Below are 57,671 nucleotides of genomic sequence, written 5' to 3' on the forward strand. Positions count from 1 at the left end.
AAATCGGCTCAAACATGAAGAAATGAAATGACTGAGTCAGCCGAGAAGAATTTCCCCGCTTATTCGCACCTTCCCTAGCAATCAAGAGTGTTTCCCCCTCAAAATCAGAACAAAAAACAACCCAAAATCGATTACCAAATAATCAGTGATGATATTAAAAATTGGCGCTCTGCCGGCTAAAAACATGACTAAAAGTGTGGTCTATAACGCATCAAACCTATGTAAGAAATATCTTAATTAATCGATTTTTATCCAAAAAAACTCATTAAACAACTATCACAAATTACGATTTAAATTAAAAAACACATACAAAACAACAGGTTAAGAAGAATGCTCAATACGAAATGATTGGCTATTATGTATTGACTCAATCGCACCTGATCAGTAGTATGCGGCACAAACAAAATAAAGCATGATGCTCGTCACGAGTCGACGCGCAGAGGGCACGGGATAATCAACCTGCTTTGCAGGATTAATTTCTGAACAACTTTGTTGTTCGGCGCCCCTCTATTACCTCATGTTTTGTAAAATACAGCAAAATGTTGTTTTTGAACGGGACTATGTTATTTCCGTGCGGTAGCCATGGTGAAAAACAACATGTCTAGACCGAAATAAAAACACAAAACAAACATTTATGCAACATCCCATTATGTTGCGGTTGCGGGCACAGACGCTGCTATTATGTTCGCAACTGACGAACATTATAGAATTGCGCCTCATACGAGGCCCTACAGACAACGCCACTCCATTTTGTAAGAAAAGACCAACCATTGAATAAGCCAATTCTATCCAACCAGTACCGTTCTCCTCTGAAAGTCCTGAGAGATGTCACCTTCGGTCTGCTCATGCGGGAGCTCAAGACACGTTTTGGCAAGTATCGTATGGGTTATCTATGGGCCATACTCGATCCACTAGTTACAATCTCCATTTTTAGTGCTCTATTTGGATTAAAGCAAAGGCATGGCTTTGGTGGTGCCGAAGCGCCTGTTTTTATCGCTGCAGGATATCTACCATTTTTATTTTTTAAACTCACAGTTAACAGACTGCAGTCCGCAGTTAGTGCCAACAAGGGGTTATTTTGCTACCGACAAGTCACTCCTTTCTCAACTTTATTTGCCAGATTTATTTTGGAAATTATTATAGGCATTTTAGTCGCATCGATATTAATACCTGGTTTATATTGGTTCGGTTTTCATGCATTACCAGCAGACCCCTTAGCTGTGCTAGTGGGGTACTTAATGATCATGCTGCTGTCATTTTCACTCGGCAGCCTTTTTTGTATCTGTGCTAGTTTATCAAGTGAAGCTGAAAAGTTAATACCTATCCTTATGAGGCCATTAATGTGGATATCTTGTGTGTTCTTTCCTCTCGCAGCTATCCCTCAAAACTATCAGCATTTCTTTTTATGGAACCCTATAGTTCACGCTTTGGAGTTAATACGCAGCGGATGGATAGCTGGTTTTGATAGCCCGAGTGTTAGCTGGGAATTCCTAATTGGTGTGACCATAGTCATGCTCACATTTTCCATGAGTTGCTACCGTTTAACTCATAAGAAATTGATTGCCATATCATGATAATAATTGACAACGTATCCAAGTACTACCTGACAAAGTTTGGTAGACATTATGTTTTGAAAGACATAAATATAATCTTGCCTAAAAATAAAAACATTGGTGTTCTAGGTGCCAATGGAGCTGGCAAATCTACACTGCTAAGATTGTTGGGTGGTATGGATATGCCAAGTGAAGGTAAAGTTATAAGGAAATGTAGAGTATCATGGCCACTTGCCCTCAGCGGTGGTTTTCAAGGCAGCATGACCGGACGTGATAATACAAGATTCATCTGCAGAATACATGGAATTTATGATACAGATGAAGTTGAGGAATGGGTGAAAGAGTTTTCAGAAATAGGCCATCACTTCGAGCTACCAATAAGAAGCTATTCTAGTGGCATGAAATCAAAGTTCTCATTTGCAGTTAGCATGGCTTTTGATTTTGATATTTATCTGACTGATGAGATCACATCGGTTGGTGATGCACGGTTTAAGCAAAAATGTATTGATATTTTCAATAAAAAACGAGAGACGGCTGGATTAATAATGGTTTCCCACAGTGTTACAAATATCAGAAAACAATGTGACATGGGTCTTGTTCTTAGAGATGGGAGGCTGGATGCGTACGATGACATTGAAGAGGCTATATCTATTTATCAAACACTATAATGTATCTGAATCGGTAAAATAAAATGATAAAGAAAATAATGCCTGTTTTTTTTGAAAAAAAAATTCAAAAGCTAAAAAGAAACCCAAAACTATTTCTGATTGACTCCAAAGGATATAGGGTTGCGCACTCATCATGGAAAAAAGCCATCAAACTTGGCAGCTTTCTCTGGGTGATAGTCTGCTTCAGTCTGGCAGCTCTCTATTACGGTGCTATTGCCAGTGATCGCTATGTCAGTCAGGCGAGCCTTATCATCAAGCAAGCAGATCAGCTGAAGATGCTGCCAGATGCCCTCTCCATGCTGGGGCTCGGGGGCAGCAATCATCAGGATGTACTGGTGATCCAGGAGTACCTCAAGTCTTGGGATATGCTCAACACCTTGGATAAAGAACTGCAACTGAAAAAACACTACCAGAGCGACAACGCCGATATGTTCTCGCGCCTGCCGGCAGATGCCAGCCGTGAGGAGTTTCTGGCCTTCTATCGTGACCACCTCACCATTAGTCTGGATGAGCTCTCCGGAGTGCTGACCGTCAGCCTGCAAGCCTTCGAACCTGACTACGCCAAACAGGCAGTTCAGTTGATGCTCAAAGAGAGCGAAGGATTCATCAACCGGCTGAGCCGTCAGGTGGCTATGGATCAGCTCAAGTTCGTGGAAACCGAAGTGGCCCGCTCACACGAGCGGCTGCTCAGTGAGCGAGAAAAGATGCTGGCCTTCCAGAACCAGCACCAGCTGATGAGCCCGGAAGCCACCAGTACGGCCATGATGGGGGTGGTATCGGAGCTCGAAGCGGAGCTGGTACGTCAAAATGCCGAGCTCAAACGACTGCAAATCTACATGAATGCCAATGCCCCTGATGTGGTAGCGGTGAAAGACAGGGTCGATGCCCTCACCCGTCAGCTGGCGCAAGAGAAAAACCGCCTGACCGGCAGCGAGAAACAGTCCCTCAACGAGGTCAATGCTGACTATCAGGCGGTTCAGGTTCAAGCCCAACTGGCCGCCGATGTCTACAAGACCGGTCTGGTCAGCATGGAACAGGCCCGCGTTGAAGCGTATCGCAAATTGAAACATCTGCTGGTAGTGAGCCAACCCAGCCAGGCCGAAGAGGCCGAATATCCACGCCGTCTCTACAACCTGGCCACCATTGGCGTTCTGCTTTGCCTTTTCTACGGTCTGGTCGTGATGGGTCTTGCCACCCTGCGCGAACATCAGGACTGACAGGAGTATGTCGTTGAATACCTTCTTTACTAGATCACTCAATATCAAGCCGAGTCTGCTGGCGCTGAGTCTGGGCCTCTTGTTGCAACCCGCCTATGCCCTAGAAATCTCCCAGGAAGGGGCTCCGGTGCGCAAGGTCATCACGGATACCCAGACTCGGGATCCTGTGTTTGGCAACTGGCTGTTTCGCGGTGAGTTTGCCCGTGAATCCTTCAATGGCTTCAACCCGGATTACCGCATCGCCATCGGCGATCGCCTGCAGGTGCAACTGTGGGGAGGGGTCGAGTTTGATCAACCCCTGACCGTCGATCACCAGGGTAATATCTTCCTGCCCAAAGTGGGCCCCATCAAGGTTGCCGGAGTGCGCAACGAGCAACTGAACGATACCCTGCTGGGCGCCATCACTACCGTCTATCAGAAGAATGTCAGCGTCTATGCCACGCTGGATGTGAGTCAGCCGGTCAAGATCTTCGTGACCGGCTTTGTCAAACAGCCGGGTCTGTTTGCCGGTCAGTCAGGGGATTCCATCCTCTATTTTCTGGACAAAGCGGGTGGCATCTCCCCCGAGCGCGGCAGCTATCTGGATGTGGCCCTCAAGCGCAATGGCCAGACCCTGCGCCACTACAACCTCTACCAGTTTCTGGTCAATGGCACCCTGCTGCCGACCCAGCTACGCGATGGCGACATCATAGTGGTGGCGCCGCTGCGTTATCAGACCACTGTGCGCGGCAAGGTGGCAAATGCCAACAAGTTCGAGCTGAGCAAGCCCCATGTCACCCTGACCGAGCTGATGCAGATGGCCAGGCCCGACCCCGATGCCACCCATATCCGGGTCAGCCGCAATCAGGGGGAAGATATCCGCATGGACTACTACCCCATCAATGATCAGCAGATGAGCAGCCACATGGTCAGCTCCGGCGATACCGTGGAGGTGATTGCCGACAAGCGTTACGCCTCCATCGCGGTACGGGTGGAAGGGGAACACGACAGTGCCCAGGAGTATGTGCTCAAGTACGGCGCCCGCCTTGGCGACATCCTCAACGGCTTGAAACTGACCCAGGATGCCGATCTCAGTGCCATCCAGCTCTATCGGGAATCGGTCAAGGTTCGTCAAAAAGAGATGCTGCAGTCATCGCTCAAGGCGCTGGAAGCCAGCATCCTGACCGCCCGCTCTTCGTCCGAAGGTGAGGCCAAGCTGCGCAACAGCGAAGCTCAGCTTCTGATGCAGTGGGTGGAGCGTGCAAAAGACATCCAGCCCAACGGCCAGGTGGTGCTTGCCAACGGCACCAATATGGAAGACGTGCGGCTCGAACCGGGCGATATCATCCGTATCCCGCGCCAGACCAACCTCATCATGGTACACGGGGATGTGATGTTCCCGAACGCCATCCTGATGGACAGCAAGCGTACCGTGGCCGATTACATCAATCTGGCCGGCGGCTTTACCCAGAAAGCCAGCAACTCCCGCATCCTGCTGCTGCACCGTGATGGCACCTTCAGCCAGATCGAGAAGAGTGATCTGGACAACAAAGAGATTGCCATCAAGCCGGGTGACGAGATCTTCGTGCTGCCGCAGGTCGATACCAAGTCACTGCAGATCACCAAGGATATTACCGAAGTGCTCTACCAGATCGCCATTTCGGCGCGAGCACTGGTGCTCCTTTAATAAATTGGCGTGGCCTGAGGGCCACGCCAATTAAATTGTGAGTCAATTCGTTTGAATAATAAAAAAAGGCCACGTATTGCATTGGTGGCGGATCAGTTCACAACTTTCAGCTTGGCACCTGACGCAGATCTTGTGCAGATTACCCCTCTCGATTGGCGATGGAAGCTCAGATTGTTCAAGCCTGACTTTCTGTTTGTTGAATCAACCTGGCGTGGTTATAAGAACAGTTGGCAAGGGAAAATAGCCAGTTATGCCCATAGCTCTCCGAATAAACCCGAGCTCAGCAAGCTGCTCGACTATTGTCGAAAACAAAAGATAACCACCATCTTCTGGAACAAGGAAGACCCATTTCATTTCGAGCGCTTTGCCGATGCCGCTGCGCTGTTCGATGTCGTCTATACCACCGACATTGGCTCACTGGAACGATATCGTGCCCTGCCCCATCAGGCTTTCCAACATGTCGGAGTCTTGATGTTTGCCGCTCAGCCACGCTGGTATCAACCTGCAGAAGCGGGGGAGCGTGGACCGGGCATCGCCTTTTTAGGGGGCTATTATGGGAACGAGCTGGCGGAGCGGAGCCGTGCTCAGGAGGATGTGCTCTATGCCCTGCGAGATCGGGGGCTGATCATCTTTGACCGATTTTGGCAACACAATAGTGGTTGCAGTTACCCCGAGAAATTGCAGCCATATTGCAAACCGGCCATCTCACCAGCGCTGGTCGCCAAGGCATATCGGCAATATCAGATTTATCTCAATTTCAATACCATCAGTCAGTCGACGACCATGCTCTCGCGACGGGTATTTGAGCTTGCCGCTGCCGGCTGCCCAATTATCAGCACACCCTCGCTAGCCATGGCCAATATTTTTGATGAAAGTGTCATTTCAATATCGAATGGCACTGAAGCAAGAGAATGGTGTGTGCAATTACAAAAAAATGTTCAACAAAGAAACGCATTGGGTGAGCAAGCCAAGGAGATAGTGCTTGCCCAACACACCTGGCAACACCGGCTGAACCAACTCAACAGTGAACTCAGCCTTTATTAAGTTACGTTAGGACATTGCATAAAATCAATTAACTCACACGGGAGTGAATAATATGCCGATGAAAGCGCAGCGGGTATTGATTGTATTTGGTACCAGACCGGAAGCGATCAAGATGGCGCCTATCGTCAAGGCCTTTCAGGCCAATCGCAAGGTTGACGTCAGAGTTTGTGTCACCGGGCAACACCGGGAAATGCTGGATCAGGTACTGAACCTGTTCGAGATCGAACCAGAATACGATCTCAACATCATGAAACCGGGCCAGGATCTGACCGACGTGACCACTGCCATCTTGCAGGGGCTCAAACCCGTCTTTGCAGAGTTCAAACCGGATCGCATCCTGGTGCACGGCGATACCGCCACCTCGTTCGCGGCGACACTGGCTGCCTACTATCACCGTATTGCAGTAGGCCATGTGGAGGCGGGACTGCGCACCGGCAACATCTACTCTCCCTGGCCGGAAGAGGGTATGCGCCGTCTGACCGGCGGCATCGCCGATCAACACTACACCCCGACGATCAGCTCGCTGAAAAACCTCATCATGGAGAACATCACTCCTGAGACCATCTTCGTCACCGGCAACTCGGTGATCGATGCCCTGATTGAGGTTTCCCACCGCATTGATAAAAACGTCGGCATGAAGGCTGAGCTGGCTGCCCGTTTCCCCTTCCTGGACCAGAGCAAGAAGCTGATCCTGGTCACCGGCCATCGCCGCGAGAACCACGGCGATGGCTTTGAGCGCATCTGCAAGGCTCTCGCCGTACTGGCCAAACGGGACGATGTGCAAATCGTTTATCCCGTGCATCTCAACCCCAATGTACAAGAGCCGGTCAACCGCAACCTCAAGGGGCTCGACAACGTGCATCTGATCGAGCCGCAAGACTACCTGCCGTTCGTCTACCTGATGAAGCAGAGCTACCTGATCCTGACCGATTCGGGCGGTATTCAGGAAGAGGCCCCCACCCTGGGCAAACCGGTACTGTGCATGCGCGATACCACTGAGCGCCCGGCAGCGGTCAAAGCAGGCACGGTACGTCTGGTGGGCACCTGTGATGAAACCATTGTCGCGGAAACTGTTCGTCTGCTGGATGACGAGCTGGCCTATCAGGTGATGAGCCACGCCAACAACCCCTACGGGGATGGCAGAACCAGTCAACGCATCGTTGAGGCGGTGATCGGCCTAAGCGGCGCCCTGGGTCAACAGATCGACAGCAGCCTGCAAGTAGCCTGATTTACAGATTACATACCTGTCCTTGGGGGCTTTCTTGCCCCCTGTTTTACTATCGAGAGCACACAATAATGAAATTTGAAACCATCTCCGTCGTTGGTCTGGGTTATATCGGTTTGCCAACAGCAGCAGTCATCGCCAGCAACGGCATTCGCGTCATCGGGGTCGATGTCAACCAGCATGCGGTCGATACCATCAACCAGGGCAAGATCCATATCGTCGAGCCAGGCCTGGAAGATCTGGTCAAGCAAGCGGTACAAAATGGCCATCTGAGTGCCCATACCAGCCCGCAGAAAGCGGATGCCTTCTTGATCGCCGTGCCGACCCCGTTCAAGGGTGAAGAGCACGAGCCGGACCTGAAATACATCGAGAGCGCCTCCCGTGCCCTGGCTCCCATGCTGGAGAAAGGCAATCTGGTGGTACTGGAGTCCACTTCACCGGTCGGCGCCACCGAACAGATGGCCAAATGGCTGGCCGAAGAGCGCAGCGATCTGACCTTCCCCCACACTGTGGCAGAAGGCCAGACCCCTGATATCTTTGTGGCGCACTGCCCTGAGCGCGTACTGCCGGGGCAGGTGATCCGCGAGCTGGTAGAAAACGATCGCATCATCGGTGGCATGGACAAAGCCAGTACAGCGGCAGCCACCCAGGTCTACAAGATGTTCGTCAAGAAGGGTGAGTGCATCGCCACCGAAGCGCGCACCGCCGAGATGAGCAAGCTGACCGAAAACGCCTTCCGCGACGTCAATATCGCCTTTGCCAACGAGCTGTCGCTGATCTGCGATAAGCAGGGGATCAATGTGTGGGAGCTGATCTCTCTTGCCAACCGTCACCCGCGGGTCAATATCCTGCAACCGGGTTGCGGCGTGGGCGGCCACTGCATCGCGGTCGATCCCTGGTTCATCGTCAATCAGAATCCTGACACCGCAAAAATCATCCATCAGGCGCGCCTGGTCAACGACTACAAGCCGCACTATGTAGTGGAACAGGTTGAGCAAGCGGTTGCCGGTCTGGTTAACCCGAAAATTGCCTGTCTGGGTCTGGCCTTCAAACCGGATATCGACGATCTGCGTGAAAGCCCGGCACTGGATATCACCAAGACCCTGGCCAACAACCCTGCCTATCAGATTCTGGCGGTTGAACCCAATATCGAAGCGCTGCCGGCTGCGCTGGAAAATCGCAATAACGTCAAACTGGCCTCCCTGTCAGATGCTCTGCAACAAGCAGATGTGATTGTTATTCTTGTCAAGCACAAGCAATTCCTTGGTCTGAATCGTAGCGATATTGCTAACAGCCAGCTATTTGACTTCGTTAACGCCATCTAATATTCCATCAATTACGGGCCATGATATTTATCATGGCCCGTGCGAAAAAAATAAATATGAAAAAGCAACGAAATAATCGAGCTGAAAAAAAACGCACCCAAGTTACAACCAAAACAGAGTTATTAAAAGAATTAGAGGCCAAGACCTCTATATATGAAAAAGAAAAAGAGTCACTCACTGAAGAAATAAAAAAGATTGAAAATGAGCTTCGTAATGCTAGAGTCAAATATAGGAATGTGACTCAGCAAAACATGAACTATAAAGAAAAAATATCCCATATAGAGAGTGAATATCAGTCTGTTCTAGACTCAAGTAAGCTGCATGAAAAAAACCTTGCCGTATTACACAATGAGCTTGCTCATTTACAGTCAGCCCTGAATGATAAAGATAGCTTTTTATCAGTTAATCAAGCAGTGACTCAATCTTTGCAATCTGAACAAGATAATCTGAAGATGGATTTTCTGCGGGCTCGCTTAGCTTTGCATGACATGCGACAAGAGATCTTTAAAAAAGAGGCTGAGCTTTCACAACATAAATTAAAATCTGCCAAGTTAAAAAACACCCTCTCTTATCAGCTAGGTCATACACTTATTTTTTCAACCAAGAGTTGGAAAAACTTTATAACCCTGCCGATGAAGCTTTGGCAAATAAGGCGTCTAGCCGCAGCAAGGCGCATGACAGAGTCAACTCAAGCACTGCTCTCCTATCAGCCTACTGAGGTGCTTGGGATCGCCAATAGGACAGAGATACTTCATCTGGAGAGAGCGATTGAATCTCTGGTGATTGACACCAAGGATGGACTTGCAAAAGCATTAAGAAGCTTGAAAGTCGCCAGTATCATGGATGAGTTTACCTTCCTGTCATATAATCCTGAGTGTAATCTTCTACAGCTGACCCCCCAGCACTGGGCGCAGGAGCTGGCAACATTCCAACCTGAGTTACTGATCATTGAGTCCGCATGGCGTGGCAAAAATGACTTGTGGGGTGGCAGAGTTGGTCATATGAGCCAAGAGGTGGTCAGCATTGTTGAGTGGTGCCGTAGTAATAAGGTCCCCACTGTTTTTTGGAACAAAGAGGATCCCGTTCATTTTGAAACCTTCCTAAATACAGCCAAGCTTTTCGATTATGTCTTTACCACTGATATTGACTGCATCAGCCGATACAAATCGGCATTAGGTCATGACAGAATATACTTCTTGCCATTTGCTGCGCAGCCAAAGGTCAACAACCCCATCGAGAAGTATGATCGAAAAGACGCATTCTGTTTTGCTGGAGCTTATTACGTAAAATATCCAGAAAGAACTCGTGATCTGGGCGATTTTTTGTTAAGTCTGCCTGATTTCAAACGAGTTGAAATTTATGACAGAAACTTCGGGAAAGACGATCCTAACTATCAGTTCCCCGTTGAATATCAGCCCTTTATTGTCGGTACACTACCTTATAGCGAAATTGATCGAGCTTATAAGGGATATTACTACTCAATAAATCTTAACTCTATAAAGCAGTCCCAGTCTATGTTTGCTCGACGGGTATTCGAGCTACTTGCCTCCAATACAATTACCGTTAGTAATTTTTCTCGCGGTGTACGAGCTATGTTTGGTGATCTGGTCTTCACCAGTGATTCGGGTAGAGAATTAGTAGGGCGACTCAACAAAATAGCAGGCAACCCACTCAAGGTAAAACTGTTACGTCTACAAGCCCTGCGTAAGATAATGACAGAGCATACCTATCAAGATAGATTGGCTTATATCTACTCCAAAGTCAGTAATAGTGCGCCACAATCTCTGCTGCCAGATGTTACTGTAACGGCTTATGCAAGAACTATAGAAGAATGCGTCACACTGATCCAACACTTCTCTCGCCAGCAATATGCAAATAAAGCGCTGACTATTGTAACAACCAATGGCCTTGACCCCTCAGGACTTGAGGTCGAAGAAAATATAACCTTGGTTAATGCCAGCCAAGCTGAAGAGAGCAGATTAAAAACTATTTGTATGGGTAAATGGCTATCTGTCATGGTAGCTGAAGATTATTATGGCCCACATTATTTAACAGATCTGGTGATAGCTACTCGCTATACAGATGCCAAAGTCATTGGTAAAGGGGCATTTTATAAGATAGCGGCCGGTAGTTTAGAGATTAACCGACCAGATAAGATATACCAGCATATTGACAGCATTGCTGCTCGCAGTGGTATCGCCTCAGGTGCCGTGCTGCCAGACTGCAATCTGCGCGAATGGATTACCACACTCTATACCTATCAATATACCAGTGATGATGTATTCTCTGTCGATGAGTTCAACTATTGCATGAATGGTGCAGATAGCGCTGATAATTATGAAGAGTTCAGTACGGGTATGCTGGCTAGTGGCTATAGCCTGACCGAACTGAATACTATTGCAGAACAAACGAAACCACTTGACATTGATATAACCAACTTACCCACTTTTTCTGCCGAAGATATTCAGGAGCTGCTCACCCCCCCCAAGAATACCCAGGTTTCTGCATTGATGGAAAATGGTCTGCTGACATTTACCTCAACTCTGGCGGATGGCAAGCATGAGTACTGGTACGCCAAGAGAGAACACTCTCTCAATGAGCTGAATGTACAAAATGGAAAGTTAAAACTTCATCTTGAAACGACACCAGGTCTGAACCTCCAGTTTGTCCTGTTCTTTATGGACAAAGATAAAGAGCGATTGTCCCATGTTGTAAAACCAGCAAACCGAAATGTTATTATTGATTTGCCAGCAGGTACCATCTCGATCAAATTTGGATTGCGTATCTATGCAGCGGGATCAGCATCAGTGTCTTCTTTGGTGTTGGATTGCAAACCCAATACGCCAAGTCAGCAGTTGGCCAACAAACCGTATCTTCTGATCACCAACAACTACCCCAGCTATCATGATTTGTATAAAAATGCGTTTGTACATAGCAGGGTCAAGGCTTATAAAGAAGCAGGCACGGCTTGCGATGTATTCCGTTTCAAACCTGATCAGCCCCTTTCTTACCATGAATTTGAAGATATTGATGTAACGACGGGTGGTGCAGAAGCACTGGAAGTGCAGCTTAAACATGGTCACTATCAACACTTGGTTATTCATTTTATTGACCGAGGAATTTGGGATGTTATCAAGCCATATTTGGATAATATCAAGGTCACCGTATGGACCCATGGTGCAGATATCCAATCGTACGAACGTCGAGCCTTCTTGTATGATACTCCAGAGCAACACGCTCGTGCCAAAGCGCTAAGTGACGACAGGTTGGGATTGTGGCGTGAAATGCTCTCACCAATGCATTCCAATCTAAGAATTGTCTTTGTTTCTCGTTATCTTGCCGAAACTGCCATGGCAGATTTGGCGATCCAGATTCCAACAGAGCAATATGCAATTATTCATAATCCAATCGATACCGAGTTCTTTGAATATAAAAAGAAGGATATCGAGCAACGCAAGAAGATCCTTTCTATTCGTCCCTATGCCTCTCGTGTGTATGCCAACGACTTGATGGTCAAAGCCATTCTTGAGTTACAAAAGTACCCGTTCTTTAACGAACTAGAATTTAGAATCATTGGTGATGGCCCACTTTTCGATGAGACCCTTGCTCCAGTTATGGGTCTTAGCAATGTCATTATTGAGCGACGCTTTGTCAATCACAAAGAGATCAAGGCATTGCATCAGCAATATGGGCTATTTATGTGCCCAACTCGAATGGATACTCAGGGTGTGTCACGAGATGAAGCTATGTCATCGGGATTAATTCCTCTAACAAATAAAGCTGGCGCAGTACCGGAATTCATTGATGACTCCTGTAGCTTCGCAGATAAGAGTGAAGAAGTTAGCGAAATTGTAAAAGGAATATATTCCCTATACCATAACCCATCCTTATTCCATGAGATGAGTTACAATGCGTCTCTAATGACTCAAATGAAGAGCTCCAAAAATAATATTATTTCATGTGAGCTAAAAACATTCCAATGTTAATCTACGAAACTAACCTTTAAGTTAAGAATATGAATAAGAAACCTTGCTTATTAGATAAAAAACAAAACAATTTTTTTGTAATCACAGGAAATAGCGATCTTCTTTCAAGAGTAAAAGTAGAGTTTAATTTATTTAACATTATAGATTTCTCAGAAAGCACACTAATAATATCCAGCCAACCAGTAGAAAATAATAGTATAACTTCAGGGTATTGCTTATCCACCAATATAAAAACCGATCAACCAAAAAAAAATGATACTGGGGAGTTTACCACCCTTCAAGTTAAAGACACTGAGGTAGAAATATTTAGTGATTTCTTTGGCCTTGGTATTCTTTATATTTTTGAAAGCCCGGCCTTTTCATTTGTTTCTAACAATCTATCTATTTCTGCTGACATAATAAGAAGGCTATCAAAAAACACATTGATAAATGAACGATATAAGTCAAGCTTAAGATATAATTCATTTATGTTTTTGCAGCAACCACTAAGCAATGAGATGCCCTTTGAGAGTTTTAGACGATTAAATATTAACGAGTCAGTTACCATTAGTAATAATAAATTTAGTGTTAATAGTGGAAACCTTAAAGAAGAAATAAGCAACAACTATGAAGATCTTCTTGAAAAAGGCGTTATAGAAGTAAAACAAAATATAAGAAATATTATAAATAATAATGGCGAGAAAGAGATATGCTGTGACTTGAGTGGTGGGAAAGATAGTAGAATGGTTCTTGCTGCATTATTATCTGAAACAACCACCTCTGAGCGGGATAAAATAAGAATACATGCCAAAGATGTGCCTGGTAGTAGAGATCTAGATATTGCTTGCCTTATCGCCCATAAGTTTTCTCTTAGTTTTATAAATAGTTACAGCAATGATGTTTATGACATTTCACAATCTGACGCACTAGATTTATATCGGAGTTTCTTTATGGGTGAATATCTTCGCCCAGCGATTCCGAGTTTTTCGGCCAGAGGTAATGGTAACAGAATTTATTTGTCTGGAGGGTGTGGCGAAGCTGTTACCTCAACAGCAAAAGTTGAATGGCTTAGATCACTATACAAAAAAGGTGATTCAATATCTGACTTAGTGGAAAAAGCTATAAATGAATATTGTAAAGATAGCCTGAGCTACTTCGACAAGGAAACACTAGATGAAGCTATTGATTTTTATAAAAAGGAATGTACTGATATAGTTCAACTAGATATCGATAACGCTATAAACATATTGTATCTAAAATTTAGAAATCGTGTTCATTTCGGTTTTAGTTTTCTCCGGAGTTATCATGAATCAACGACTTATCATCCGTTAATGTCTAGATCCTTATATTTTGCATCTCAATGCCTAAGTGAGGATGAGCGTCGTTCAGGAAAACTCATTTATGATTTTACAAAAAAACTCGAACCTATATTAGTACAGCTTCCATATGATTCTTTCTTTCCATATGCAAAGAGCAAAAAAGAATACTTCGACCTGTCACATTTAGATACTAGTTTCAATATAGAAATAAATAACAAAAAATCCGAGTGGCATGATTCACATATTACTGTGATGAAAGAAAAAAATTCAAAAAGAATTAGAAATATAAATCAATCAAAGTTAAAACTTGATGATGGATTATTTCATGGTGCTATGTTTTCACTAACAAAGTTAAAGAGCGAGAATATTTTAAGTGATAGTGACTACTCTTTCTTAAAGGGAAAAATATTAAAGCTTAGTTTAAATAAAAATAAACAATACTACCACCTAATGTGTTTAAAAATAATTAGCTACCACGATATCGTGTTAGGTATTATTCCTATATCTGAGATGTACAGCATGTCAGCATCTACCAATAATTCAGATCTCCACAACCCAGCTGACATTATCGAAAAAGTTAGCATGAGTGTAGACTCTATCAATATAGTGGTTGACATTTCAGTTCATAAGAGCCCAATTACTAAGGTTGCTTTCTATCACATGGTAAATAATGTACGAGTAAGAACACAGTGGTATGGCAGTGATATGAAGTTCACCGTCCCATTGATGGATGGTGAAAATAAAATAATATGTTTTGCTAAAAATGGTAATGACACATCCAAAAGAGAAATAAAAATAATCAACTCTTAATGAGTGTATAGTATCTTCAATAGTAACTATTACTTGAGCGGGTGTTTAATGTCTCAGCTTGTACCTGGATACTCTGGATATATTGGAAATGATAAAAATAAAAATGAAGATCTCGCCTATATAAATGTTAAAGATAGCGATCGTCTTCTTGTTTTTCTTAACGGAGCAATTAGCAGGAGTATAAAGCACCCTCCTGTATTTCAACGAAAGACATGGCTAGACTATATACCTCATACTTCAGTGATAATTCCAGATAGAACTGTTGAGATAAATGACTCTCTGGAATTGGCTTGGTATCTAGGTGTTAATGGAAGTGACTATTTAATAAAAGTCATTTCTTATGTTTCTAGTCTTGCGCTTGAACTTGGAATAAAAAACAGCAGAATTACATTCTACGGTTCTTCCGGTGGTGGTTACGCTGCTATTTTAGCAAGCACACTCTTAGTTGGCAGCAATGCGATTGTCATAAATCCTCAGATATATCTCAATAGGTATATAAAACGCGTTTATGACAAGTTTCTCAATGATACGGGGCATAATGAAGACTATTTGTTTTTGGATGCTACTAAATTAATGCTTGAGTGTAATTACATCCCACCAATAAAATACTTTCAGAATGTAATGGATAAGCTGCATTATCAACATCACTACATTCCATTTGTACGTTGGTATGCAGAAAACGCGACCCTTCTAAATAAGAAGGGAACTGTATCGTTTATAGAAAGCATAGATGATAAAGGGCATAGTGCCATTCCAAATGTGCTGGAGTCACTACCTTTTATTATGGAGGAAAATAGAGAGCAAACCTTCACATTAAACCGTGTGCCAGAGAAAAGCTTAAGTGTATATAAGCTCACTGAGTCGATATGTCTCTATATGGAGTTTGAAAATATCAGCGATAGAGTAGTAGCATATATTAAAAACCCTATTTCACCCACATCTGAACGTATTCTTTCAGAAAAAGGGTGGATGAAGTCACAAAAGCTCGGTTTATGCAAATATATCAAACCAAAAGACTCCCTCAAATTTATGCCATGCTTAAATTTTGGTTCGGTTGAAGATACAATTATTGTGACATTAATAACTTGGTACTGCGAAGGAACGGTTACAGCCAATGTCATCCATCAATAAAAGTGATAACCTGGCCATTGAATTCATAATACCTTACTCATTTAGATTTGAGTCAGATGGAATTTCGCTCAACGTAAGAAAAAATAGATGTTTTTCCTCCATACCTAAAGCCTTTACCTTTTATAGCCATCCATTAGATGACATAATTTCAAATCATAAGCCTTGTGATAAAATAGTACCAACCTTTTCGCCAGCACAAGCTAGAAATAAAATTGTGAAGGGCTTAAAGCATTCTGATGGATATATATTTTTTCAAGATATAGACTTGATTTTATCAAAAAAGCTGGCCGAAACATTATCCACCCAGGCTCTAAAGTTACGTAATCTAAGTAATTTTTCCTTTGAAATGTACCCCTGCCTCTATCTGACCAAGGAAGAGACGGAGCGCTTTGACGGGGATTTTCAGGGCTGCCTGGAGTCCTTCTTGCGTGGTGAAAACCACAGGGTGGAAGGCATCGCCCTGGCCAGCAGCTGTCTGCTGATGAACCGCGAGTGGTTTTTGCAGCTGGGGGGCTTTGATGAGCAGTTTGTCGGCCATGGCGGTGAAGATCTGGAGCTGATAGACAGGCTCACCCGTCATTACCCCATCGGGCCGAGGCCGGATGACTATGCCCTCAATATCAAGGCCCAACATCCGGGGGATTATCAGGGCTTTCGGCGCTATTTCAGCTATTATGCGCTGCCTCATCTGTTTGCCGGCCGGTTTCTGGTGCACCAGTGGCACCCGCGCCCCCTGACTCACCCTTACCACAAGCGGCGAGCAGGCAATGATCAGTTGCTCGAGCAGATGCTCGCCCGCACCGAGGCAGAGCGGGGCCCGCTTAAAGGGCCCGTGGTGCCCTGCAACGACCTTGGGGGGGAGCTGCCGGATTTTCGGGAGTGGATGATCCGCTTGCAGGAAGAGGCAGGCTACCCGGTGCAGGAGTATCCGGGTCTGCTTCGCTGGCAGGATGGCATCAAACCCAAGCGTCCTTTGTGGCGCAAGCTGCGCAAGCTCTACCTCAACCCTCGGGCTTTTTTCAGAGACATGTTCAACCCCAGGTCTCGCTGAACTTTTTATCTGAGCAATTTGCATGACTCTATGGACACAATCCGGCGGCATTATGGCTCGCAGCACCCAGATCGGTGCCTGCCTGGGCCAGCCCCTGGCTCGCTTCACATCCCCTGATGAACCACAGCCAGGTGATGTGCTGATCGGCTGGGGCCAGAAGGCCAATACCCGCCAGATAAAGCAGCAGGCGCAGGCACTGGGCCTGCCTTACTGGCAACTGGAAGACGGCTTTATCGGCTATATCGGCCACCCCGCCAAGGGGGGGATGGCGGTGTCGCTGATCGCCGATCCGGTAGGCATCTATTACGATGCCCGCCAACCCAGCCGGCTCGAACAGCTGATTGCCACCCCTTGCGATGCCGATACGCTGGCGCGGGCCGAGCGACTGATCGGCGAGCTGGTGCGCCTTGGGGTGACCAAGTACAACTGTTATGCCACTCGCCCCGATACCGCCTCAGCCGCCGGGCCCCGTAGCCCGTCAGTTGCCGATGTGAAAGGGCTGCCGACGGCACTGGCTCAACGCCTGCTGCAAGATGCCAGACCCAGAGTCTTGCTGGTCGATCAGGTGGCCGGCGATCTCTCCATCCCCGGTGCGCTCGCCAGCGAAGCCGATTTTGTTGCCATGGTGGAAGCGGCACGTCGCAACCACCCCCATGCCCGTTTGCTGCTGCGCACCCATCCCGATACCCGCTTTGGCAAGAAGAGCGGCGTGTTGGCCAGACTGAAGCTCAGCGATGTGGAGGTCGTGGCCGACCATTGTCATCCCCACGCGCTGCTGAGCCTGGTGGATGCCGTCTATACCGTCTCATCCCAGCTCGGCTTCGAGGGGCTGCTGCTGGGCAAGCCGGTCTACTGCTTCGGCATGCCGTTTTATGCCGGCTGGGGGCTGACTCACGACAGCAAACAGTGCGAACGCCGCAACCTGCAGGTGTCGCTGACCCAGCTGGTGGCGGCGGCCTTGATCCACTACCCGCGCTACCTTGACCCCGTGCTTGGCCAACGCTGCGAAGTGGAAGAGGTGGTCGCTATCATCGCCCGCCAACAAAAACCCGCTCCCCGTTGGCGCAGGCTCTACCTGGTCGGTTTCTCGCTGTGGAAGCGCGCCTTTATGCAGGCATTTTGCCATCACCTGGCCGAGGAGCTTCGTTTTGTTCGCAAGCCTCCCAAGCGGTTGACTGGCGATGAGCAGGTGTTGGTCTGGGGTAGCCGCCACCCTGACCTCACCTCTGCCATCCGGGTGGAAGATGGTTTTATCCGCTCTCGCGGGCTGGGTTCCAACCTGTGTCGTCCCTCTTCCCTCTCCATCGATCCGGTGGGGATCTACTTTGACTGCCGCACCCCAAGCGGGCTCGAGCAGCTGCTCAATTACCAGCAACTGACCGAGCAGGAGGTCATGCGAGGCCAGGCTCTACTTGACCTGCTCAAGCGACACGGCGTCAGCAAATACAATGTGGGCACAGTGCAACCGTTCACACCGCCGAGCGATGGTCGTACGCGGGTGTTGGTGGTGGGCCAGGTCGATGGGGATGCCTCCATCCTGACCGGCAGCCCGACCATTCGCAGCAATGAGCAGTTGCTGTGGGCCGTGCGGGCCGCCAAACCCGAAGCCCATATTATCTACAAGCCGCATCCGGATGTGGTGGCAGGCAATCGGGCCGGAGCCATTTCGGCAGCCTGCCTGGCGGAGTGCGTCGATAGCCAGGTGCTCGATATCGGCCTGACCAGCCTCTATCCCCATGTGGATGAGCTGCATACCATGACCTCCCTGAGCGGGTTCGAGGCACTGGTGCAAGGGGTCAAGGTCACCACCTGGGGCCAGCCTTTCTACAGTGGCTGGGGCCTGACCACGGATGCCCACCCTCCTGTTCGTCGCCAGCGCAATCTGCCTTTGGCAGCCCTGGTCTATCTGACCCTGGTGGCTTATCCGCTCTATATCGACTGGCAGACCGGACTCTGGATAAGCCCGGAGCAGTTGATCCGCCAGCTGGCGCAGCAGGGCCACTCCTCGACCCAGAAATCGAGCCGCTGGCAACGCTGGCAGATCAAGCTGAGTTATCTGGCCCAGACCCTGTGGCAGCGCCCATCCCTCCCCCAGCTCATGAGATAAGCCGTACATGAAGATTTTGTTGTTGCAAGGGCCGCTCGGCCCCTTCTTCCAGACCCTGAGCCAGGCATTGAGCGATGCCGGCCACCAGGTGTACAAGATCCATTTCAACGGGGGGGATGAGTGCTGGCCATGCGTCGGCCATAACGAGCGTTTTACCGGCAAGCCGGAGAGCTGGAACACCTTTTTTCGCCGCTTCATCAAGCGCAACGGCATCGACAGCCTGATCTGCTACGGGGATTGCCGCTATTACCATCTGCAGGCCATTCGTATCTGCAAGCAGAAGAAGGTAGCCGTCTGGGCCATGGAAGAGGGGTATCTGCGTCCCGACTACGTGACGCTGGAGCAAGGTGGCGTCAACGCCTTCAGCCCGCTCTATGCCAAGCGCGACAAGCTGGCCGAGCTGACCTGGCCTGAGCCCTATCAGGCACAGCTGCAGGTGGGCAAGACCTTTGCCCGGCGTGCCTGGTATGCCAGCCGCTATCACATCAACAAGAGCCTGTTTCGCTGGCGCTATCCTCACTTTGTCAACCACAGACCCTGGAGCCTGTATCAGGAAGCCAGCGGCTGGGTTGCCGGTGGCTTGGTGAAATGGCGTTACCGCTGGGCAGACCGCCGTTTGCTGAAAGCCTTGCCGGCACACAAGGGGCATATCTTCTTTGTCCCTCTGCAGGTCACCGAAGACTTCCAGATCCGCGAACATTCAGATTTGAGCGGTGTCGAGGAGATGGTGGCACAGGTGATGAACTCGTTTGCCGAGCATGCCCGCCACGAGGATGTACTGCTGTTCAAGCACCACCCCATGGACCGGGGTTATGTCAGCTACCAGTCCCAGATAAACCGGTTGGTCACCCTGCTCGGGCTGGAAGGGCGGGTATTCTATGGCTATGACCTGCCGCTGCCGGCACTCTATCCCCTGCTCAAAGGGGTCATCACCATCAACAGCACGGTTGGTCTCTCCGCCCTGCTGCACGATGTGCCGACCTTCTGCATGGGGCGTGCCCTCTATGATCTGCCGGGGCTCACGACCCGCGGTACGCTGGAGAAGTTCTGGCACAAGCAGAGCCCGGTCTGCAGCGAGACGTTCGAACGCATGCGCCAGTCCCTGCTGCATCTGACCCAGATCAATGCCAGCTTCTATCGGCATCTGGAGATCGGAGCCATGGCCGTGGTGCAGAAGATCCAGCAGCACGACGAACAGCGCATGCCGAACAGGCAGAGCAAGCGCGCCATTAATCCAGCCGGGCTTATCGGTGCCCTCGGTATGTTGGGTTCATTTGGGTTTGCGGCGGACGAGATGTTGGCGCCTCTTGGCATGCTGTGACGCTTGTTCCCTGTCTTGACCAACAAAAAAGCCCGCAATTGCGGGCTTTTTTTATGGCGTTTACACGGTGCGGGGGCGCAGGTGGGCGTGCCAGCGGGCTTCCCATTTCTTGAACAGCCAGACGATGACGAAGGTCAGCAGCATGTAGAGCAGGCCGGCGGTCAGGAACGCTTCGAACGGGCTGTAGTAGCGGGAGTTGATGATCCGCGCGGCGCCGGTCAGGTCGACGATGGTGATGATGCCCGCCACCGCCGAGCCCTGCAGCATGAAGATCACCTCGTTGCTGTAGGCCGGCAGTGCCCGACGAAACGAGTTGGGCAAAATGATCCGGGTCAGGGTCTGCCAGCGGGTCATGCCGAAGGCGTTGGCCGCTTCAATCTGCCCCTTGGGCATGTTGAGCACGGCGCCGCGCACGATCTCGGCGGTGTAGGCCCCGGTGTTCAGGGTGAACGCCAGCAGGGCGCAGAACCAGGCTTCGGCAAACAGATCCCAGGCGACGCTGTTTTTCAGCCACTCCCACTGGGCGGCGCCGTAGTAGATGATGAACAGCTGCACCAGCAGCGGGGTGCCGCGAAAGAAGTAGATGTAGGCCCAGATCGGCCCCTTGATCAGCCAGTTGCGGCTGTTGCGCAGGATACCGAGCGGCACCGCCAGCATCAGCCCGAGGATCAGGGAAGCCGCCACCAGCAGTACCGTGGTGTAGAGGCCCTGCCAGTAGGTGGGCCATTCGGTGAGAATGATTGAGAAATCCATGGCTTACCTCGTCTTTATCGCATAGTGACGCTCGGCCCATTTCAGTGCCGAGGTGGAGACCGCAGTGAAGATCAGGAAGATCAGGGCCACCGCCATGTAGAAGGTGAAGGGCAGCTGGGTCGAGCCCGCCGCCAGGGACGCTTTGCGCACCATGTCATCGAGCCCGATGATGGAGACCAGCGCCGTGGTTTTCAGCAAGACCAGCCAGTTGTTGCCAAACCCTGGCAGGGCGTGACGCATCATCTGGGGAAACAGGATCCGCACAAACACCTGGGTGGCCCGCATGCCGAAGGCCCGGGCCGCTTCCAGCTCGCCCTTGTCCACCGCCAGGATGGCGCCGCGGAAGGTCTCGGTCATGTAGGCGCCGAAGATGAAGCCGATGGTGGCCACCCCGGCCGCAAACGGGCTGATGTCGATGTAATCGGGTAGCAGGGAGACCCACTCCTGGTTGGGATTGCTCGCCAGCAGGTAGTTGTTGTAGCTCTCGTTGACCCAGGTACAGAGGTTGTTGATGAGCACCTGGCCGCCGAAGAACAGCAGCATCATCAGCACCAGATCGGGGATGCCGCGAATGACGGTGGTGTAGGCGGTGGCAAAACCGCGGGCCCATTTATAAGGGGAGAGCTTGGCCAGCGCCCCCAGCATGCCGAGCACCAGCGCCAGCAGCAGGGAGGCCAGCGCTACTTCCAGCGTGACCCAGGCCCCCTCCAGCAGGGAGGTTTCGTATCCTTTCAAATCAAACATATGCGGCTCCATTGCAACTCATTGAGCGGGATATCCCGTCCCAATATCCTTTCAAACCAAACACATGCAGCTCCATTGCAACTAAGCGGGCCCATCGCTCCCTTGCGAGAGACAACGGGCCCGATGACTACAGACTAGGGTCAACCTGTCGTGATGATTCGCCGCAATTGCGCCGGCGGCTACCGGGGTAGCGCGCCTTCGGGGTTACTCGCCGTACACGTCGAAGTCGAAGTACTTGTCGTTGATCGCCTTGTACTTGCCGTTGGCACGCAGCGCCAGGATGGCGGCGTTGAATTTCTCTTTCAGATCCTTGTCGGCCTTGCGCACCGCGATGCCGGCACCCTCGCCAAACCACTTGGGATCGGTCAGTTTCGGGCCGATGAACTCGAACGCATCGCCACCCTCTTTCTTGAGCAAACCGTCGCTGATGGCGGCGGAGTCGGCCATCACGTAGTCAACCCGGCCGGATTTCAGATCGAGATAGGCCTCGTCTGCAGTGCCATAACGCTTGATGGTGGCGTTGGGGAAGTTGTCGGTGATGTAGGTGTCCATGGAGGTGGCGCGCTGCACGGCCACTGTCTTGCCACTCATGAACTCCTTGTCGAGCTTGATCTCGGTGCCCTTCTTGGCAGCGAAGCGGGCCGGAATGTGCTGGTACTTCTGGGTGAAGTCCACCTTCTTCTTGCGCTCTTCGGTGATGTCCATGGTGGCGATGATGGCGTCATACTTGCGCGACAGCAGCGCCGGAATGATACCGTCCCAGTCCTGTTTGATCAGGGTACACTTCACCTTCATCTCCTCGCACAGGGCGTTGGCGATGTCGATGTCGAAACCTTTCACCTCGCCGCTCGGCTCGGTCCAGGAGAAGGGGGGATAGGCACCTTCCACCCCGATCCGCACCTCTTTCCACTCCTTGGCCATCAGGCTGCCGGAAGACAGGGCAGTGACTATGGCGGTCGCCAGCATCAGCTTGTTCATGTATCTCTCCTTGATAAAATCATCGACTGTTGCAATTGCAGATTATTGGGGATCAGCCCCGGCCATCAATAGATGGAGGAGATGAATTGCTTGAACCGCTCGGACTTGGGATGGGCGAAGATCTCCTTGGGATTGCCCTCCTCCTCCACGCGGCCCTGATGCAAAAACATTACCTTGTTCGACACATCGCGGGCAAACGACATCTCATGGGTCACCACCAGCATGGTGCGCCCCTCTTCGGCCAGCTCGCGCATCAGGCCGAGTACTTCACCTACCAGCTCGGGATCGAGCGCCGAGGTGGGTTCGTCAAACAGCATCACCTCGGGCTCCACCGCCAGCGCCCGGGCAATGGCCGCCCGCTGCTGCTGACCGCCGGAGAGGTGGCCTGGGTAGTAGTCGCGCCGCTCCCACAATCCCACCCGGTTGAGCAGGTGTTCCGCCTTGGCCATCGCCTCGGCGCGGGGCACCTTGAGCACCTGGATCGGCACCTCGATGATGTTCTGCATGATGGTCATGTGGGACCAGAGATTGAAGCTTTGAAACACCATGGCCAAGCGGCTGCGAATGCGCTCCACCTGGCGCACGTCCTCCGGCAACCGTTCACCGGCCCGGTTGGTTTTCATGCGAATAAGTTCGCCATGGAGGGAAACCGTGCCGGAAGAGGGGGTTTCCAGCAGATTGATACAGCGAAGAAAGGTCGACTTCCCCGAACCGGAGGAGCCGATAAGGGAGATGACATCCCCCTTGTGGGCGGTCATATCGATGCCCTTGAGCACTTCGTGGGTGCCGAAATACTTGTGCAGATCACGAACTTCCAGTGCGGCAACGTCGCTCATCCATTACAACCTTGTCTGTCCCTAGACGCCGCTGGGGCGTGACTCACGCCATCGCTTATTTAACAAAAAGTTAACCGATGGCAACCTTCAGCGAAAATATCACTCGGATAGTTAAAAAACAATACAGAACCGAGGTCTTTGGTGTTTTGTCTGTATTTTTATTGGCCAAACAGGTATTTTTCAGCACTTTGTCTGCATAAAACGCTAATCCACCCTGCCTGACGACACCGCCTTTTTATACCCACAGCGCAAGGCTGGCAAGAAGATTCCTACGTTTTGGCCGCAAGCCACCCAGATTGACTTTATTCAACCATGCAGTACACGCATCCTGTTGAAAAATGGGCCTGTCAGACCCCGTTCTGGCTGCACCAGAATGGGCCGGCGCCCCAACAGCGGGCCTCATTTCGCACCAAAAACATAACATATTGATAAAAAAGCGCCGGATGGAGCAGGCAAACACACAAATATGTGACGCAGGCCCAATAAGTGATGATAAGGTGTCATTTTTGTCAGTTTTTGTGATCGAGGCCCCGATGTTGCTCAATGTGTTGCTGATCCTGCTGCCGCTGGTAATCGGCTATCTGGTACCCCTCTCCTCTGCCCGTTTGATCAAGCTGGTCAATCAATCGCTGGGCAAGATGGTCTATCTCATTTTGTTCCTGATGGGGCTGGGGCTCGCCTACGTGGAAAACCTGGGCAGCAATCTGGCGGTGATCTTCAAGGTGGCCGGGGTGATGCTCGCCGCCATTACCCTGTGCAACCTGCTGGCCCTCTGGTGGCTGGACAGACGCTCCCCTCCCACCCACGAGGCCAGCGACGGCCCGATGCCGAGCAAGCTGCATCTGCTATGGGAGTCGCTGCAGCTCTGTTTCGTGGTGCTGGGCGGCGTCTTGCTGGGACTGCTGGTCGACTTGCGTGCCCTGCCCATCGACAAATGGAGCGAGTGGGCGCTGATGCTGCTGCTGTTTCTCATCGGGGTGCAGATGCGCAACTCCGGCATGCGGCTGCGCCAGATCCTGCTCAACCCCTGGGGCATGAAGATCGCCGTCACCGTCATCCTCAGCAGCTGGCTGGGCAGCCTGCTGGCCGCCCAGCTGCTCGGCATGCCGCTGACCCACGGCCTGGCCCTCAGCTCCAGCTTCGGCTGGTATTCGCTCTCCGGCATCCTGGTGGCCGACAAGCTGGGCCCGGTGCTGGGCTCCGCCGCCTTCATCAACGATCTGGGCCGCGAGCTCATCGCCATCCTGATCATTCCGATGCTGATGCGCCGCCATCCCTCCGCCGCCATCGGCTATGGCGGCGCCACGGCGCTGGACTTCACCCTGCCGGTCATCCAGAAATCCGGCGGCATCCAGGTGGTGCCGGTGGCCATCGTCTCCGGCTTTATCCTGAGCCTGCTCGGCCCGATCCTGATCCTGGGCTTCCTGGCCATCTGATTGCCCCTGAGCCACCCACCGTCAACAACGACAAGCCCGGCACTGCTGCCGGGCTTGTCGTTTAAAAGAGGGGAGCGGGCATGACAGCCCCGCCGTCAACCACCGGCCTTCAGGTGCGCCAGCGACCGCCGCTCATCACCCGCTCGATGGTAAGCGTATCGGGGTCGATCAGCAGCAGATCCGCATCCTGCCCCACCGCCAGCGTGCCCTTGGTCGCCAGCCCCAGCGCCCTGGCCGGATTGGTCGTCACCACCGCCAGCGCCACCTCCAGCGCGACCCCCTTGTCGCAACTCTCCACCAGCGCCTGCCACAGGCTGTCTATCTGGCCGCAACGCAGCTCGATGAGGCGCCCTTCACCATCGAAGCGCGGCAGGCTGGCGTTGGCGTCCGAGCTGAAGCTGATACGATCGGCGGGTACCCCGGCCGCCAGCAACTCCACCAGGGCGTCGGCCGCCAGCCGCTCGCCATCGTCCAGCAAGTCCGGAAAGCTCGAGGTGGTGAGATCGACCCAGCCGCCGGCCCGCCCCCACTCGATGGCCTCGGCAAACAGCCAGGGGTTGCGGTTGCAGTGGGTGGGATAGAGCTGGCGCAGCGGGATGTCGGTGCCATCGCGCAAAGCCCGCAGCGGCGCCAGCGCCCCGCGCCCGTCCCCCAGATGAAAGAAGCTGACCCCGCTCTTGCCGGCAAGCAGCCCGGCCACCCGCGCCTCGCTCACCAGACGGGCCAGCTCGTCGTAGGTCGGCGCACTGGATCTGTGATCGCTGATGGCCACCTCCCCCACCCCCAGCACCTCGGGAATAAGCATGATGTCGGACTCCACCGTGCCGGTGAGGGTCTTGACCGGCAGATGGTAGGAGCCGGTATACATGAAGGCGCTCACCCCGGCGGCGCGAAACTCGCGCACCTTGCCGAGCACCTGGGCCGGGCTGCGGGTCAGGCTGTCGGTACCAAGCGCCGCCACCAGGGTAGTGACCCCTGCGCTCAGCGCCTCCCTTGCCGCCAGCTCCGGCGTGCGAAAACCAAAGCCCCCCTCGCCGCCACCGCCGGTGATGTGGGCCAGCGGATCCACCAGCCCAGGCACCAGATAGCGGCCGCGGGCATCCACCCGCGTCAGCGGCCAGTCGGCGGGGACTGACAAGCCCCGGCCGAGCCAGGCGATGCGGCCATCGGCCACCAGCAGATCCTGGCGGCCCAGCGCAGTCGGGCCGTAGAGTTCGGCGCCCTCGATCAGGGTCAACATGTGCATGCTCCTCGTGATGATGATGGGCGCCACAAAGCGCCAGCCATGCTGCACTCTACCCAGCCGGCGGTCATGGAGGGAAGCACTTCCTCACGGCCAAGCGCCCGTTCCCGTGGGCAAGGGCCGCCGGATCCGCTAGGCTCAGCGACAATCCCCCCTGACTGACTTAACCCTTCATGAACTATCTCGCTCACCTGCATCTGGCAGCCCATACCCACAGCTCCCTCACCGGCAACCTGCTGGGGGATTTCGTCAAGGGCGCCCTGCCAAGCGCGCTCGGCACCGAACTCGACGAGGGGATCTGGCTGCACCGCAAGATAGACGCCTTCACCGACAGTCACCCCGAACACAGGGCGGCAGTGGCCTGCTTCGAGGCCCCCTGGCGCCGCTTTGGCGGTATCCTGGTGGACATGCTCTATGACCACTGGCTCAGCCTGCACTGGCCGCAGTTTCATGACGAGGCCCTGCCCCGCTTCCTGCAGCAGAGTTACCGGCACCTGCTGGTGGATGCGGAGCGTCTGCCGGATGGGTTGCCACTGCCCCTCAGACGGATGGCGGAGCAGAACTGGATCGCCTCCTATCAGCACAAAGAGGGGCTGGCGCAGGCCCTCAACGGCATCGGCCGCCGGCTGCGCCGCCCCCTGCCGCTCGGCGATGCACTGCTCACCCTCAAGCAAGCGCAATGGCAAGGGTGCGAGGCGGGCTTTCTGCGCTTCTACCCCCAGCTGATGAGCCACAGCGTGCAGCAGCTGGCCCACTATCGCGAGACCGGCGGCCACGCAGGCTTGCGGCCATAAAAAAGGCCCCGTGAGGGGCCTTCTACCAACTCTTGATCAGGCCCCTGGCGTGGCTGGCAGGAAGCTGAACGCCTTGGCCGGCACAAACTTGTCCGCCGTTTCCCCCGCATAGAGCTGACGCTCGGTCAGCGGGAGTTTCTTGACCGGGGCGCCAACACTCAGATCCAGCTGGTCCATGCTCACCCAGAAGGTGTTGGGCAGATGGGTCAGCTCGAAGAAGTAGCGGCGATGCTGTTGATCCGACACGCTGCGCCACAGGGTGGTGGAGATGTTGGGTTGATCCGGGGTGCTGATCCCCATGGGCACCGAGACGTTGCGCATCACGCTCATCACACCGGCCACGGCCTCATTGGCCTGATCCGTCTTGGGCAGGGTCTTGATATAAAAAGAGGCCCGGGCGAAACGATCCGCCGACCGGTTGGTGCCCGGCAGCATGGTGAGCCCGCCTATCTCCTCCCAGTACTCATTGAGTGCCAGCTGCTTGTCGAACACGGGGGAGTTGGTCATCACCTGATAGCTGCGGTCGTGGTGGATCTGCAACTTGCCATCCACGTACTGGAAAATGGCCGAGTCACCGCTGGCATCCGAGATGGAGAGGTGCAGCTGGCCCGGCTTGCCATCCGGCGTCAGGGTGGTCACCACATAGAACTCGTCCTTCGACAGGGCGGCGACCGCCTCGCTGACGGTGGCAAAATTGTCCAGCACATACTGGGCCCAGAGGGAGATGGAGAGCGTCTTGCGCGGATCCTGGTCACTCGGAGTCACATACTCGGACTCGGTCAGGTAGAGCAGGTTGGCCACCAACCCCTCTTCATTCATGCCATCGGCGGTACCCGCGTCAAAACCCGCGGCGACCAGGGAGCCATAGCGCGCGTTCCACGTCATGGAGTGCGGCCCGGCCGCCCCGCTCCGATCGATGCCGCGCGGCAAGGCCCAGAGGTTGGTCGGCATGGCGGCGCGCCAGTCCATGGTACGGCCGGTCACCACCAGACCGCCGTCGCCCTGATAAACGGCGCGGGTACAGGCATCGGCCAGCGAGCTGACCGACAGGGCCATGGTCAAGGCCAACAGGGTTTTCTGGAACAGGGGGCGGGATTGGCGTTTCATAGGGTGCATCACTCAAGGCTGGTGAAAAGGACAGGCTAACGGCTGCCGCTGTATGGGAGCTTAATGAGGATAGTCAGCCGCCCGCCCCCCTCCCACCTCGCGGCGGCCAAGATGTGATCAGGTCGACATACTTGCTGCAAGATCAGCGAGATACAGCGGACATCTGCGCTGCCAGCAAGATTTTAACCCACCCGCTGTCACGTCAACCCCGGTCGTGTCATGCCTGGGCAACGCATCCATAAAAAAAACCGGACTCCAGGTCCGGTTTGCACAGGGCAGGCGCACTGACGCGGGCCTCAGTGATCTTGCGCCGAAGGCTCACCCTTCTTCTTGCGAATGCTCAGGCCCAGCTCGCGGCCGCGCAGGCGGGCGTAATAGATGGTGCCGATGAAGGCGAGCACGGTGAACACCAGCTCCACCACCGCCAGCCACCGCTCCCCCTCATCCGTGGTGATCAGGGTGAGGGCGTGCAGGAAGTAGGGCATCAGCACGAAGTTGCCCCAGGCGTGGGTGTAGGGGTTGCCCTGCACGATCCCCTTGAGCGGGAACAGCAGCGGCACCGTCCAGATCACCGGCAGCAGCCAGGGGTTGAGATCCGGGTGGGGCGAGAGCCACAGATGCCAGAGGATGACCCAGCCCAGCAGGCCGAAGAAGCCGACCAGGGTCAGCAGGCGGGCGAAGTGGGTGCTCACTTGAGGATCTCCAGCACCTGCTCGGGCGGGCGGCCGATGCGGGCCTGACCGTTCTTGATCACGATGGGCCGCTCGATGAGCTTGGGATACTGGTGCATGGCGCGAATGAGGGCGTCGCCGCTCACCTCGCCCAGCCCCAGCTCCTTGTAGAGTTCTTCCTTGGTGCGCATCAGCTGACGCGGATCACTGAACCCCAGCTGGCTCAGCAGGGCGCGGATCTCTTCCTCGCTCGGAGCCTGCTCCAGATAGAGCACCACATCCGGGGCGATCCCGTGCTGTTCCAGCAAGGCCAGGGTTTCACGGCTCTTGGAGCAGCGCGGATTGTGGTAAATTTGGGTCTCGCTCATGATAACTCCCTGATTAATCGCAAGATGGGACAAGAAACGGCGCTATTGTAGGGGAAACTGATGGTCAGGGTAAGCGCGAGAGTGCAGGAATTGAAACGAATTTGTTGGCTGATTGTGGCCGGCCTGCTGACAGCCTGCAGCCCGCCCCCTCCGTTCACCGACAGCCAGAACCAGCCGGTGGCCCTGGCCGACTTTGCCGGCAAGCCGCTGTTGGTCAACTACTTCGCCCCCTGGTGTGCCCCCTGCCTGCGGGAGATACCGCTGCTGGAGGCGCTGACTCATGAGGGGCAGATCACGGTGGTGATGGTCAACTACGACCCGGCCACGCCGGCCGAGCTCGCCAAACTGGCCGGGCAGTACCACATCAAGGTGCCGCTGCTCATCGCCCAGCAGGAGGCGAGCCTCCCCTTCCCCCACCCCGCCGGGCTGCCCACCAGCTATCTGCTCGATGGTGAGGGCAAGCTCCAGCAGACCCTGGTGGGCGAGCTCAACCCATCGCGACTCGAAGCCCTCAGGGCATCCGTCAAGTCGGTTGGCCACTGACGCCAAAGCCGCTGGCGACGGCGACGGCGCCAGCCGGCTGGCGTTCCCGCCATTCTCTTCGCCATCATAAAACAACAAGGGCGCACCGAGGTGCGCCCTTGTTGTGGGTGAGAGCCGCTGGCCCGTCAGCCCTTGAGGCTGTCGAGATCCTTCTTGGCCCGCTCCAGCTCGGTGATGCGCGCCTCCAGTCTGGCCAGGGTCAACTTGTCGTTGGTGGTGCCGCGCGCCACGATCAGCTCGTCGATGGCCGCCTGGTAGTCACCGCGCAGGGAGAGCATCTCGGCCCGAGCCATGTGCAGATCGGTCATCCTGCCCGCCTTGCGATAGGCATCGGAGAGCAGGCTCCAGGCCAGGTTGTTCTCTTCGTGCTCGCGGGCATAGGGGTCGAGAATGGCGATGGACTTCTTGTAGTTGCCCCCTTCCAGATAGGCGTTGCCGAGGTTCACCACCACCACCTCGTTGTCCGGCATGCGGGTGCGGAACTTCTCGAGCCGGGCGATGGCCTGGGCGCTGCGCCCCTTGGCCAGGTCGATGTCGGTGAGGGCATCCACCACGAACAGATCCTCGGGGTGGCGAGTCGCCAGCTCCTGCATCAGGGCATCGGCCTCGTCGGTGCGCTTGAGCTGCAGCAGCGCCAGCGCCTTGCCGTAGGTGGCCGCATCCTTGAGCGGGTAGTCCCCCTTCTGCAGGCGGTTGTCGAAATAGCTGAGCAGGGCCTGCGGGCTCTCGGTGCCGAAACGCACCTGGATGCGCACCTTGGCCAGCCAGAAGTCGAGGCTCGGCGGCAGATCCCGGCGACCATAGCTGCCCGCCCGGGCCCGCGCCTCGCTGATCCGGGTCTCCGGCAGCGGGTGCGTCAGCAGCATCTCAGGCGGCTTGCTGGCGTAGCGATACTCGGCCGCCAGCTTCTGGAAGAAGTTGGCCATGCCCATGGGATCGAAACCGGCGTCGTAGAGGGTCTTCATGCCGATCCGGTCCGCTTCGTATTCGTTGTCGCGGGTGTAGTTGATGGCCGACTGCATGGAGAGACCGAGCGTGGTCTGCAGCGCGGCGATGCCCGCGGTGGGGTTGATCACCGCCAGCGCGATGGAGCCCACCAGCCCGGCCAGGGTCATGGCGGAGCTGCTCGCCTGCGCTTCCATGTAGCGGGCGATGTGGCGCTGGGTCACGTGGGTGATTTCGTGCGCCAGTACCGAGGCGAGCTCGCTCTCGCTGTCGGCATAGAGAAACAGGCCGGTGTGCACCTTGACCCGCCCGCCGAGGAAGGCGGCCGCGTTGATGCTGGGGTCGTTGATGAGGAAGAAGGTAAACGGGAAACGCACACCGTCGGCGTTGGAGAGCAGCCGCTGGCCCAGATCGTCGATGTACTGGCTCAAGACGGGATCATCGATGATCGGCAAGCCGGCCCGGGCAAAGCGCATGAAGGCGTTGCCGTAGCGCACCTCCTGCTCGATGGGCAGGGCGGCCACCCCGGCGGTGCCGATGTCGGGAAGCTGGTTGTTGGCCTGGGCATGGAAAGTGGCACCCATCAGGGAAACCAGCAGGGGGAGCGATGCCATCAGGGGGGAAAAGCGTGCCACGTTATCTCTATCTCCAATCAGACCCTACCGGGACACCGGCAGAATACCCTTGCCCATCAAGGGCTACAAGCGTTGTTTCGCGCTCTCATCACGGCCATAATAGCCGCCTCACGCGCGATGGAGCCTCCATGGAATACCTCGACCTGACCCCCTGGCGCTGCCCCGAGCCACTGATCCGGCTCAAGCTCTGGCTGCGTCAGGCCTACGCCGGTCAATCCCTGTCCATCCGGCTGGCCGATGCCGGCTCCCGGCAGGACATTCCCGCCTATCTGCAACGCCAGGGTCATGCCTTCACGTTGCAGGAGGCGCCAGACAATACCCTCTCTTTGCAGTTGGTGGTCGGGGCAAAGCACCACGGCAAGCCCCAGTAACCTAAGGATGTCGCCATGTTAGAAGTCATCAAGCGCTGGTATCAGACCCGTTTCTCCGATCCCGATGCCGTCACCCTGTTCCTGCTGCTGGTGGCCTGTTTCGCCGTGCTCTGGCTGTTCGGTGATCTCTTGGCGCCGCTGCTGGTGGCGCTGGTAATGGCCTACCTGCTGGAGTGGCCGGTGAGCCGGCTGCAGCGGGCCGGGCTCTCGCGCACCCTGGCCACCAGTCTCATCCTGCTGCTGTTCATCGCCCTCACCGCCATGGCGTTCCTCGGGCTCATCCCGACCCTGGCGAGCCAGGGGCTGAACCTCGCCAAGGAGTCGCCAGCCATGCTCTCCCATGCCCAGGACTATGTGCGCACCCTGCCGGAGCAGTACCCCGAGCTCATCAACGTCACCCTGGTGGAGACCATCATCGACAACATCCGCCAGCGCATCCTGACCGGTGGCGAGCAGCTGGTGAGCGCCTCCCTCAGCTCCCTCATCAACGTGGTGGCCATCCTCATCTACGCCATCCTGGTGCCGCTGATGGTGTTCTTCATGCTCAAGGACAAGCAGATCCTGATGGGCGGACTGCGCCGCTTCCTGCCGCGCAACCGCACCCTGGTCAACCGGGTCTGGGTGGAGATGAACGAGCAGATCCTCAACTACATCCGCGGCAAGGTCATCGAGATCCTGATCGTCGGGGTGATCAGCTATGTGGCCTTCGCCATGCTGGGGCTGCGCTACTCGGTGCTGCTGGCGGTGGCGGTCGGCTTCTCGGTGCTGATCCCCTACATAGGCGCTGCGGCGGTGACGGTACCGGTGGCCATGGTGGCCCTGTTCCAGTGGGGACTGACGCCGGAGTTCACCTGGCTGATGGTGGTCTACACCGTTATTCAGGTGCTCACCGGCAACGTGCTGGAGCCCATCCTCTTCTCCGAGGCGCTCAACCTCCATCCGGTGGCCATCATCATCGCCGTGCTGGTGTTCGGCGGCCTGTGGGGATTCTGGGGGGTCTTCTTCGCCATTCCCCTCGCCACCCTGGTCAAGGCGGTGCTCAACGCCTGGCCCAAACGCGAAGAGCTGCCCGCAGCGACCAAATAGTGCGATAGTCGTCCCACCATCAGTGACAACGGAGTGTCCATGCGCGTGTTGCAATCCATCAAACAGGTGGGGCTGGCGGCCCTGCTCCTCACCATGCTGCCAGCCCGGGCCGACATCGACCTCGGCTCGCTGGATCTGCTCTCCAGCGCCAACCCCAGCAGCCCGGTACCGCGGGGGCTGGTGGGCGGCGCCGTCCTCCTCGGCGGGCAGGCCCGCTATCAGGCGCAGGACAACACCCTCTACCCCATCCCGGGCTTTCTCTATTTCGGCGAGCAATTCATGTACCTGGGAGACCGAGCCCGCTACTACCTGCACAAGGATGAGCGCGTCGCCCTCTACGGTTATGGCCGGGTGCGCTTTGGCAACCTGGATCCCGCCGATGAACCGGCGTTTACCGGCATGGACGAGCGCAAGGGGCAGCTGGAAGGGGGGATCGGTGGCAACCTCATCACGCCCTACGCCCTCTTGACCGTGCGGGCCAGCAGCGACATCAGCGGCCGCAGCAAGGGCCAGGAGCTGCTGCTGTGGGCCGATTTTCCCATCCTGCGCGACAACCTGCTGATCATGCCGGGGATGGGGCTGATGCTGCGCAGCGACAAGCTGGCCAACTACTACTTCGGCGGCATCGCCGAGCATGAGGCCACCACCCCGCGCCCGGCCTGGGATACGGGGTCAACCCTCTCCCCCATGGCGGCGCTCATCACCAGCTATCGCTTCAGTCCCGACTGGATCGGCATGTTTGCCATGAACTACGAATGGTATGACGGCGACATCGAGCACAGCCCGCTGGTCCAGCACACTGGCGAACTCTATGCCGGTGTGGGGATCGGCTACATCTGGTAGCCAGCACCGCAGGCAACGACAAGGCCACACACTCGCACAACAAAAAGGGAGCCATCGGCTCCCTTTTTCACGACCATCGTCAGACTGATAGTGCAGCCTACTCAGGCTGCCAATTCAGGCTTACAGCGCAGCCAGAAACGCGTCCAGCTGCTCATTGACGAAGGCCGGATTTTCCAGCGACGAGATGTGGCCGGCCGCCGGGACCTCCTTGAACGGGCAACCCAGCACCTCGGCCATCAGATAGCCTTCCAGCACCGGCCGCGCCTTGTCCTGACTGCCGGTCATCACCAGCGCAGGCACAGCCATCTCTTCCAGCCACTCGATGCGATCCTCGCGGGTCACGAAGCTGCGGCCCACCGCCACCATGGCGGCCACCTTGTCGGCTGGCCAGGCGGCGAGACGCGCCTTGAAATCGCTCATCAGGTCGGCATCCGGCTGGTCGGCAAAGAACAGCGGCGCCACCTGCTCGACGATGGGGGCCGGGATGGTGCCGAGCTGCTCGATCATCGCCAGCATGCCGAGGTAGCGCTCGCAGGTGATCTGCGGCTCGAGACCGACGAAGCTGTCCATCAGCACCAGGCCCTTGAGACGCACGGGTGCCATGCGTGCCAGCTCGACGCCCCACATGCCGCCGATGGAGAGACCCACCAGCACGAACTCATCGATGCCGAGCGCATCGAGCAGCGCCAGATGATCGCGCGCCAGGGTTGCCAGGGTGCAGGCCCCCTCGGGCAGCGCATCGGAATCGCCGTGGCCCCACAGCTCGGGCACGATGCAGCGATACTGCCCCTTGAGGGCCTCGATTTGCGGCGCCCACATGGCGCTGTCCCACAGGTAGCTGTGACCAAACAACAGTACCGGGCCCTGCCCCTCGTCCAGATAGGCCATCTGGCGGCCCGCGATCTCCATAAATTGCTTCATGTTTTCTCCTGTTTCTGGTGCCGACTATTGACGGGGCGGCAGTGTAGCACGACCCTCTTGGCAGTGACGCCTGCCTGGTGCAATCTGGAAAAGTGTCAATAAGGAGAAGAACATGCCGAAGGACAAGAGCAAGAAACGCCCGCGCCTGGACAAGAAGACCTACGAGCACCACCTGGCCCATCTGCAGGAGGAGCTGGTCAAGCTGCAGGAGTGGGTCAAGCAGGAGGGACTGAAAGTGGTGGTGCTGTTCGAGGGCCGCGACGCCGCCGGCAAGGGGGGCGTCATCAAGGCGATCACCGAGCCCCTCAACCCCCGGGTCTGCCGGGTCACGGCGCTGCCCGCCCCCTCGGATCGAGAGCGATCCCAGTGGTACTTTCAGCGCTACGTGGCGCACCTGCCCGCCGCCGGCGAGATGGTGCTGTTCGACCGCTCCTGGTACAACCGGGCCGGGGTCGAGCGAGTGATGGGCTTTTGCAGCGACAACGAGTATCGCGAGTTTCTGCGCGCCTGCCCCGAGTTCGAGCGGATGCTGATCCGCTCCGGCATCACGGTGATCAAATACTGGTTCTCGGTCAGCGACGAGGAGCAGGAGAAACGGTTCAAGGAGCGGATCAACACCCCCATCAAGCGCTGGAAGTTCAGCCCGATGGACCTGCAGTCCCGCTCGCGCTGGGTGGAGTACTCCCGCGCCAAGGACGACATGTTCACCTACACCGACACCGAGGATTGCCCCTGGTTCGTGGTGGAGGCGGACGACAAGCGCCGCGCCCGCCTCAACTGCATCTCCCACCTGCTGGGCAAGGTGCCCTATGAGGCGATCCACTACGAACCCATCACCCTGCCCCCCATCAACACCGAGGGGTATGAGCGCCCACCGCTGACCAGCCAGCACTTCGTGCCCGACATTACCGCCGCACTCGAGGGCTGAGCCCTGCCACTTCGCCTGCCGTTCTCGCCAAACGGCAGGCAATAAAAAGCCGGTCTTGCGACCGGCAAAAAGGCATTGAATCTAAAGAAAGGAAAACCTCGGCAGCCGCCCCTGGTCAGGTGCGGATGTATTTGGCTGTGCGCGGGAAGGCTTGCTCCTTGGCATCGAACAGGTAGCAGGCTTCGGCTGGAATGCCGACGCTGTACTGCTGGCCGGTGGCCACATCCACGTCGGAGCTGGCCTTGACGGTGAAGTCGTGCCCAGCCACGTCCATGTAGACGAAGGATTCGGCCCCCAGGTGTTCGGCCACCTGCACCACCCCGCTCACCTTGCTGTCGGCATGGGGGTGATCCAGCGGCACCAGGTGCTCGGGACGAATGCCCAGCTCCACCTTGTCGCCGACCGCGCCGCTGCGGGCATCGACCCGGGCACGCACGGTATCGCCGGTGGTCAGCTTGACCACGCACTCCTGCTCGCCAATCTCCACCAGCTCGCCAGCCAGGAAGTTCATCTTGGGAGAGCCGATGAAGCCGGCCACGAACTTGTTGTCCGGGTTGTGGTAGAGCTCGAGCGGGGTGCCGAACTGCTCCAGGTTGGTGGTCGCCTCGCCCTTGAGCGGGCTCAGCACCACGATGCGGTTGGCTAGCGTCATGGCCTCCACCTGGTCGTGGGTCACGTAGATGATGGTGGAGTTGAGCTCCTTGTGCAGCTTGGCGATCTCGATGCGCATCTTGACCCGCAGGGCGGCATCCAGGTTGGAGAGGGGTTCGTCAAACAGGAACACCTGCGGCTGCTGGACGATGGATCGGCCGATGGCGACCCGCTGGCGCTGACCGCCGGAGAGTGCCTTGGGCTTGCGGTCCAGCAGCGGCTCGAGACCCAGGATCTCGGCGGCGCGCATCACCCGCTTGTGGATGTTCTCCTTGTCCATCTTCTTGAGCTTGAGGCCGAAGGCCATGTTCTCGTAGATGTTCATGTGCGGATAGAGGGCGTAGGACTGGAACACCATGCCCACGTTGCGCTCTACCGGCGGCACGTCGTTCATGTAACGACCGCCGATGGTCAGCTCCCCGCTGGTGATGTCTTCCAGACCCGCGATCATCCGCAGCAAGGTGGACTTGCCGCAACCTGACGGACCGACGAAGACGATGAACTCCCCTTCCTTGATGGCCAGGTTGATATTGCGCAGGGTGTCCTTGTGAACAGCCGGGTCGTAATTTTTGCGAACGTTGTTGAGTACTACTTCAGCCATGTCGAGCTCCGCTCTTGAATCTTTGCAAATCGTGATGGCGGGGGGAGTCGGCTCCCCCGGCCATGAACCTTAACCTTTCACGCCGCCGGCAGTGAGACCACCTACCAACCAGCGCTGTGCCAGCAGGAAGACAACCGTGATGGGGAAGCCCGACAGCACGGCGGCTGCGGCAAAGTCACCCCACAGGTAGTTCTGCGGATAGAGGTACTGCTGGGCCCCGACCGCCAGGGTCAGATTGTTCACATCCTGCAACAGGATGGAGGCCATGGGCACCTCGGTAATGGAACCGATGAAGGCCAGGATGAACACCACCGCCAGGATGGGCACCGACAGCGGCAGCAGGATCAGGCGGAATGCCTGCCACGGAGTCGCACCGTCGATGGCCGCCGCTTCCTCGAGGGAGGAGTCGATGGTCTCGAAGTAGCCCTTGATGGTCCAGACGTGCAGGGCGATGCCGCCCATGTAGGCCAGGATCAGGCCGCCGTGGGTGTTGAGACCCAGCCAGGGGATGTAGTCACCAATCTTGTTGAAGAGCGCGTAGATGGCCACCAGTGCCAGCACCGCCGGGAACATCTGGAAAATCAGCATGCCCTGCAGGATGGTGGACTTGCCACGAAAACGCAGGCGGGCAAAGGCGTAGGCACAGGTGGTGGAGAGCACCACGATCATCAGGGCGGTGATGCCCGCGATCTTGATGGAGTTCCACAGCCAGGTCAGCACCGGGAACGGCGGCGGCGTGATGCTGCCGTCGGCGTTGGTGATGGACATGCCCAGAGCCAGCTTCCAGTGATCCAGGGTCGGGTTGGAGGGGATGATCTCCCCTACCGCGAAGTTGCCGTTTCTAAACGAGATGGCGATGACCATGATCAGCGGGAAGATGATCAGTGCCAGGAAGCCCCACATCACCAGGTGGGTTGCCCACACCCGGTATTTGACTGATTTGGGTTGTACGATTGCCATGTTGAAGCCTCCTTACAGTTGCTTGTCGGCTTTGGACAATTTCAGGTTGAGCAAGGCCAGCGCACCCACGATGAGGAAGATGGCGGTGGCGATGGCACTGGCCAGACCGTAGTCCTGACCACCCGAGCCCTGGAACGCGATCCGGTAGGTGTAGCTCACCAGCAAGTCGGTGGTACCGGCCGGGGTGCTGGCGCCTATGATGTCCGGCGCGCCGTTGGTCAACAACTGGATGAGCACGAAGTTGTTGAAGTTGAAGGCGAACGAGGCAATCAACAGCGGCGTCAGCGGCTTCATCAAGAGCGGCACTGTGATCTTGAAGAAGTTCTGCACCGGACCGGCACCGTCCATGGCGGACGCTTCATAGAGATCTTCCGGAATGGCTTTGAGCAGCCCCATGCAGAGGATCATCATGTAGGGGTAGCCAAGCCAGGTGTTGACGATGAGGATCATCACCTTGGCCAGGAAGGGGTTGGTATACCAGTCCGGCTTGATGCCGAACGCCGCTTCCAGGAACAGGTTGATCTCACCGAAGTTCTGGTTGAACAAGCCCTTGAACACCAGGATGGAGATGAACGCCGGGATGGCATAGGGCAGGATCAGCATGACCCGGTAGAAGCCGCGCCCCTTGAGGGACTCCCACTGCACCAGACAGGCCAGCACCATGCCGATGGCCAGGGTGAAGCCCACCGAACAGGCGGAGAAGATCACGGTCCAGATGAAGATCTGCAGGAACGGTGCCTGGATACCCGGATCGGTGACGATGCGGGCGAAGTTCTTCCAGCCCACGCTCACCACGAAGCCTGGCGCCACGCTCTTGCCGACAAACTGGCCCTGCTCGTCGATGTATTGATAGAAGCCGGTGTCGCCGTTGGGCAGCATCAGCTCGCCGCTCTGGTTGTCACGCAGCAGGTTGCTGTCTTTGATCACCACCCCGGACTTGAGCACGGCACCGTCCAGCAGACGGGTGTACTGCTGTTTCTGGGCGGCGAACTTGCGCAGGCTGCTCAGGGTCAGGTGGGTTCCGCCATCCGGCAGCACCAGATCGAGTGCGCTCAGGTGGGTGCGATGGTCGACGATGGCCCGGATGGGAGCCACCTTGTCCACGGCCTCCCCTGCCAGGTGTTGCAGCTGAACAACCTGCACCGGTTCATGGACTCTGCCCTCGCGGACAGCCAGTTCACGGGCCTTGTTGCTCATCAGGGTAACGGGTTGACTGATAAAGGATTGGTCGTCCTGTTTCAGCAGCAGCTGAAACTGATTGTTCTCACCACCCAAGAGGGTGAAATCGAATTCACCGCCCGCCACCTTGTAGGTTTTTTTCAGATGGTAATCCCGCGCCTGCTCGATGGAGAGCAGGTTGGATCCCGAATAGTTGGTGAAGGCGATGCCGATCGTGTAGGCAAGAGGGAAGATGATAAAAACAACCATGCCGGCCACACCGGGGAAGATATAGCGGTGGGCATAGGTCTTCTTGTTCATGAAGACATACAGACCGACGGAGACCACCACCAGATCCAGCAGAGCGAATACCCACTCACCGCTGGCGTACATCATCACGGCTGCATAACCGTTGAGGATGGCTACCAGAGCAGCAATGGTCCACTTAAGCCAGGTGTGCTTATCCTTCGGACCGGCATAGGATTCAATAGAAGGTACTACTTCCATGCCAATTAACCTTTATAACGCCAAGAGAGATTTGAGAGAGTGGGAGGCCGTTGCGGCCTCCCGGGTAGTGCGTGCTTACTGAACGATACGCTTGGCAGCGGTATCCAAGGCTTCGTCAACGCTCTGACGGCCGGAGGTTACGTTCTTGAGGGCAGTTTCGAAGGAGGACCAGAAACGGCTCATCTCAGGCACGGACGGCATCGGCTCGCCATTCTGGGCGTTTTGCATGGTTGCCTTGATGTGCGGGTCGGATTCCAGGGTCTTCTGGAAGGACTTCAGCGCCACGGCGCCCAGCGGCTTGTCGGCGTTGACCGGTGCCAGACCGGCGTCGGTCAGCAGGTAGTTTTCCAGGAACTCGATGGCCAGATCCTTGTTCGGGCTGGCGGCGTTGATGGTGGCACCCAGCACGCCGACGAAGGCCTTGGCCGGTTTACCCTTCAGGGTCGGCAGCGGCGCTACGCCGTACTTGATGCCGCTCTTGTCCAGGTTGCTCCAGGCCCAGGGACCGTTGATCATCATGGCCACTTCGCCCTTGTTGAACTTGGCGTCCATCACACCGTAGTCGATGCCTTTTTCCAGGTGACCGGACTTGATCATCTCGGAGATGTAGCCGACACCGGCCTTGGCACCCGCGTTGGCCACGCCGGTATCTTTCACGTCATAACCAGTAGCGGTTTTCTTGAAGGCATAACCACCGTTGGCAGCCACCAGCGGGTAGCTGAAATAGGGGGTGTCATAGGCCCACATGATGGCGCGCTTGCCGTTCTTCTTCAGAGTCTCGTCAATCTTGGCGATCTCTTCGAAGGTCTTCGGCGGCTCCGGCAGCAGATCCTTGTTGTAAATCAGGCTGACCGCTTCCACGGCAACCGGGTAGCCGTAGGTCTTGCCATCGACGGTCATGGCATCCCAGGCGAACTGTTCAAACTTGGCTTTGGTGGCTGCATTCGGGGTCACGGGGACCAGCAGACCGGCCTTGACCCACTCACCGTAACGGTCGTGAGCCCAGAAGAAGATGTCCGGGCCGTTGCCGGTGGCAGCGGCTTGCTGGAATTTCACTTCCACCTGATCAGGGTGCGCAACCGTCACCTTGATGCCGGTTTCGGCTTCAAACTTCTTACCTACTTCGGCCAGACCATTGTATCCCTTGTCACCGTTAATCCAGATGGTCAGTTGACCTTCGTCAATGGCGGCAGTGGCAGAGCAAGCCACGCCCAGAGTAGCCAGACCGATCAGGGATGACAGCAATTTCTTTTTCATGAGCCTTTCCTTGTATTAGTTCCGCGCTGTAAGAGCATTGTGTGCGAGATGAATATTATCCCAAGCCGTTACCGCCTCACATGACGCAACTCGCATTTTTGAAACGCAATTACGTATTTTCTTCCAGAAAGTTCTGAAAACATTTTCTTATTTCAGGGGGTTATCGCCATTTATTGGCATATTTATCGCCAAATTAAGAAAGTAAATTACCAAAGAGAAATAAAAAAACATGAATGAAAGGGTTTTCACCTCACTGAAAACCCTTTCACGGGGATTATTCTGTTTAATTTGTTAACAAAGCACCGAGTTGGTTTCGCTGCTGCCTACCCCGTTAAATAAAAAGACACCGCAGCGAAGTGCGGTGTCTTTTTGCCAAAACTGGAAAGCAGATCACATTACGACTGGCGCAGCAGCTGATCCTTGAGGTTGGGCGGGACCCCCTTGATGGTCAGGGTATCGGTCTGGGGATCGTAGAACACCCGGCTGTTGAGCAGCTTCTGCTCGAAGCTCAAAGTCAGCCCGCCACCGGAGCCGACGAACTTGGTCAAGCCGCGCAGGGTGGAGCGATCAGCCGGGAAGCGATCTTCCAGTTCATACTCCTGACCGATGAAGCTGTAAAAATCGAGATCGCCATCGCCCGGCAATTCCGCCGACAGCTCCTTGATCTCGATCTCTTCACCGGCGCTGGCCTGCTCGGTGCAATATTTGAAGACCTGTTTCTTGTAGTCGTTGCGCTCGGCCGGCTCGAGCTGGCGGCTGTCGCAATAATCGTCCACCGCCTGCAGCAGCCCCTTATTCTGGATCTTGGCATCCATCCCCTCGCGGGCACCCAGTAAATCCATGAAAAAGTCACCCAGCTTGCGACCGACCCGGCCCTTGCTGAAAGTGATATAACGGCGTGAATCCGGCTGGGTTTTCCATTCGGTCAGATCGATGCGGGCCACCAGGTTCAATTTGCCGATATCCAGATACTGGATGTGACGCAGCTCCAGTGCCTCGCTGACGGTGACGCTCTCCTTGCCCTCCAGCAGGGCGATCATCAGATAATCCACCCCCACGTAGTTGTATTTGGCAAACAGCAGCACCCCCTGCTCGTCGAGGGCGTGCTCCACCAGCTGCTTGACCAGCAACTGGGTCATCTCGACCGAAAAGGGGACGAAGTCGGTCTGTTCGCCGAGCAGCCGTTCGAGGGCGATGCGAAAGAGCGGAGAAGGCTGTTTGGGGGCGCTCTCCCCCTCCGCCAGCTCGGCGACGGCGGCCTCGGGGTCGGCAAAGAAGCCGAAGCCCTTGCCCCCCTTGCCGTTGTAAATGCGATGCAGCTCCGCCATCAGCCCCTGTACCGCCTCATCGGCAGGCAGAAGCTGGCTGCGGGTGTCGGCGTGAGGTTGACCATCGCCGCCCTGGCGCAGGGAGTGAAGAATGATCTTGTCGATATCGAGACTCATGTCACAAAGCCATAGTGTTAGCCGAAAGGGTGAAGTATTATAAGGCGCTTTGAACAGAGATGAACCCAAGATTATGCCCATCGTATCAAAGTACAATAACGAGCAGTTTGACGCCCTGATGAACGACCTGATCACCGCCCTGGAGAAGCACAAGGCGCCGGTGGATCTGAGTCTGATGGTGCTCGGCAACCTGACCACCAATATCATCAATGGCATGGCCCCGGCCCAGCGTCAGGCGATCACCGAAAAATACATCCAGGCGCTCACCGCCTCGGTGGATCATCGCCACGATGCTCACTGAGTCTCTTCGCATTCTTTGATGTTTTTCAAGCAGATGGATCACTATGGTCGAAACCGGCAACCCCTATCGTGATAATGTTTCTCGCCTGATCACCTGGGGGCATTGGTTCTCCTTCTTCAACATCATTCTGGCCATGCTGATTGCCACCCGCTACCTGGGGGCGATCAGCTGGCCGTCGACCACGCTCGGCGTGACCTATCTCATCATCAGCTGGATCGGTCACTTCTCGTTTCTGAGCTTTGTCACCTATCTGTTGACGATCTTCCCCCTGAGTTTCGTGCTGCCCAAAGAGAAGCCGCTGCGCTTCATCTCGGCCATCATCGCCACCCTGGCGCTGGTGCTGCTGCTCATCGACACCCAAGTGTTCCAGCTGTTCAAGTTCCACCTCAACGGCCAGGTGTGGCAGTTGCTGCTGGATCAGGCCCAGACCGAGGAGGGCTCGATCTGGAGCATCATCTTCGTTGCCGTGCCCACCATCTTCCTGGTGCAGCTGCTGCTGTCGGCCTATGTCTGGCGCAAGATCAACAAGCGCAAGCGCCGTCAGTACGGCAATCAGGTGGGGCTGGCCCTGCTGGTCTGCTTCATTCTGACCCACGTGGTCAACAGCTGGGCCGATGCCACCCTGTATCAGCCCATCACCATGCAGCGCGCCAACTTCCCGCTCTCCTACCCGATGACCGCCAAGAGCTTCCTCGCCAAGCACGGCTGGCTGGATCTGGATCAGTACGAGAAGAAGGCCGAATCACAGGATGGTGACAATGCGAGCCGCTTGCGCTACCCGCTGCGCCCGCTCAGCGTCAACGCTCCGCTGACCCACAAGAACCTGCTGATCGTGGTGGTCGACTCCCTGCGGGCCGACATGCTCAACAACATCAACATGCCCAATCTGCAGCGCTATGCGGATCAGCACCTCAACTTTGCCAACCACATGAGCGGCGGCAACGACGATGTGATGGGGATGTTCAGCCTGTTCTACGGCCTGCCGGGCCACTACTACGACGACATTCGCAACGACAAGACGCCACCGGTGCTGTTCGACGAGATGCTGCGCCAGGACTACCAGTTCGGCCTGTTCGGCGCGCTGGAGGATGCCCAGAAGTACCGTCAGAGCATCCTCTCCGGCCTGCGCAAGCAGGTGTTCGTCTCCGAGCAGACCGATGACACCCAGCTCATCGGCGACTGGCAGCAGTGGCTCGCCAAGCGCTCGCCAGACCGGCCCTGGTTCTCGCTGGTCTATCTGTCGAGCCCGGGTGACTACCAGCTGCCGGCCAACGTGAAGGGCCCCTTCCAGCCGGAGCTCACCAAGTTCAACCCGGCCACCGCCTATCAGGCCGAGAATCTGGTGAAGCTGGAGAACCGCTACAAGAATGCGGTCTTCTATACCGACCAGTTGCTGGAACAGATGCTGGCCCAGCTGCAACAGCAGGGGCTCGGCGAGCAGACCATCGTCGTGGTCACCGCCAACCACGGTCAGGAATTCAACGAGACCCAGAACAACAGCTGGGGCTATGGCACCAACTACTCGCCCTATCAGGTGCAGGTACCGTTCGTGCTGGCCTGGCCGGGCAACGATACCCTGCCGACGAGCCCGGTGAGCAGCCACCTGGATCTGGTGCCGACCCTGATGCAAAGCATGCTGGGAGTGCGCAATGCGCCGCGGGACTACAGCATCGGCCGCAACCTGTTCGATACCAGCCCGCGCAACTGGCTGCTGGCGGGGGATCAGCGCGACTTTGCCATCTATCAGGGCAACACCATCACCCACTTCAACAAGCAGGGTGACTTCGAGCTGCTGGAGCGAAACAGCTACCGCCCCATCAAGCACGGCACCCCCGACATGGGCGTCATGATCCAGGTGATGAACGAGCTGAACCGCTTCTATCGCGCCCCCTGATAGCCGCCTCCTGCCCCTTGAAAACCCGCTCCTGCAGCGGGTTTTTTTATTGCCGATATCACCTTGGCATCAGCTGCCAAGCCCTCAGCCAACACCTTGCCACCCTCCCCCGTTTCATCCCCTGTCTGCCCGCCCAGCACCATGCAGGCGCAAACGTTGGCCCGCGTTGCTACTGATGCCTTCATCAAAAAATGCAGTCTGATCAGGATCATAAAAACAAAATGATAATGATTATCAATCGTTGATCTGACTGGACCTCTCTGCAATAATCCGCGGCCTTCAGGCTTAAATAATAATTATTCTCAACATGAAAACACTGCTTCACTACTGGCCCATGCTGCTGTCCGGTACAGCGCTGGCCGCCGGCGATCCCGCCGGCATAGACACCTCCGGCACCACCCCGCCCAAGGCGCGAGAGACCATAGTCGTCAAGGGTCAGCGGGTCGAACAGAAACTGTCCGACATCTCGGGCTCCATCACCGTCATCACCGAAGAGGATCTGGAGCGCCAGATAGCCACCGAGCTCACCGACGTGTTCAAGAACGAACCCGGCGTCTCGGTGACCGGCTCGGCGGGCCGGCCGCAAAACATCAGCATCCGCGGCATCGGTGGCAACCGGGTGTTGATCATCAAGGACGGGGTCCGGGTCAGCGACGGCTTCGGCGCCGACGACCTCAACGACAAGGTGGGCCGTTTCAGCTTCGATCTCGATGACGTCAAGCAGATCGAGGTGGCAAAGGGGGCCGGCTCCGCCCTGCACGGCTCGGACGCCATCGGCGGCACCGTGGTCATCACTACCAAGCAGCCGGAAGATTACCTGCAGGGGCAGGATGCCTACCTCAGCAGCAAGGTGCTGCACGACGGCAGCAGCGACAAGCAGAAACTGAGCGCCACCGGCGCCGCCCGCTGGGGCGAGAGCGCCCACCTGCTGCGTCTCTCCGGCTGGCAGGGGCACGAGACCGCCAACTACGACCAGAACCGCATCCCGGCGGATCTCGATGGCCTGAGCGCTTCCACCAGCTCCAGCCTGACCCTCAATGAACAGCATCTGCTGCGCCTCGAGCTCGACTACTTCGAAGACAATGCCAAGCGGGATCAGGGGCCGCGCGAAATTCCCCAGCCCGACGGCAAGTGGCAGGTGCGCCAGTATCACGAGAACGGCACCCAGCGCTCCCAAGGCGGCAAGCTGAGCTGGGAGGCGCAGGATCTCGGCCACCCGCTGGCCGACCGCTTTACCTGGAACCTGCACGGCAACTACGCCAAGAACACCGCCAACAAGCGCAGCCTGCTGCAAAATGACGAGCTGAGCGGCTACCCCCGCTATCGCAGCGAGCGGGAGCTGGCCACCTTCACCGAACAGCTGATCGGCAGCGAGCTGGATATCCGCCGTGATCTGGTCACCGGCCCCATCGAGCACAAGCTGAGCTACGGCATCGAGCTGGCGCGCACCCGGCATGAGCGACCGGTGGAGAAGCTGATGCTGGAAGCCGGCATTCCCCAGCCCACCCAGTCCGCCCCCTTCAGCAGCGCCCGCACCGATCGGGCCGGCATCTGGCTGGGAGACGTGGCGACCCTGGGTCAGTGGCAGTTCACCCCAACCCTGCGCATGGATCAGCAGTGGCTGAGCCCGCAGGATGGCCGGGGCGAGAGCAACCACAGCTGGCATATCTCGCCGAGCCTGGCCACCAGCTACCGCTTCAACGAGCAGTGGCGCAGCTGGCTGAGCTACGCCAACGGTTTCAGCGCCCCCTCCTACGACAAGGTGTACGGCAACATCCCCCACTACTTTGCCCTGCCGCCGTTCGAGATCATCGCCAACCCGAACCTCAAGGAGGAGACCAGCCACAGCTTCGAGTGGGGGGTGAGCGGCGAAGGGGATGAGTGGAGCATCAAGCCGGCGCTCTTTTACAACCGCTACTACAACTTCGTCGACTGGCGCCAGGTGGGCTTTCGCCTGAGCGACGGGGTCATGCTGCGTCAATACCGCAACGTCGCCAAGTCCGAAACCTGGGGCGCCGAGATCGCCGCCAGCTACTGGCTGACCCAGCAGTGGGAGCTGGCCACCAAGCTGGGTTGGGTCGACGGCAAGACCAGCCAGGGCGAATCGCCGCGCAACCTCACCCCGCTCGAGGGCAACACCCGCCTCAGCTATCAGGCCAACGACTGGAGCCTGGGGCTGCAGGCCGACTACGCCGCCGCCATGAGCCGGGTGCCCAGCTGTGGCAACAGCCTGACCCAGCAGCAGGGCGAGTGCCTGAAAACCGCAGGCTGGCTCAGCTTCGCCCTGACCGCCGACTGGCAGATCACCGACGCCCTCAAGGCCAACCTCAAGCTCAACAACCTGCTCGACACCCGCTACACCCGCTATCAGGACGTCGCCGGGCTGGAAGCGGGCACGGATGCGGGCCTCTACACCCAGACGGGCCGCTCCCTGAGCGCCAGCCTGCGCTACACCTTCGTGGGGCTCTGATGCACGCACTCCTGATGCTGGCCAGCCTGCTGGCCAATCCGGCGCCCGCCCAGCCTGTCGCCCTTGCACCTGCCGATACCCAGAGCCAGGCCGTCGCCACCTCGGCGCCGCTTATCCCTCACCGCCCGCTGCCTATGCCGGGGGAGCGGGCCCGGCTCGATCCCTATGGCGGCTGGCGCGATGACAGCCGCCAGGATCCCGCCCTGTTGGCCCTGCTGGGCGAGCAGAACCGCTGGACCGAGCAGCAGCTCGCCGCGCAGCGGCCGCTGGAGCAGGCCCTGCAGACCGAGTGGCAGGCGCAAGCGCGCGGTGAACCCATGCCGCAAGAGTGGTTGAGCGAGGCGGGCAGCCAGTGGCGGATGGAAGCCGACGGCAGCCTGTGGCAGCGAGATAGCGAGCAGGCTGAGCCCCGCCAACGGCTGGCAGCCCGCCAGCCGGCCAGCGGCTACTACGAGCTCGCCAGCTGGGCCTTGCACCCGAACGGGCGCTGGCTGGCCCTGGCCGAAGATCTGCAGGGCGATCGGGATTACCGCATCACCCTGCTCGACCTGGTCGACGGCAAGCCCCTGGCCACCCTGACCCACCGGGCCAGCGATCTGCTCTGGAGCCTGGATGGCAAGACCCTCTACACCATCGCCAACGAACCTCGCACCCTGCGCCCCTGGCAGCTGTGGGCCTGGCGCGATGGCAAGGAGCAGCAGATCCACCAGGAGGCGGACCCTGCCTGGCTGCTCAGCCTCTATCGCACCACGGATCGACGCCACCTGCTGCTGCAGAGCAATAACCACGACAGCGCCGAGCAGTACCTGCTGGACGCGGACACACCTGCTCTGCTCAAGGCCCGTCAGGCCGGCCTTGAGTACTACCTGGATACCCAGGGGGAGCGGGTGCTGCTCAAGAGCAACCGGGACGGTGCCCTCGGCCTCTATCAGGTGGCCGACCTGAGCCAGGTGGCCAAGGGAGAGTGGCAACTGCTCTGGTCTGGCGAGCAGAGGAGCCTCGAGAAGTGGCGCCTGTTTGCCGACCATACGGTCCTGCAGTATCGCCATCACGGGGATGACTGGCTCGACGTGCTGGATGGCCGCGGCCGGCTCAGCCACCGTCTGCTGCTGACCGAGGGGGCCGGCACGGCCTGGATCCAGGGCGCCCACGACCCCGCCAGCGGGCAGATCCTGATCCGCCGCCAGGGCATGGCCGAGCCGCCGCACCAGCGCCTGCTCGATCTCGCCAGCGGCCGCTGGCTGCCGGACACCCAGGCCGCCCTCCCCTCCCCCTACCAGAGCGAGCGCCGCTGGGTAGTGGGCAAGGATGGCGTCAAGGTGCCGGTCTCCCTGGTGTGGCGCAAGGACATCCACACCCCCAAGGCGCTGCTGCTCTACGGCTATGGCGCCTACGGTACCCCCATGCGCCCCTACTACCAGCCGCAGGTGCTGAGCCTGCTGGATCGCGGCTTCGTCTACGCCATCGCCCACGTGCGCGGCGGCGGCATGCTGGGGGATGAGTGGTATCTGGCCGGGCGCGGTCGCCACAAGCAGCACAGCGTGGACGACTTCCTGACCGTGGCCGATGCGCTGGCCCGGGATCCCGCCATCGACCCCGCCCGGCTGTTTGCCATGGGCGGCAGCGCCGGCGGCCTGCTGGTGGCGGCGGCCCTCAACCAGGCACCGACCCGCTTCGCCGGGGCCGTGCTGCAGGTGCCCTTCGTCGATCTCATCGGCACCATGAGCGATCCCGAACTGCCGCTCACCCGCCAGGAGTACGCCGAGTGGGGCAACCCGGCCATTGCCGCCGATTACGCTGCCATGCGCCGCCTGAGCCCTTACGACAACCTACATGCGGCCCCCTATCCCCCCGTCTATGTGACGGCCGGGCTGTACGACAGTCAGGTGCCCTACTGGGAGCCGCTCAAGTGGGTGGCCCGCCTGCGGGAACACAGCACGGGAGCGGGCCCCTATCTGCTCAGCACGGCCCTCGACGGCGGCCACCGCACCAGCCCGGGCAACGCGCGCCAGCAGGCGGCCCGCGAGTACGCCTTCCTGCTCACCCTGGCGGGAGTCGGCCGGTGATCCCTTTTCTCATTTTTGTGTTGGAGTAAACCATGAAACCCTCTTCCCTGGCCCTCTGGCTGGCGACAACCCTGCTCTCCCAGCCGCTGCTGGCGGCCGAGTTGCAGTTTGTCGATGAGCAACCGCTGACCACCACGCCGAAGCAGTGGCTCGAGCAGCGTCTTGGCGTGAGCCTGGCCCCCGACTACGAGCGGGCCAGCCTGCTCGGCCATCACTACAGCTTCCGCCAGCTGGTCAACGGCCTGCCGGTGGCCACCATTCAGGCCGCCGTCAGCGTCGATCAAACAGGCAAGCCCTGGCGCATCTATCACAACAGCCGGCCGCTGCAGAGCCACGAACCCGGCTGCGACGCCGCCGGCAATCTGGATCCCTTGCTGGAGCAGCTGCGCGATGGCGGCAGCGACATCGACACCCTTGGTCCGGTCGAAGCCTGGTACTGGCGCGACGGTGACACCCTGGTGCCGGCCCTGCGCCAACGGGTGCGCGAGCATCAGGCGGGCAACGCCAAGGCCAGCTATGTGCAGCTCTTCGCCAGCTGTGACGGCAGCCGCGAGCTCGGTCGCTGGATGGATGCCGCCACCACCCAGGCCAGCCGCGTCGCCGACGCCGGCGACACCCAGCTGGAGGCTCGGGTATTCGATCCGGATCCCCGTACCCAGCTGCGCGATGCCAGCCTGGTCTGGCACGAAGCCCTGCAACTGGCGGACGCCGCCTATCAGGACAAGGTGCCGCTGCCGGTCACTCTGGCGGGTGGACGCTATCTGCTGAGCGGCCCCCACGCCCGGGTGGTGGATGCCATGGAGCCGGACACCGCCCCCTTCAGCGCCGACAACCCGCAGGCGTTTCGTCTCACCCGCGATGATCGCGGCTTTGCCGACATCAACGCCTACTACCACCTGGATCTGGCCCAGCGCCACCTCAAGCGCCTCGGCTTTGTCGATCTCATTCCGGGGGCGCTCGACATCGACACCGAGGCCGGCTATCAGGACAACTCCCTCTACGATCCGTTCGAGCGCCGGCTGGAGCTGGGTCGCAGCGGCGTGCCCGATGCCGAGGATCCCATGGTCATCTGGCACGAGTTCGGCCATGCGGTGCAGCATCACATAGTGCCGGATCTCGGGGACGAGGCTGACTGGGGCGCCATCGGCGAAGGCTTTAGCGACTACCTGGCCGCCAGCCACCGCCAGCGCAGCGAAGCCGGCCGCCAGTTCGAACCCGCCATGGTGTTCAACTGGGATGCCCGCTTCACCGACCGCACCCCACGTCAGCTGGACGATCTGCGCGCCCGCTACCACCCGGATTACAACTACCCGGCCCACCGCACCATCAACGGCAGCAATGGCGACCAGCTGTGGGGCACCCCGCTGTTCCAGGCGCTGCTGGCCGCGGTCGCCGAGCAGGGCGAAGGGGCGCGGGACGAGTTTGATCGCCTGATCATCGAGTCCCACTTCGGTCTCGGCCCGGCCATCCGCATGCCGCAACTGGCCCGCATCACGGTGGATACCGCCGCCCGGCTCTACCCGGCGCGCCCTTATGCCAGGCTGCTGGAGCAGGCGTTTCGCCAGCATGGCCTGTTGCAGGCTCCGGTCAATGTGGGCCTCAGTGATGGCAGCGTCATCGAGCTGGGGCAGCGCCAGTCGGTGCAGCTGACCCTCACCAACCAGGGCAAGGCGCCGGTCACCCTCAATGAGCTGGCTCTCACCCTGCCAACCGGGTTGCAGGCCGATCCTTACAGCTGGCAACCGGCGACCCTCGCGGCGGGTGCCAGCATGACCACCACCCTGCGCCTGCTGGCCCAGAGCCCGCTCGCCTGTGGCGACGAGGTAGCGCTGCCGGTCAGCCTCGCCATGAGCGGCACCAGCCCGACCGAGCGCCAGTGGCAGCAGTCGCTGACCCTGCCCATCGGCGCCCCCATCGTCAGCCGTGCCAGCGGCCAGCCGCTCACCTTGAGCGATGCCATTAGCGACGAGGTGCGTGGCCTCAGTGAAACCAGCCTGCTGATAGAGAACAGCGAGGCCAGGGTGAGCGACCGGCTGCAACTGAACCTGGATCTGCAACACCCGGCGCTCGATGAGCTGGAGATCTGGCTCAACTCCCCCTCCGGCACCCGCATCCAGATCTGGAACAAGGGCTACAGCCCATTGCCGCGCCTCAAGGGGGTGTTCCCCACCGAGCTGCTGCCCCTGCAGCCCTTCAGCGCGCTGGAAGGGGAGCCGCTGGCCGGCCGCTGGACCCTGGAGATAGTGGACAGCAAGCCCGGCAATCGGGGCCGCATCAACGGCTGGAGCATCAGCCAGCGCACCGGCGCCCAGTGCAGCAAGCCGGTCACTCCGCCTGATGACGGCATCATCCACTTCCAGGTGGACGACGGCAGCGGCGGCGGGTCAGCCAACCTGCTCTGGTTGCTGCCGCTGACGCTCTGGCGCCGCCTGCGCCAGCGCACCTGAATCCACCCCATCCCATATATAAGAAGAGGGGGCCAAGGCCCCCTCCCCAAGGACAAGAGATGACACCACATTACTCCCGCCTGGCCTGCCTGCTGGCCCCCCTGCTCACCGCCTGTGGCGGTGGCGGCTCGGACGAGGCGCCGCTGGCGGCCCCCGACTACAGCCTGACCGTGACCCTGCCCGAAGCCGGCACCCTCTGCGTCAACCTCAACCAGAATGCATCTTGTGATGCGGGGGAGCCCAGTGTCAGCGGCGCGGCCGGTACTCACCGGTTGAGCGGCAGCGCCCCGGCGCTGTTGACCAGTACCTTGCTGTTTTTACCAAGCAACCCGGCCGCCCCCGTGCTGCTGCACCCCGCCGCCCGGCTCGACGGCCAGCATCTGACCCCCAGCCCGCTCAGCACCCTGCTGCAATACCGCATCGCCGAGGGGCAGCCCCCGAGGCAAGCCCTCGACCAGCTGCTGAGTGCGCTGGCGCCGCTGCAACCGGACCAGGATCTGGCCGCCCTCTCCCGGCTGAGCGACTTCAACCTGGCGCTGGGCCAGCTGCTGCAGGCAGTCGTCGAGACCGATCTGAAGGCGCAGGAGGGCTTCTCGACCGCCACCCTGCATATGCTGGTGTGGCCTGCCATCGGCAGCCTGCTGCCCGAGCTGGCCAGCCACTTTGCCCTGCACGGCGAGCTGGCCAGCCAGCAGGAGCACGTCAGCGCCCGGCTGCTGCAACAGCACTCCCATCCACTGATCACCGGCAGTGGCGTCACCACCTACACGGACGGGGTCGATTACCTGCTCACCCAGGAGCCCGCCGATCACCCGGGGCAGGAGGCCAGCCTCAACAAGGCGCCGCTGCACTATCGCAAGCTGGATGGCAAGGGCCAGCCGCTGGCTGATGACGCCCCCGTCTGGGAGTGCGTGGAAGATCTCAACACCGGCCTGGTCTGGGAGAAGAAGCTCGATGATCCCGCCAGCCCGCGCGATCTGCACCGTACCTTCGCCTGGGAGCTTGGCGACTATCACCCCACCCAGCAAGAACTGGACTACGCCTGCCCGGATGGCGAAGCCATCTGCACCACGGAGCAGTACCGCCAGTGGCTCAACGCCCAGCAGTTGTGCGGCATTACCAGCTGGCGCATGCCCCACTCGCGCGAGCTGATGAGCCTGCAGCACTACGGCTCCCTCGCCCGCCAGGACGACCAGCCGGTGAGCATGGACGTGCGCTACTTCCCCGATGTCGGCACCACCAGCAAGGATTTCAGCGGCTACTACTGGAGCCAGACCCTGACCCCCTCGCGCCGGCTGGAGAGCGCCCCCATCAGCGCCATTGCCCACATCTTCCTTGGCGATGACGCCGGCACCGACTACGCCACCACAGTTCAAAACAGCGATGATGCCAACGGTCTGCAATTGCGACTGGTGGCGGAGGTAACCCGATGAACCGCTTGATGTTGACCCTGCTGCTGACCCTTGGCAGCCCCCTCGCCCTGGCCACCGCCATCTGTGATGACAACATGCCCAGAACCAGCCCCACCGCCCGCTTCATCGACCGCGGCAACGGCACCGTCACGGATAGATCCACCGGCCTGACCTGGATGCGCTGCCAGCTCGGCCAGACCTGGCGCAACCAGAGCTGTCAAGGCGAACCGACCCGGCTTTACTGGCAGCAGGCCCTGCTGACCGCCGAGCGGATCCGCACCGAGCCGAGCCATGCCCTCTACAACTTCGGCGGCCACGGCGGCTGGCACCTGCCCACCATCAAGGAGCTGGCCAGCGTGCTGGAGTCCGCCTGCTACAAGCCGGCGCTCAACGAAACCATCTTCCCCCGCGCCATGGCCGGTGAAGGAAAAGAGGTGAACGACGGCTACGTCTATCTCTGGTCCTCGACCCCGGTACCGGCCAGCAAGGGGGTCGCCTATCTGGATATCACCAGCGGCGCCGTCGGCATGCGGGCGCCCGGCGCCTGGGCCAAGCAGGTGTTGCTGGTGCGCTGATGAAGCCGGGTGGCCAGGGGATCCCGATGAGCACAGGATCCCGGCTGGCCACCCGCGTTTGGCACCCGGCCTGTCGCTTAGCCTCTCTTCCGTCCTGTCAGAAAATAGCCAGAACACGTCATTGTGTGCCGGATCTGCGTCATTTTACGCAGTTTTTACGTAGCAGATCGCTGGCATGAAACGGGCAGAGCGGTTAGTCTAGCGGCGTTGAACCAACCCCATGAGGTACAGATGAAAACCGTATTGCGTTTTAGCCTGCTGGGCGCCTTGTTGCTGGGCGGCCATGCCTTCGCCGCCGAACCGAAAAAATTTGATATCAGCATGTTCCCGGCCGCCGAAGTGAACCAGGAACGTGTGGTGATCCGCCTGCCGGAAGTCGAGAACGAAGCCGACATGATGGTCGAGCTGCAGGTCGGCAAGAAAATGATGGTCGATTGCAATGTGCCGCGCTTTGCCGGCAACCTGGAACAGCACAGTGTCAAAGGCTGGGGCTACAACTACCTGATGCTCGGCAAGGTGTCCGATCCCATCAGCACCCTGATGGCCTGCCCGGATGGCCAGAAGAAAGAGACCTTCGTCCAGATCTACGGTCAGGGCTTCTTCGTGAACTACAACTCCAAGCTGCCGTTCGTGCTCTACGTACCGCAGGAGTATGAAGTGCGCTACCGTCTGTGGCGTGCCGACACCCTGGCTCAGCCAGCCATGATAGAGTGAGTCTCCATCGAGACCAAACCTCCCGCTTTGGTTCATGAATACAACAAAATAGAGCGCCGAATGGCGCTTTATTTTTAGCCAAATGTCGTCTGACCAGAGCTTCGAACCTTTACAGAACCTGACATAACTCCGCTTTTTTTCTCACTTTTTTGCTCTTCCCCCCGGCTCAGACCCACTGGATCATGGCGAAACCGCTTTCGATTAAAGATATTTATCCATATAGTGAAAAAATTGATTTTGCACTCTGCGACGGCCTGATGATACTTGCCCGCAAAGGTCAAACTAACCAGAAAAAGAGCACTATGAGCTTCGAATCAGACAAGCGTTTCAACGACTTCAAACATTTTCCCCGTGGCCTGCGTCGCAGTGGCGAATTCACTGTGGCCGAAGCGGACAGTCTGGAAAAATACGGCACCGCCATGCTCGCGCTCTATCAGGGCAACCTGGCGCCGCGCGATGACGTAGAAAGCGCCTTTATCGAACAGGTCAAATCCGGCGCCGCCGGCAGCAACCCCCACGCCAAGGTGTGGTTCAAGTATCTGAAGGTGATCGGTCCCAAGCGCGTGCACCGGCTGTGCACCGTCGCCGGCGGTGCCAACGAGGAAACCGGTGGTGGCGGCTTTGAAGGTGGCAGCGGTGGTGGCAGCGACGAGTCCATCGATTAATGGATACCGAACTGCTTCGGACGTTTATCGAGGTCAGCAAGACCCGGCACTTCGGCCGGGCAGCTGAAAATCTCTACCTGACCCAGTCGGCGGTGAGCTTTCGGATCCGCCAGCTCGAACAGCAACTCGGGGTCAGTCTGTTTGCCCGCCATCGCAACAACATCCGCCTGACCGCCTCCGGTGAGCGTCTGCTGCCCTACGCAGACGCCATCTTGCATACCCTGGGCCGCGCCAAGCAGGATGTGGCCCTCTCCCCCGGTTTCAGCCAGCAGCTCGCCATCGGCGCCCCCGCGGTGTTCTGGGAGCTCGATTTCAATGACTGGCTCAACCATGTGTATGCTCTGGCCCCTGGCCTCGCGGTGCGGCTCGAAACCGCCTCCCGCGAGCACCTGTGCCGCCAGCTGCTGGAGCGCTCCCTCGATCTCGCCCTGCTCTCCGAGCCGACCAAGATCGACGAGATTGCCCTGCACCCCATCGGCGAGCTGGTGTTCGAGCTGGTGAGCCGGGATGCCGCCGCAAACGCCGACAGCCTGATGCAGATGCCACACATTCATCTGGATTGGGGCACCAGCTTCGAACCCCAGCCCAGCCGGCTGCAGAGCCTGCAAAAGACCCCGGTGCTGCACTCGAGCTCCGCCAACATGGCGCTGCAGTTCGTGCTGGCCAACGGTGGCGCCGCCTACTTGCCAAGGCGCATGGTGAGCCCCTTCCTCGAACAGGGTCGCCTGCACCTGGTGGAAGGCGCCCAGGCCTTGAGTCGTCCGCTCTACCTCGCCTATCTGGAAAAATCCGATCGCCGGGAGCTGATCGATCAGTTGCTGACCCTGCCGCTGGGCTGGGATGGCGCCGATCTGCGCTTGCCGCAGCCAGAATAAAAGCGCTGCAGCGCGCAAGCGGGAGTGCAAAAGCAAAAGGGGCCGACAGGCCCCTTTTGCTTTTCGTTATCGTCAGCCGTGATGACGACGATCGTTGGCCTGGGCCAGCAGGGTACGGCTTTCGCGCAGGAACTCGTCTGCCCGCTCGCCGAAGAAGCCGGAGACCTGGCTGAAGGCCTCGATGAAGCCCTCCCGATCCCCCCGCTCCAGCAGACCCAGCGCCTCGCCGAAGTTCTGGTAGTAGCGGCGGATCATCGCCAGATTCTGCGGCGACGACAGTATGATGTCGGCGTAGAGGTGGGGATCCTGGGCGAACAGCCGTCCCACCATGGCTAGCTCCAGCCGGTAGATGGGGGAGCTCAACGCCAGCAGGCGATCGATGTTGGCCTGCTCGCGGGAGAGGTGCCAGCCGTAGGCGAAGGTAGCGAAGTGGCGCAGCGCCTGGATAAAGGTCATCGCCTCGTCGTGGGCCTTGGCCTCCACCTGCTGCAAACGCGCCCCCCAGATGGTCATCTGTTCCAGCAACCACTGGCTGGCGGCGGGCTCGCGCCCCTGACAACAGACGATCACCTGCTTGGCGAGGCTCGCCACATCCGGCCCGAACATGGGGTGCAGCCCCAGCACCGGCCCCTGGTGTACCGCCAGCATATGGGCAAGCGGTTCACTCTTGACACTGGTCACGTCCACCAGCAGGCAGTCCGCCGGCAGGTTGCCGAGCCGGTCGATCACCTCGCAGGTAACATTGATGGGCACCGCCACCATCACCAACCCGGCCCCGTGCAGGATCTCGTCGGCGCGCGGCCAGTCGGCCTGGCCCAGGGTCTCGACCCGGTAGCCCGAGAGGCTGAACAGGTTGCCGAACAGGCGGCCAAGTTGCCCCTCGCCACCGATGATCACCACCTTGCCGAGTTCAGGCTTCATGCACTTGAAGTGGTGCTCCTTGTCGCTGGCGGATTCCAGAATATAGGATTCGCGCATCACCCGGCGCAGCACGTCTTCGATGAGATCTCCCGGCACCCCCAGGGCCTCCGCCTCGGCGCGGCGGCGGGCCAGCATGCTCGCCTCCCGATCCGGTGCATAGATGGGCAGGCCGTGCCGGCTCTTCACTTCCCCCACTTCCCCTACCAGGGCAAGACGGGCAGCCAGCAGATCAATCAGCTGCTTGTCCACCGCATCGATTTTGTCCCTGAGGGCATTCAACTCTTCAGCCATATCCGGTCCCTGCGGCGCCGCCCGCAGCGACGCCCTGTGATTCAAGAGGCAACGAGGTGTCACCGCCTCGGCCGGTGACACCTCGATTGTTCAATCAGTGCTGACAAGATACCACGGCTTATGCCTTGGTTCTGGCCAAAAGTGGTGCCGCCAGCTGGCTGTGGCAGCGGGCCAGCAGCGCATCCGTGGTCTCCCAGTCGATGCAGGCATCGGTGATGGAGACGCCGTAGCGCATCTCGCACTTGGGTTGCTCGCTGGACTGGTTGCCTTCGAACAGATTGGATTCCAGCATCACCCCTATGATGGAGCGGTTGCCCTCCTGGATCTGGTGGATCACGTTGTCCGCCACCTTGGGCTGCAGGCGGTGATCCTTGCTGGAGTTGCCATGGCTGCAATCCACCACCAGACCTGGCAGCAGACCCGCCTTCTCCAGCGCCTCTTCTGCCAGAGACACATTGACCGAGTCGTAGTTCGGGTGCTTGCCGCCGCGCAGGATCACATGGCCATCCGGGTTGCCCTGGGTCTGCAGCAGCGCGACCTGGCCCTGCTGGTTGATCCCCATGAAGGCGTGGGGGCTGGAGGCGGCCTGCAGCGCATTGATGGCGGTGCCAAGGTTGCCGTCGGTGCCGTTCTTGAAGCCCACCGGCATGGAGAGACCGGAGGCCATCTCCCTGTGGGTCTGGGATTCGGTGGTGCGGGCACCGATGGCCGACCAGGAGAAGAGCTCCGCCAGGTATTGCGGGCTGATGGGGTCGAGCGCTTCGGTGGCCAGCGGCAACTCCAGCTCGGCCAGCCAGCAGAGCAGCTCGCGGGCGCGGTGCAGCCCCAGCTCCACGTCGAAGGTACCATCCAGGTTC

At 57.6% G+C, this 57,671-nt stretch carries 47 protein-coding genes (1 of these 47 running past the window's edge); 30 read left to right on the forward strand and 17 right to left on the reverse strand.

Features of this window, described 5'->3' with window-relative positions; translation table 11 throughout:
• Positions 1-770 precede the first annotated feature (770 nt).
• The 13 genes from PG881_RS04845 to PG881_RS04905 all read left to right on the forward strand — a co-directional run bounded on the left by PG881_RS04845 (position 771) and on the right by PG881_RS04905 (position 20,402).
• Positions 771-1,574, forward strand: coding sequence for an ABC transporter permease (locus PG881_RS04845; RefSeq protein WP_081050861.1), 804 nt, complete (start codon positions 771-773; stop codon positions 1,572-1,574).
• The gene (locus PG881_RS04850; RefSeq protein WP_081050860.1) at positions 1,571-2,221 is read left to right on the forward strand and encodes an ABC transporter ATP-binding protein; all 651 of its coding nucleotides are present in this window, start codon (positions 1,571-1,573) and stop codon (positions 2,219-2,221) included. The genes PG881_RS04845 and PG881_RS04850 overlap by 4 nt, the downstream gene beginning before the upstream one ends.
• A gap of 23 nt (positions 2,222-2,244) precedes the next feature.
• Entirely contained in the window at positions 2,245-3,438 is a 1,194-nt protein-coding gene (locus tag PG881_RS04855) for a sugar transporter (RefSeq protein ID WP_041207248.1), read from the forward strand.
• A gap of 7 nt (positions 3,439-3,445) precedes the next feature.
• Positions 3,446-5,104, forward strand: coding sequence for a polysaccharide biosynthesis/export family protein (locus PG881_RS04860; RefSeq protein ID WP_041207249.1), 1,659 nt, complete (start codon positions 3,446-3,448; stop codon positions 5,102-5,104).
• Positions 5,105-5,155: 51 nt separating this feature from the next.
• Positions 5,156-6,148, forward strand: a complete 993-nt coding sequence (locus PG881_RS04865) for a CgeB family protein (protein WP_270798296.1) — start codon at positions 5,156-5,158, stop codon at positions 6,146-6,148.
• A 52-nt stretch (positions 6,149-6,200) separates the two neighbouring features.
• Positions 6,201-7,376 carry a non-hydrolyzing UDP-N-acetylglucosamine 2-epimerase gene (gene wecB, locus PG881_RS04870; RefSeq protein ID WP_041207250.1) on the forward strand — a complete coding sequence of 392 codons (1,176 nt, stop codon included), beginning with the start codon at positions 6,201-6,203 and terminating at the stop codon, positions 7,374-7,376.
• Positions 7,377-7,444: 68 nt separating this feature from the next.
• Entirely contained in the window at positions 7,445-8,698 is a 1,254-nt protein-coding gene (gene wecC, locus PG881_RS04875; protein WP_025201863.1) for a UDP-N-acetyl-D-mannosamine dehydrogenase, read from the forward strand.
• A gap of 32 nt (positions 8,699-8,730) precedes the next feature.
• Entirely contained in the window at positions 8,731-12,684 is a 3,954-nt protein-coding gene (locus PG881_RS04880; RefSeq protein ID WP_270798302.1) for a glycosyltransferase family protein, read from the forward strand.
• Between the two features lie 29 nt (positions 12,685-12,713).
• Entirely contained in the window at positions 12,714-14,792 is a 2,079-nt protein-coding gene (locus PG881_RS04885) for a hypothetical protein (RefSeq protein ID WP_144439524.1), read from the forward strand.
• Positions 14,793-14,840: 48 nt separating this feature from the next.
• Entirely contained in the window at positions 14,841-15,923 is a 1,083-nt protein-coding gene (locus tag PG881_RS04890) for a hypothetical protein (RefSeq protein ID WP_144439523.1), read from the forward strand.
• Complete coding sequence (locus PG881_RS04895; RefSeq protein ID WP_270798309.1) at positions 15,907-16,974, forward strand: galactosyltransferase-related protein; 1,068 nt, start codon at positions 15,907-15,909, stop codon at positions 16,972-16,974. The genes PG881_RS04890 and PG881_RS04895 overlap by 17 nt, the downstream gene beginning before the upstream one ends.
• A gap of 22 nt (positions 16,975-16,996) precedes the next feature.
• On the forward strand, positions 16,997-19,081 hold the full coding sequence (locus tag PG881_RS04900; protein WP_026141306.1) for a capsular polysaccharide biosynthesis protein: 2,085 nt from the start codon (positions 16,997-16,999) through the stop codon (positions 19,079-19,081).
• Positions 19,082-19,088: 7 nt separating this feature from the next.
• On the forward strand, positions 19,089-20,402 hold the full coding sequence (locus PG881_RS04905) for a capsule biosynthesis protein (RefSeq protein ID WP_270798312.1): 1,314 nt from the start codon (positions 19,089-19,091) through the stop codon (positions 20,400-20,402).
• Positions 20,403-20,462: 60 nt separating this feature from the next.
• Here the strand turns inward: PG881_RS04905 and PG881_RS04910 are convergent, their stop codons facing one another.
• The 4 genes from PG881_RS04910 to PG881_RS04925 all read right to left on the reverse strand — a co-directional run bounded on the left by PG881_RS04910 (position 20,463) and on the right by PG881_RS04925 (position 23,713).
• Positions 20,463-21,155 carry an ABC transporter permease gene (locus tag PG881_RS04910; RefSeq protein ID WP_011705577.1) on the reverse strand — a complete coding sequence of 231 codons (693 nt, stop codon included), beginning with the start codon at positions 21,153-21,155 and terminating at the stop codon, positions 20,463-20,465.
• 3 nt (positions 21,156-21,158) lie between these two features.
• The gene (locus tag PG881_RS04915) at positions 21,159-21,899 is read right to left on the reverse strand and encodes an ABC transporter permease (protein ID WP_011705576.1); all 741 of its coding nucleotides are present in this window, start codon (positions 21,897-21,899) and stop codon (positions 21,159-21,161) included.
• Between the two features lie 204 nt (positions 21,900-22,103).
• Positions 22,104-22,877, reverse strand: coding sequence for an ABC transporter substrate-binding protein (locus PG881_RS04920; protein WP_011705575.1), 774 nt, complete (start codon positions 22,875-22,877; stop codon positions 22,104-22,106).
• A gap of 65 nt (positions 22,878-22,942) precedes the next feature.
• On the reverse strand, positions 22,943-23,713 hold the full coding sequence (locus tag PG881_RS04925) for an ABC transporter ATP-binding protein (protein ID WP_011705574.1): 771 nt from the start codon (positions 23,711-23,713) through the stop codon (positions 22,943-22,945).
• A 533-nt stretch (positions 23,714-24,246) separates the two neighbouring features.
• Between PG881_RS04925 and PG881_RS04930 the strand changes: the two genes are divergently transcribed.
• Positions 24,247-25,149 (forward strand): lysine exporter LysO family protein, encoded by a 903-nt coding sequence (locus PG881_RS04930; protein ID WP_060389686.1) that lies wholly within the window; start codon positions 24,247-24,249, stop codon positions 25,147-25,149.
• A 109-nt stretch (positions 25,150-25,258) separates the two neighbouring features.
• Here the strand turns inward: PG881_RS04930 and iadA are convergent, their stop codons facing one another.
• Positions 25,259-26,389 carry a beta-aspartyl-peptidase gene (iadA, locus tag PG881_RS04935; protein WP_270798314.1) on the reverse strand — a complete coding sequence of 377 codons (1,131 nt, stop codon included), beginning with the start codon at positions 26,387-26,389 and terminating at the stop codon, positions 25,259-25,261.
• Between the two features lie 176 nt (positions 26,390-26,565).
• On the opposite strand from iadA, the gene PG881_RS04940 reads away from it, so the two are divergent.
• On the forward strand, positions 26,566-27,186 hold the full coding sequence (locus PG881_RS04940; protein ID WP_171280402.1) for an acyl carrier protein phosphodiesterase: 621 nt from the start codon (positions 26,566-26,568) through the stop codon (positions 27,184-27,186).
• Between the two features lie 36 nt (positions 27,187-27,222).
• Here PG881_RS04940 and PG881_RS04945 read toward each other — a convergent pair whose 3' ends face one another.
• The 3 genes from PG881_RS04945 to arsC all read right to left on the reverse strand — a co-directional run bounded on the left by PG881_RS04945 (position 27,223) and on the right by arsC (position 29,332).
• The gene (locus tag PG881_RS04945) at positions 27,223-28,293 is read right to left on the reverse strand and encodes a linear amide C-N hydrolase (protein WP_270798316.1); all 1,071 of its coding nucleotides are present in this window, start codon (positions 28,291-28,293) and stop codon (positions 27,223-27,225) included.
• A gap of 296 nt (positions 28,294-28,589) precedes the next feature.
• Positions 28,590-28,985: a DUF2069 domain-containing protein gene (locus PG881_RS04950; RefSeq protein WP_270798319.1), complete on the reverse strand. Its 396-nt coding sequence runs from the start codon at positions 28,983-28,985 to the stop codon at positions 28,590-28,592.
• A complete protein-coding gene (gene arsC / locus PG881_RS04955) occupies positions 28,982-29,332 on the reverse strand; it encodes an arsenate reductase (glutaredoxin) (protein ID WP_270798323.1) in 351 nt (116 codons plus the stop codon). Before arsC ends, PG881_RS04950 begins: the two co-directional genes overlap by 4 nt.
• Positions 29,333-29,392: 60 nt before the next feature.
• On the opposite strand from arsC, the gene PG881_RS04960 reads away from it, so the two are divergent.
• Positions 29,393-29,875, forward strand: a complete 483-nt coding sequence (locus PG881_RS04960) for a TlpA family protein disulfide reductase (RefSeq protein WP_270798326.1) — start codon at positions 29,393-29,395, stop codon at positions 29,873-29,875.
• A 125-nt stretch (positions 29,876-30,000) separates the two neighbouring features.
• Here PG881_RS04960 and PG881_RS04965 read toward each other — a convergent pair whose 3' ends face one another.
• The gene (locus tag PG881_RS04965) at positions 30,001-31,455 is read right to left on the reverse strand and encodes a beta-barrel assembly-enhancing protease (RefSeq protein ID WP_442866398.1); all 1,455 of its coding nucleotides are present in this window, start codon (positions 31,453-31,455) and stop codon (positions 30,001-30,003) included.
• Between the two features lie 128 nt (positions 31,456-31,583).
• Between PG881_RS04965 and PG881_RS04970 the strand changes: the two genes are divergently transcribed.
• Genes PG881_RS04970 through PG881_RS04980 form a run of 3 tightly spaced genes read left to right on the forward strand, consistent with a single transcriptional unit; the run spans position 31,584 to position 33,755 of the window.
• Positions 31,584-31,826, forward strand: coding sequence for a sulfurtransferase TusA family protein (locus tag PG881_RS04970; RefSeq protein ID WP_252452075.1), 243 nt, complete (start codon positions 31,584-31,586; stop codon positions 31,824-31,826).
• 15 nt (positions 31,827-31,841) lie between these two features.
• Complete coding sequence (locus tag PG881_RS04975; RefSeq protein ID WP_029301299.1) at positions 31,842-32,912, forward strand: AI-2E family transporter; 1,071 nt, start codon at positions 31,842-31,844, stop codon at positions 32,910-32,912.
• A 39-nt stretch (positions 32,913-32,951) separates the two neighbouring features.
• Complete coding sequence (locus PG881_RS04980; protein ID WP_270798329.1) at positions 32,952-33,755, forward strand: MipA/OmpV family protein; 804 nt, start codon at positions 32,952-32,954, stop codon at positions 33,753-33,755.
• 120 nt (positions 33,756-33,875) lie between these two features.
• Here the strand turns inward: PG881_RS04980 and PG881_RS04985 are convergent, their stop codons facing one another.
• Complete coding sequence (locus tag PG881_RS04985) at positions 33,876-34,676, reverse strand: alpha/beta fold hydrolase (protein ID WP_270798332.1); 801 nt, start codon at positions 34,674-34,676, stop codon at positions 33,876-33,878.
• A gap of 112 nt (positions 34,677-34,788) precedes the next feature.
• Here PG881_RS04985 and ppk2 point away from each other — a divergent pair, with 112 nt between their 5' ends.
• Entirely contained in the window at positions 34,789-35,604 is an 816-nt protein-coding gene (ppk2, locus tag PG881_RS04990; RefSeq protein WP_139389223.1) for a polyphosphate kinase 2, read from the forward strand.
• Between the two features lie 115 nt (positions 35,605-35,719).
• Here ppk2 and PG881_RS04995 read toward each other — a convergent pair whose 3' ends face one another.
• From PG881_RS04995 to yejK, 5 genes are all read right to left on the reverse strand, one after another.
• Complete coding sequence (locus PG881_RS04995; protein WP_011705560.1) at positions 35,720-36,856, reverse strand: ABC transporter ATP-binding protein; 1,137 nt, start codon at positions 36,854-36,856, stop codon at positions 35,720-35,722.
• Positions 36,857-36,925: 69 nt separating this feature from the next.
• Positions 36,926-37,816, reverse strand: coding sequence for a maltose ABC transporter permease MalG (gene malG / locus PG881_RS05000; protein ID WP_005299600.1), 891 nt, complete (start codon positions 37,814-37,816; stop codon positions 36,926-36,928).
• 12 nt (positions 37,817-37,828) lie between these two features.
• Complete coding sequence (gene malF / locus PG881_RS05005; protein WP_024943710.1) at positions 37,829-39,481, reverse strand: maltose ABC transporter permease MalF; 1,653 nt, start codon at positions 39,479-39,481, stop codon at positions 37,829-37,831.
• Positions 39,482-39,556: 75 nt separating this feature from the next.
• The gene (gene malE / locus PG881_RS05010) at positions 39,557-40,738 is read right to left on the reverse strand and encodes a maltose/maltodextrin ABC transporter substrate-binding protein MalE (protein WP_011705558.1); all 1,182 of its coding nucleotides are present in this window, start codon (positions 40,736-40,738) and stop codon (positions 39,557-39,559) included.
• A gap of 395 nt (positions 40,739-41,133) precedes the next feature.
• Positions 41,134-42,183, reverse strand: a complete 1,050-nt coding sequence (gene yejK / locus PG881_RS05015) for a nucleoid-associated protein YejK (RefSeq protein WP_016350315.1) — start codon at positions 42,181-42,183, stop codon at positions 41,134-41,136.
• Between the two features lie 73 nt (positions 42,184-42,256).
• On the opposite strand from yejK, the gene PG881_RS05020 reads away from it, so the two are divergent.
• From PG881_RS05020 to hdfR, 10 genes are all read left to right on the forward strand, one after another.
• Positions 42,257-42,484 carry a DUF1414 domain-containing protein gene (locus tag PG881_RS05020; protein ID WP_011705556.1) on the forward strand — a complete coding sequence of 76 codons (228 nt, stop codon included), beginning with the start codon at positions 42,257-42,259 and terminating at the stop codon, positions 42,482-42,484.
• Positions 42,485-42,527: 43 nt separating this feature from the next.
• Positions 42,528-44,378, forward strand: a complete 1,851-nt coding sequence (locus PG881_RS05025) for a DUF3413 domain-containing protein (protein ID WP_016350314.1) — start codon at positions 42,528-42,530, stop codon at positions 44,376-44,378.
• Positions 44,379-44,685: 307 nt separating this feature from the next.
• Positions 44,686-46,848, forward strand: coding sequence for a TonB-dependent hemoglobin/transferrin/lactoferrin family receptor (locus PG881_RS05030; RefSeq protein ID WP_270798341.1), 2,163 nt, complete (start codon positions 44,686-44,688; stop codon positions 46,846-46,848).
• Positions 46,848-48,914, forward strand: coding sequence for a prolyl oligopeptidase family serine peptidase (locus PG881_RS05035; RefSeq protein ID WP_270798343.1), 2,067 nt, complete (start codon positions 46,848-46,850; stop codon positions 48,912-48,914). The genes PG881_RS05030 and PG881_RS05035 overlap by 1 nt, the downstream gene beginning before the upstream one ends.
• A gap of 32 nt (positions 48,915-48,946) precedes the next feature.
• A complete protein-coding gene (locus PG881_RS05040) occupies positions 48,947-51,361 on the forward strand; it encodes a proprotein convertase P-domain-containing protein (RefSeq protein ID WP_270798345.1) in 2,415 nt (804 codons plus the stop codon).
• A 59-nt stretch (positions 51,362-51,420) separates the two neighbouring features.
• Entirely contained in the window at positions 51,421-52,794 is a 1,374-nt protein-coding gene (locus tag PG881_RS05045) for an Lcl C-terminal domain-containing protein (RefSeq protein WP_024943715.1), read from the forward strand.
• Positions 52,791-53,348 (forward strand): Lcl C-terminal domain-containing protein, encoded by a 558-nt coding sequence (locus tag PG881_RS05050; protein ID WP_270798347.1) that lies wholly within the window; start codon positions 52,791-52,793, stop codon positions 53,346-53,348. Before PG881_RS05045 ends, PG881_RS05050 begins: the two co-directional genes overlap by 4 nt.
• 231 nt (positions 53,349-53,579) lie before the next feature.
• Complete coding sequence (eco, locus tag PG881_RS05055) at positions 53,580-54,062, forward strand: serine protease inhibitor ecotin (RefSeq protein WP_005299572.1); 483 nt, start codon at positions 53,580-53,582, stop codon at positions 54,060-54,062.
• A gap of 302 nt (positions 54,063-54,364) precedes the next feature.
• Positions 54,365-54,727 carry a DUF413 domain-containing protein gene (gene maoP / locus PG881_RS05060; protein ID WP_016350309.1) on the forward strand — a complete coding sequence of 121 codons (363 nt, stop codon included), beginning with the start codon at positions 54,365-54,367 and terminating at the stop codon, positions 54,725-54,727.
• The gene (hdfR, locus tag PG881_RS05065; RefSeq protein WP_016350308.1) at positions 54,727-55,602 is read left to right on the forward strand and encodes an HTH-type transcriptional regulator HdfR; all 876 of its coding nucleotides are present in this window, start codon (positions 54,727-54,729) and stop codon (positions 55,600-55,602) included. The genes maoP and hdfR overlap by 1 nt, the downstream gene beginning before the upstream one ends.
• Positions 55,603-55,674: 72 nt before the next feature.
• Here hdfR and tyrA read toward each other — a convergent pair whose 3' ends face one another.
• Both tyrA and PG881_RS05075 read right to left on the reverse strand, forming a co-directional pair.
• The gene (gene tyrA / locus PG881_RS05070; RefSeq protein WP_270798348.1) at positions 55,675-56,814 is read right to left on the reverse strand and encodes a bifunctional chorismate mutase/prephenate dehydrogenase; all 1,140 of its coding nucleotides are present in this window, start codon (positions 56,812-56,814) and stop codon (positions 55,675-55,677) included.
• Positions 56,815-56,932: 118 nt separating this feature from the next.
• On the reverse strand, positions 56,933-57,671 hold the 3' portion of the coding sequence (locus tag PG881_RS05075; RefSeq protein ID WP_011705545.1) for a 3-deoxy-7-phosphoheptulonate synthase. The gene runs 335 nt beyond the window's last position; only the last 739 of its 1,074 coding nucleotides appear in the window; its start codon lies off the right edge, out of view — the gene reads right to left on this strand; the stop codon is at positions 56,933-56,935.

Origin of the sequence: Aeromonas sp. QDB54, assembly GCF_027707385.1 — a bacterium.
In the GTDB taxonomy this organism is placed as follows: domain Bacteria; phylum Pseudomonadota; class Gammaproteobacteria; order Enterobacterales; family Aeromonadaceae; genus Aeromonas; species Aeromonas hydrophila.

Coding starts and splice junctions, on each gene's coding strand:
- PG881_RS04850 (WP_081050860.1), top strand. CDS start 1,571: ATGATAATAATTGACAACGTATCCAAGTACTACCTGACAAAGTTTGGT.
- PG881_RS04855 (WP_041207248.1), top strand. CDS start 2,245: ATGATAAAGAAAATAATGCCTGTTTTTTTTGAAAAAAAAATTCAAAAG.
- PG881_RS04860 (WP_041207249.1), top strand. CDS start 3,446: ATGTCGTTGAATACCTTCTTTACTAGATCACTCAATATCAAGCCGAGT.
- wecB (WP_041207250.1), top strand. CDS start 6,201: ATGCCGATGAAAGCGCAGCGGGTATTGATTGTATTTGGTACCAGACCG.
- wecC (WP_025201863.1), top strand. CDS start 7,445: ATGAAATTTGAAACCATCTCCGTCGTTGGTCTGGGTTATATCGGTTTG.
- PG881_RS04880 (WP_270798302.1), top strand. CDS start 8,731: ATGGCCCGTGCGAAAAAAATAAATATGAAAAAGCAACGAAATAATCGA.
- PG881_RS04885 (WP_144439524.1), top strand. CDS start 12,714: ATGAATAAGAAACCTTGCTTATTAGATAAAAAACAAAACAATTTTTTT.
- PG881_RS04890 (WP_144439523.1), top strand. CDS start 14,841: ATGTCTCAGCTTGTACCTGGATACTCTGGATATATTGGAAATGATAAA.
- PG881_RS04895 (WP_270798309.1), top strand. CDS start 15,907: ATGTCATCCATCAATAAAAGTGATAACCTGGCCATTGAATTCATAATA.
- PG881_RS04900 (WP_026141306.1), top strand. CDS start 16,997: ATGACTCTATGGACACAATCCGGCGGCATTATGGCTCGCAGCACCCAG.
- PG881_RS04905 (WP_270798312.1), top strand. CDS start 19,089: ATGAAGATTTTGTTGTTGCAAGGGCCGCTCGGCCCCTTCTTCCAGACC.
- PG881_RS04910 (WP_011705577.1), bottom strand. CDS start 21,155: ATGGATTTCTCAATCATTCTCACCGAATGGCCCACCTACTGGCAGGGC.
- PG881_RS04915 (WP_011705576.1), bottom strand. CDS start 21,899: ATGTTTGATTTGAAAGGATACGAAACCTCCCTGCTGGAGGGGGCCTGG.
- PG881_RS04920 (WP_011705575.1), bottom strand. CDS start 22,877: ATGAACAAGCTGATGCTGGCGACCGCCATAGTCACTGCCCTGTCTTCC.
- PG881_RS04925 (WP_011705574.1), bottom strand. CDS start 23,713: ATGAGCGACGTTGCCGCACTGGAAGTTCGTGATCTGCACAAGTATTTC.
- PG881_RS04930 (WP_060389686.1), top strand. CDS start 24,247: ATGTTGCTCAATGTGTTGCTGATCCTGCTGCCGCTGGTAATCGGCTAT.
- iadA (WP_270798314.1), bottom strand. CDS start 26,389: ATGTTGACCCTGATCGAGGGCGCCGAACTCTACGGCCCGACTGCGCTG.
- PG881_RS04940 (WP_171280402.1), top strand. CDS start 26,566: ATGAACTATCTCGCTCACCTGCATCTGGCAGCCCATACCCACAGCTCC.
- PG881_RS04945 (WP_270798316.1), bottom strand. CDS start 28,293: ATGAAACGCCAATCCCGCCCCCTGTTCCAGAAAACCCTGTTGGCCTTG.
- arsC (WP_270798323.1), bottom strand. CDS start 29,332: ATGAGCGAGACCCAAATTTACCACAATCCGCGCTGCTCCAAGAGCCGT.
- PG881_RS04960 (WP_270798326.1), top strand. CDS start 29,393: ATGGTCAGGGTAAGCGCGAGAGTGCAGGAATTGAAACGAATTTGTTGG.
- PG881_RS04970 (WP_252452075.1), top strand. CDS start 31,584: ATGGAATACCTCGACCTGACCCCCTGGCGCTGCCCCGAGCCACTGATC.
- PG881_RS04975 (WP_029301299.1), top strand. CDS start 31,842: ATGTTAGAAGTCATCAAGCGCTGGTATCAGACCCGTTTCTCCGATCCC.
- PG881_RS04980 (WP_270798329.1), top strand. CDS start 32,952: ATGCGCGTGTTGCAATCCATCAAACAGGTGGGGCTGGCGGCCCTGCTC.
- PG881_RS04985 (WP_270798332.1), bottom strand. CDS start 34,676: ATGAAGCAATTTATGGAGATCGCGGGCCGCCAGATGGCCTATCTGGAC.
- ppk2 (WP_139389223.1), top strand. CDS start 34,789: ATGCCGAAGGACAAGAGCAAGAAACGCCCGCGCCTGGACAAGAAGACC.
- PG881_RS04995 (WP_011705560.1), bottom strand. CDS start 36,856: ATGGCTGAAGTAGTACTCAACAACGTTCGCAAAAATTACGACCCGGCT.
- malG (WP_005299600.1), bottom strand. CDS start 37,816: ATGGCAATCGTACAACCCAAATCAGTCAAATACCGGGTGTGGGCAACC.
- malF (WP_024943710.1), bottom strand. CDS start 39,481: ATGGAAGTAGTACCTTCTATTGAATCCTATGCCGGTCCGAAGGATAAG.
- malE (WP_011705558.1), bottom strand. CDS start 40,738: ATGAAAAAGAAATTGCTGTCATCCCTGATCGGTCTGGCTACTCTGGGC.
- yejK (WP_016350315.1), bottom strand. CDS start 42,183: ATGAGTCTCGATATCGACAAGATCATTCTTCACTCCCTGCGCCAGGGC.
- PG881_RS05020 (WP_011705556.1), top strand. CDS start 42,257: ATGCCCATCGTATCAAAGTACAATAACGAGCAGTTTGACGCCCTGATG.
- PG881_RS05025 (WP_016350314.1), top strand. CDS start 42,528: ATGGTCGAAACCGGCAACCCCTATCGTGATAATGTTTCTCGCCTGATC.
- PG881_RS05030 (WP_270798341.1), top strand. CDS start 44,686: ATGAAAACACTGCTTCACTACTGGCCCATGCTGCTGTCCGGTACAGCG.
- PG881_RS05035 (WP_270798343.1), top strand. CDS start 46,848: ATGCACGCACTCCTGATGCTGGCCAGCCTGCTGGCCAATCCGGCGCCC.
- PG881_RS05040 (WP_270798345.1), top strand. CDS start 48,947: ATGAAACCCTCTTCCCTGGCCCTCTGGCTGGCGACAACCCTGCTCTCC.
- PG881_RS05045 (WP_024943715.1), top strand. CDS start 51,421: ATGACACCACATTACTCCCGCCTGGCCTGCCTGCTGGCCCCCCTGCTC.
- PG881_RS05050 (WP_270798347.1), top strand. CDS start 52,791: ATGAACCGCTTGATGTTGACCCTGCTGCTGACCCTTGGCAGCCCCCTC.
- eco (WP_005299572.1), top strand. CDS start 53,580: ATGAAAACCGTATTGCGTTTTAGCCTGCTGGGCGCCTTGTTGCTGGGC.
- maoP (WP_016350309.1), top strand. CDS start 54,365: ATGAGCTTCGAATCAGACAAGCGTTTCAACGACTTCAAACATTTTCCC.
- hdfR (WP_016350308.1), top strand. CDS start 54,727: ATGGATACCGAACTGCTTCGGACGTTTATCGAGGTCAGCAAGACCCGG.
- tyrA (WP_270798348.1), bottom strand. CDS start 56,814: ATGGCTGAAGAGTTGAATGCCCTCAGGGACAAAATCGATGCGGTGGAC.